Source organism: Lacticaseibacillus suilingensis, assembly GCF_016861845.1.
In the GTDB taxonomy this organism is placed as follows: domain Bacteria; phylum Bacillota; class Bacilli; order Lactobacillales; family Lactobacillaceae; genus Lacticaseibacillus; species Lacticaseibacillus suilingensis.
In genome coordinates this window covers 1-57,671 of the sequence record NZ_BOLV01000007.1, presented here as the reverse complement: position 1 = coordinate 57,671, position 57,671 = coordinate 1, and the positions used below count along the sequence as shown (strand labels likewise).

General features: G+C 53.1%; 53 protein-coding genes and 1 riboswitch (1 of these 54 running past the window's edge). Of the genes, 44 read left to right on the top strand and 9 right to left on the bottom strand.

The genetic code is table 11. The features are described from left to right. Together JUF11_RS05580 and JUF11_RS05575 are read left to right on the top strand one after the other, a co-directional pair. Nucleotides 1–524: the 3' portion of a pseudouridine synthase gene (locus tag JUF11_RS05580; protein ID WP_270235083.1), read on the top strand. Its footprint begins 217 nt before the window's first position; only the last 524 of its 741 coding nucleotides appear in the window; its start codon lies off the left edge, out of view; it ends in the stop codon at nt 522–524. A 51-nt stretch (nt 525–575) separates the two neighbouring features. Further along, a riboswitch (FMN riboswitch) is annotated at nt 576–697 on the top strand. A gap of 97 nt (nt 698–794) precedes the next feature. Further along, the gene (locus JUF11_RS05575) at nt 795–1,385 is read left to right on the top strand and encodes an ECF transporter S component (RefSeq protein ID WP_204118726.1); all 591 of its coding nucleotides are present in this window, start codon (nt 795–797) and stop codon (nt 1,383–1,385) included. 64 nt (nt 1,386–1,449) lie between these two features. Here JUF11_RS05575 and JUF11_RS05570 read toward each other — a convergent pair whose 3' ends face one another. Further along, the gene (locus JUF11_RS05570) at nt 1,450–1,686 is read right to left on the bottom strand and encodes a ferredoxin (protein WP_204118725.1); all 237 of its coding nucleotides are present in this window, start codon (nt 1,684–1,686) and stop codon (nt 1,450–1,452) included. 23 nt (nt 1,687–1,709) lie between these two features. Here JUF11_RS05570 and JUF11_RS05565 point away from each other — a divergent pair, with 23 nt between their 5' ends. The 8 genes from JUF11_RS05565 (at nt 1,710) to JUF11_RS05530 (ending at nt 10,183) form a co-directional block, all read left to right on the top strand. After that, nucleotides 1,710–2,678, top strand: a complete 969-nt coding sequence (locus tag JUF11_RS05565; protein ID WP_204118724.1) for a YpbB family protein — start codon at nt 1,710–1,712, stop codon at nt 2,676–2,678. Further along, a complete protein-coding gene (locus JUF11_RS05560; protein WP_204118723.1) occupies nt 2,671–4,083 on the top strand; it encodes a RecQ family ATP-dependent DNA helicase in 1,413 nt (470 codons plus the stop codon). The genes JUF11_RS05565 and JUF11_RS05560 overlap by 8 nt, the downstream gene beginning before the upstream one ends. Nucleotides 4,084–4,139: 56 nt before the next feature. Beyond that, complete coding sequence (locus JUF11_RS05555) at nt 4,140–4,712, top strand: LysM peptidoglycan-binding domain-containing protein (protein WP_204118722.1); 573 nt, start codon at nt 4,140–4,142, stop codon at nt 4,710–4,712. 73 nt (nt 4,713–4,785) lie between these two features. Continuing rightward, nucleotides 4,786–5,451, top strand: a complete 666-nt coding sequence (cmk, locus tag JUF11_RS05550; RefSeq protein ID WP_204118721.1) for a (d)CMP kinase — start codon at nt 4,786–4,788, stop codon at nt 5,449–5,451. A 132-nt stretch (nt 5,452–5,583) separates the two neighbouring features. Continuing rightward, nucleotides 5,584–6,870, top strand: coding sequence for a 30S ribosomal protein S1 (gene rpsA, locus JUF11_RS05545; protein ID WP_203633426.1), 1,287 nt, complete (start codon nt 5,584–5,586; stop codon nt 6,868–6,870). 138 nt (nt 6,871–7,008) lie between these two features. Continuing rightward, a complete protein-coding gene (gene der, locus JUF11_RS05540) occupies nt 7,009–8,319 on the top strand; it encodes a ribosome biogenesis GTPase Der (protein ID WP_204118720.1) in 1,311 nt (436 codons plus the stop codon). 230 nt (nt 8,320–8,549) lie between these two features. Next, a complete protein-coding gene (hbs, locus tag JUF11_RS05535; protein WP_125581762.1) occupies nt 8,550–8,825 on the top strand; it encodes a non-specific DNA-binding protein Hbs in 276 nt (91 codons plus the stop codon). Nucleotides 8,826–8,911: 86 nt separating this feature from the next. Beyond that, a complete protein-coding gene (locus tag JUF11_RS05530) occupies nt 8,912–10,183 on the top strand; it encodes a tetratricopeptide repeat protein (protein ID WP_204118719.1) in 1,272 nt (423 codons plus the stop codon). Nucleotides 10,184–10,241: 58 nt separating this feature from the next. On the opposite strand, the gene JUF11_RS05525 is transcribed toward JUF11_RS05530, so the two are convergent. Then, nucleotides 10,242–10,451 carry a hypothetical protein gene (locus tag JUF11_RS05525; protein WP_204118718.1) on the bottom strand — a complete coding sequence of 70 codons (210 nt, stop codon included), beginning with the start codon at nt 10,449–10,451 and terminating at the stop codon, nt 10,242–10,244. 19 nt (nt 10,452–10,470) lie between these two features. After that, the gene (locus JUF11_RS05520; RefSeq protein WP_204118717.1) at nt 10,471–11,349 is read right to left on the bottom strand and encodes a YitT family protein; all 879 of its coding nucleotides are present in this window, start codon (nt 11,347–11,349) and stop codon (nt 10,471–10,473) included. A 114-nt stretch (nt 11,350–11,463) separates the two neighbouring features. On the opposite strand from JUF11_RS05520, the gene JUF11_RS05515 reads away from it, so the two are divergent. The 5 genes from JUF11_RS05515 (at nt 11,464) to JUF11_RS05495 (ending at nt 16,615) form a co-directional block, all read left to right on the top strand. Then, nucleotides 11,464–12,642 carry a CCA tRNA nucleotidyltransferase gene (locus JUF11_RS05515; protein WP_204118775.1) on the top strand — a complete coding sequence of 393 codons (1,179 nt, stop codon included), beginning with the start codon at nt 11,464–11,466 and terminating at the stop codon, nt 12,640–12,642. Nucleotides 12,643–12,697: 55 nt separating this feature from the next. Next, a complete protein-coding gene (locus tag JUF11_RS05510; protein ID WP_204118716.1) occupies nt 12,698–13,156 on the top strand; it encodes a hypothetical protein in 459 nt (152 codons plus the stop codon). A 96-nt stretch (nt 13,157–13,252) separates the two neighbouring features. Further along, nucleotides 13,253–15,151 (top strand): ABC-F family ATP-binding cassette domain-containing protein, encoded by a 1,899-nt coding sequence (locus JUF11_RS05505; protein ID WP_204118715.1) that lies wholly within the window; start codon nt 13,253–13,255, stop codon nt 15,149–15,151. 11 nt (nt 15,152–15,162) lie between these two features. Continuing rightward, nucleotides 15,163–16,116, top strand: coding sequence for a thymidylate synthase (locus JUF11_RS05500; protein ID WP_204118714.1), 954 nt, complete (start codon nt 15,163–15,165; stop codon nt 16,114–16,116). 10 nt (nt 16,117–16,126) lie between these two features. Then, nucleotides 16,127–16,615 carry a dihydrofolate reductase gene (locus JUF11_RS05495; RefSeq protein ID WP_204118713.1) on the top strand — a complete coding sequence of 163 codons (489 nt, stop codon included), beginning with the start codon at nt 16,127–16,129 and terminating at the stop codon, nt 16,613–16,615. Nucleotides 16,616–16,677: 62 nt separating this feature from the next. Here JUF11_RS05495 and trhA read toward each other — a convergent pair whose 3' ends face one another. Beyond that, a complete protein-coding gene (gene trhA / locus JUF11_RS05490; protein WP_373305855.1) occupies nt 16,678–17,301 on the bottom strand; it encodes a PAQR family membrane homeostasis protein TrhA in 624 nt (207 codons plus the stop codon). A gap of 177 nt (nt 17,302–17,478) precedes the next feature. Between trhA and fakB the strand changes: the two genes are divergently transcribed. The 11 genes from fakB (at nt 17,479) to JUF11_RS05435 (ending at nt 27,546) form a co-directional block, all read left to right on the top strand. Further along, nucleotides 17,479–18,321: a DegV family protein gene (gene fakB, locus JUF11_RS05485; RefSeq protein ID WP_204118711.1), complete on the top strand. Its 843-nt coding sequence runs from the start codon at nt 17,479–17,481 to the stop codon at nt 18,319–18,321. A 76-nt stretch (nt 18,322–18,397) separates the two neighbouring features. After that, nucleotides 18,398–19,246 (top strand): GDSL-type esterase/lipase family protein, encoded by an 849-nt coding sequence (locus tag JUF11_RS05480; RefSeq protein WP_204118710.1) that lies wholly within the window; start codon nt 18,398–18,400, stop codon nt 19,244–19,246. A 21-nt stretch (nt 19,247–19,267) separates the two neighbouring features. Next, on the top strand, nt 19,268–19,858 hold the full coding sequence (locus tag JUF11_RS05475) for a YpmS family protein (protein WP_204118709.1): 591 nt from the start codon (nt 19,268–19,270) through the stop codon (nt 19,856–19,858). A gap of 89 nt (nt 19,859–19,947) precedes the next feature. After that, entirely contained in the window at nt 19,948–20,466 is a 519-nt protein-coding gene (msrA, locus tag JUF11_RS05470; protein ID WP_204118708.1) for a peptide-methionine (S)-S-oxide reductase MsrA, read from the top strand. Next, entirely contained in the window at nt 20,466–20,717 is a 252-nt protein-coding gene (locus tag JUF11_RS05465; RefSeq protein WP_204118707.1) for a YozE family protein, read from the top strand. Before msrA ends, JUF11_RS05465 begins: the two co-directional genes overlap by 1 nt. After that, on the top strand, nt 20,698–22,134 hold the full coding sequence (locus JUF11_RS05460; protein ID WP_204118706.1) for a S41 family peptidase: 1,437 nt from the start codon (nt 20,698–20,700) through the stop codon (nt 22,132–22,134). Before JUF11_RS05465 ends, JUF11_RS05460 begins: the two co-directional genes overlap by 20 nt. Nucleotides 22,135–22,235: 101 nt before the next feature. Further along, on the top strand, nt 22,236–23,561 hold the full coding sequence (locus JUF11_RS05455; protein WP_204118705.1) for an MATE family efflux transporter: 1,326 nt from the start codon (nt 22,236–22,238) through the stop codon (nt 23,559–23,561). A gap of 45 nt (nt 23,562–23,606) precedes the next feature. Next, nucleotides 23,607–24,599, top strand: a complete 993-nt coding sequence (locus JUF11_RS05450; protein ID WP_204118704.1) for a DUF6287 domain-containing protein — start codon at nt 23,607–23,609, stop codon at nt 24,597–24,599. A gap of 137 nt (nt 24,600–24,736) precedes the next feature. Beyond that, nucleotides 24,737–26,122, top strand: a complete 1,386-nt coding sequence (locus JUF11_RS05445; RefSeq protein WP_204118703.1) for a hypothetical protein — start codon at nt 24,737–24,739, stop codon at nt 26,120–26,122. A gap of 54 nt (nt 26,123–26,176) precedes the next feature. Then, a complete protein-coding gene (locus tag JUF11_RS05440; RefSeq protein WP_204118702.1) occupies nt 26,177–26,770 on the top strand; it encodes an NUDIX hydrolase N-terminal domain-containing protein in 594 nt (197 codons plus the stop codon). A gap of 167 nt (nt 26,771–26,937) precedes the next feature. Then, nucleotides 26,938–27,546, top strand: a complete 609-nt coding sequence (locus JUF11_RS05435; RefSeq protein WP_204118701.1) for a hypothetical protein — start codon at nt 26,938–26,940, stop codon at nt 27,544–27,546. Between the two features lie 131 nt (nt 27,547–27,677). Here JUF11_RS05435 and JUF11_RS05430 read toward each other — a convergent pair whose 3' ends face one another. Next, on the bottom strand, nt 27,678–29,453 hold the full coding sequence (locus tag JUF11_RS05430) for a hypothetical protein (RefSeq protein WP_204118700.1): 1,776 nt from the start codon (nt 29,451–29,453) through the stop codon (nt 27,678–27,680). A gap of 322 nt (nt 29,454–29,775) precedes the next feature. On the opposite strand from JUF11_RS05430, the gene JUF11_RS05425 reads away from it, so the two are divergent. Further along, a complete protein-coding gene (locus JUF11_RS05425; protein ID WP_204118699.1) occupies nt 29,776–31,308 on the top strand; it encodes a hypothetical protein in 1,533 nt (510 codons plus the stop codon). A gap of 388 nt (nt 31,309–31,696) precedes the next feature. Here the strand turns inward: JUF11_RS05425 and JUF11_RS05420 are convergent, their stop codons facing one another. The 3 genes from JUF11_RS05420 to JUF11_RS05410 all read right to left on the bottom strand — a co-directional run bounded on the left by JUF11_RS05420 (nt 31,697) and on the right by JUF11_RS05410 (nt 34,080). Beyond that, the gene (locus JUF11_RS05420) at nt 31,697–32,371 is read right to left on the bottom strand and encodes a nuclease-related domain-containing protein (protein WP_204118698.1); all 675 of its coding nucleotides are present in this window, start codon (nt 32,369–32,371) and stop codon (nt 31,697–31,699) included. A gap of 45 nt (nt 32,372–32,416) precedes the next feature. Next, entirely contained in the window at nt 32,417–33,415 is a 999-nt protein-coding gene (locus JUF11_RS05415; RefSeq protein ID WP_204118697.1) for a hypothetical protein, read from the bottom strand. A 110-nt stretch (nt 33,416–33,525) separates the two neighbouring features. After that, nucleotides 33,526–34,080 carry a hypothetical protein gene (locus JUF11_RS05410; protein WP_204118696.1) on the bottom strand — a complete coding sequence of 185 codons (555 nt, stop codon included), beginning with the start codon at nt 34,078–34,080 and terminating at the stop codon, nt 33,526–33,528. Between the two features lie 554 nt (nt 34,081–34,634). Between JUF11_RS05410 and ylqF the strand changes: the two genes are divergently transcribed. From ylqF to JUF11_RS05365, 9 genes are all read left to right on the top strand, one after another. Next, the gene (gene ylqF / locus JUF11_RS05405) at nt 34,635–35,495 is read left to right on the top strand and encodes a ribosome biogenesis GTPase YlqF (protein ID WP_204118695.1); all 861 of its coding nucleotides are present in this window, start codon (nt 34,635–34,637) and stop codon (nt 35,493–35,495) included. Further along, complete coding sequence (gene rnhB, locus JUF11_RS05400) at nt 35,479–36,234, top strand: ribonuclease HII (RefSeq protein WP_204118694.1); 756 nt, start codon at nt 35,479–35,481, stop codon at nt 36,232–36,234. Before ylqF ends, rnhB begins: the two co-directional genes overlap by 17 nt. Before the next feature lie 51 nt (nt 36,235–36,285). Beyond that, nucleotides 36,286–37,140 (top strand): DNA-processing protein DprA, encoded by an 855-nt coding sequence (gene dprA, locus JUF11_RS05395; RefSeq protein ID WP_204118693.1) that lies wholly within the window; start codon nt 36,286–36,288, stop codon nt 37,138–37,140. 168 nt (nt 37,141–37,308) lie between these two features. Next, the gene (topA, locus tag JUF11_RS05390) at nt 37,309–39,393 is read left to right on the top strand and encodes a type I DNA topoisomerase (RefSeq protein WP_204118692.1); all 2,085 of its coding nucleotides are present in this window, start codon (nt 37,309–37,311) and stop codon (nt 39,391–39,393) included. Between the two features lie 198 nt (nt 39,394–39,591). Further along, nucleotides 39,592–40,884, top strand: coding sequence for a methylenetetrahydrofolate--tRNA-(uracil(54)-C(5))-methyltransferase (FADH(2)-oxidizing) TrmFO (trmFO, locus tag JUF11_RS05385; RefSeq protein ID WP_204118691.1), 1,293 nt, complete (start codon nt 39,592–39,594; stop codon nt 40,882–40,884). 120 nt (nt 40,885–41,004) lie between these two features. Then, complete coding sequence (gene xerC / locus JUF11_RS05380) at nt 41,005–41,898, top strand: tyrosine recombinase XerC (RefSeq protein ID WP_204118690.1); 894 nt, start codon at nt 41,005–41,007, stop codon at nt 41,896–41,898. Between the two features lie 117 nt (nt 41,899–42,015). Next, entirely contained in the window at nt 42,016–42,537 is a 522-nt protein-coding gene (gene hslV, locus JUF11_RS05375; RefSeq protein ID WP_125578970.1) for an ATP-dependent protease subunit HslV, read from the top strand. 12 nt (nt 42,538–42,549) lie between these two features. Beyond that, nucleotides 42,550–43,953, top strand: coding sequence for an ATP-dependent protease ATPase subunit HslU (hslU, locus tag JUF11_RS05370; RefSeq protein WP_204118689.1), 1,404 nt, complete (start codon nt 42,550–42,552; stop codon nt 43,951–43,953). 152 nt (nt 43,954–44,105) lie between these two features. Next, the gene (locus tag JUF11_RS05365; RefSeq protein WP_204118688.1) at nt 44,106–44,984 is read left to right on the top strand and encodes an aldose 1-epimerase family protein; all 879 of its coding nucleotides are present in this window, start codon (nt 44,106–44,108) and stop codon (nt 44,982–44,984) included. 62 nt (nt 44,985–45,046) lie between these two features. On the opposite strand, the gene plsY is transcribed toward JUF11_RS05365, so the two are convergent. Next, entirely contained in the window at nt 45,047–45,664 is a 618-nt protein-coding gene (gene plsY, locus JUF11_RS05360; RefSeq protein WP_204118687.1) for a glycerol-3-phosphate 1-O-acyltransferase PlsY, read from the bottom strand. Nucleotides 45,665–45,679: 15 nt separating this feature from the next. Between plsY and JUF11_RS13295 the strand changes: the two genes are divergently transcribed. From JUF11_RS13295 to JUF11_RS05325, 8 genes are all read left to right on the top strand, one after another. Next, nucleotides 45,680–45,802, top strand: coding sequence for a hypothetical protein (locus JUF11_RS13295; RefSeq protein ID WP_268886762.1), 123 nt, complete (start codon nt 45,680–45,682; stop codon nt 45,800–45,802). 335 nt (nt 45,803–46,137) lie between these two features. After that, complete coding sequence (gene parE, locus JUF11_RS05355) at nt 46,138–48,150, top strand: DNA topoisomerase IV subunit B (RefSeq protein WP_204118686.1); 2,013 nt, start codon at nt 46,138–46,140, stop codon at nt 48,148–48,150. Further along, nucleotides 48,151–50,601: a DNA topoisomerase IV subunit A gene (gene parC / locus JUF11_RS05350; RefSeq protein ID WP_204118685.1), complete on the top strand. Its 2,451-nt coding sequence runs from the start codon at nt 48,151–48,153 to the stop codon at nt 50,599–50,601. Nucleotides 50,602–50,902: 301 nt separating this feature from the next. Further along, entirely contained in the window at nt 50,903–53,164 is a 2,262-nt protein-coding gene (pflB, locus tag JUF11_RS05345; RefSeq protein ID WP_204118684.1) for a formate C-acetyltransferase, read from the top strand. A 288-nt stretch (nt 53,165–53,452) separates the two neighbouring features. Further along, complete coding sequence (pflA, locus tag JUF11_RS05340; RefSeq protein ID WP_204118683.1) at nt 53,453–54,286, top strand: pyruvate formate-lyase-activating protein; 834 nt, start codon at nt 53,453–53,455, stop codon at nt 54,284–54,286. A 140-nt stretch (nt 54,287–54,426) separates the two neighbouring features. Continuing rightward, on the top strand, nt 54,427–55,395 hold the full coding sequence (locus JUF11_RS05335) for a LysR family transcriptional regulator (RefSeq protein WP_204118682.1): 969 nt from the start codon (nt 54,427–54,429) through the stop codon (nt 55,393–55,395). A gap of 48 nt (nt 55,396–55,443) precedes the next feature. After that, nucleotides 55,444–56,376 (top strand): manganese-dependent inorganic pyrophosphatase, encoded by a 933-nt coding sequence (locus tag JUF11_RS05330; RefSeq protein WP_204118681.1) that lies wholly within the window; start codon nt 55,444–55,446, stop codon nt 56,374–56,376. Nucleotides 56,377–56,430: 54 nt separating this feature from the next. Then, nucleotides 56,431–57,516, top strand: coding sequence for a M42 family metallopeptidase (locus JUF11_RS05325; protein ID WP_204118680.1), 1,086 nt, complete (start codon nt 56,431–56,433; stop codon nt 57,514–57,516). Nucleotides 57,517–57,671: the final 155 nt, after the last annotated feature.

The window sequence follows — 57,671 nt, the reverse complement described above, 5'->3', positions numbered from 1 at the left end:
AGCCGCGGGGCGTAATCAGCGCGGCTTCAGATGACAAAAAGCGGCGCGTCGTCACCGACTTTTTTGAAGACGAACCCCAGCGCTTGTATCCAGTGGGCCGGCTGGATTGGGATACCTCCGGGCTTTTGCTGATGACTAACGATGGCGATTTTGCGAACCGTCTGATGCACCCGAGTTTCAAGGTGGAAAAGAAGTACGTTGCCAAGTTGCAAGGCATCCCGACGCGCGAGAAGCTGATGCCGCTGCGCGACGGCCTGGTGGTGGACCACAAGAAGCTGGCGCCGGCCCGGTTCAAAATCATGTCGACGGACAAGGCGAAGCAAACTGCCATTGTCTCCTTGACCATTCATCAAGGCATCAATCATCAGGTCAAAAAAATGTTTGAAACCCTCGGCTACAAAGTGATCAAATTGTCCCGTGAGCAATACGGGCCGCTGACCCTAGCTGGCCTGCAACCAGGGGATTATCGGGCGCTCAAGCCGGCAGAGGTGGCCGCGCTCGAAGCGCTTTCAAATGAGGGTTGACAAGGGCAGATTGACCAGTTACAATTTGTTAGTAATAAAAATTAAATATTGGTTCGTCTTCAGGGGCAGGGTGAAATTCCCGACCGGCGGTGAAAGTCCGCGACCCGCGCATGGCGCGGCCGATCCGGTGTGATTCCGGAACCGATAGTACAGTCTAGATAAAGAAGATGGGGCTTATTTTGAATCCCGAATTCAAGTTAAGGCCTGTTTACCCTGGGGTAAACAGGCCTTTTTTGGCCTCTCTGAAGCAACCACATGGAGGGATTTTTCATGTCTGGTTCTAGGGTTCATCGTTTAGTTGGGGTCGCCCTTTTGGCGGCAGTCGGGTTTGTGCTGATGATGTATTTGGCCTTTCCTATTTTGCCGATGTTTCCGTTTTTGAAGTTGGATTTATCTGACTTGTTCGTACTGCTGGGGGGCTTAATTTACGGCCCTGGCGGCGGCATCATGGTCGCCTTTGTGCGCAGCCTGTTGCACTTTATTTTAACCGGCGGCGGGGTGGTCAACCTGATTGGTGATTTGGCCGCCTTCATCGCCAGTGTCGGTTTCATGTTGCCGGTGGTGATGACCATGAAGCCAAAGAGTGGGCTCGGCCGCGAAGTGAGCGGCTTGGCTTTGGGCACGCTCAGCCTGACGGTGATTATGAGTGTGCTGAACTGGTTGGTCATCATGCCGATGTACCTGGCGGTGATGAACTTCCCATTGGGGATGTCCGTGACCCGCTACGTGTTGATTGGGGTGGTGCCATTTAACCTGATCAAAGGCGCCGTGGTCTCGGTGGTGTTCTTCGCGATTGCCAAGGCTTTGATGCCTTGGCTGGAAAAACAGCGGGCGCATCAAACGACGGCCCACTTACAATAGTCTGAATGAAACAACGGTCCTCGGCAACTTGCCGAGGACCGTTTTGCGTTTAGCGAAATATGGATTAAGCTTGAGTGAAAGGCTGCTCGCTGCGCTGAATGGCCCCAGTCGGGCAACGGCGATAGGCCAACTTGAAGTCAATCAGCTGCTCGCCCGTCAGCGGGACCGTGCCGGTATTCTCATCAGGGCAGTAACTGGCGATGCCTTCCTGATCATACTCAAATAATTTTGGGGCCAGCATTTGGCATAAGCCACAAGCAATGCAGGCAGCGCGGTCAACATGCGCGTATACTGGTTTCATACGTCAAACCTCCAGGAGCCGAAATGTTAGAAGACTTTATCATCCAATTTTTTAGTGACCAGCCGCGGCGCGGGCCAGCGGTTTATCTCTTATTAACCGGCAAAAAGACCTTGTCGATTTTGTTTTCGGCATTGCAACATCATCAGCTGCAATGGCTTCAGCTTTACCCTACGCTGGCGCGGGCGGATTTTCAAGCGGCGTTAAACACACTGCTCGCGCAAAAACGCCTGCGTGAAACTGAGGCCGGCTTGGTGCTGGGCCCTAATGCGCCTGATTCGGCTAGCCCAGTGCCACTGCCTGAGGCTTATCAACCCTGGATGGGGCTGGCCGAGTTCGAACGGCGATTGCTACTAGCCGTTCAAGTGGTGTCGGAAGCCAGCTTCGACAATCGCCGCTATCGCCCAGCAGTAGCGGAATGGGCCACCCAGCAAGCCGTCCGTACTTGGCTCAAACACCCTGAATCCGCCAATTTTGTTAGCGAGCTGACGGCGGCGTTTGCAACGCTCCCAACGCCGGTGGCAGACCGACTGGCGCAACGGCTGGTAGGCCATGATTTTGTCGGTGCTGCGCAGGTGGGTTCGCTGACGGCGAGCCTAGATGCCACCAATGATCTGGCCCTGCTGGTGGCTGCGATTGCGCAGCAAAAGTGGCCGGCGCTGTGGGACTTGTGGGGCGGGCCGACGCCGCTGTTGCCACCGAATGCGAAAGTGGTGTGTGACCGGTTTGCCCGCGGCGAGAGCCGGCAGCAGATTGCCCAGCAAATGCGCCTGCGGCCAAGCACGGTGAATGAGCATTTGCTGGAAGCAACCATTCTAGGGTGGCAGCCACCGGTGGGGCAGGTTTATCCGGCGGCGGTCAAAGCCGCCTTGACCGCCTACCAAGGCCAGCAGTTGGATTATCAAGCGCTGCTGGATGCAGTGCCAGGCAGTGAATTTTTCCAGGTGCGCCTGTTTCAGATTCTCGATTTACAAGGAAGGTGGCCGCATGACTGACTTAAACCAAGCGCTCAAACAGTATTTTGGCTTTGAGACCTTTAAGCCCGGCCAAGAAGCCATTGTGCAGGCGGTGCTGGCCGGGCAGGATACCTTAGCAGTTTTGCCGACTGGGAGTGGCAAAACGCTTTGTTATCAGCTGCCAGGGCTTTTGATGCCAGGGCTGGTCGTGGTGGTTGAGCCGCTGCTCGCCTTGATGGAAGACCAGGTGGCCCGGCTGCAAGTGCTAGGGGAAAAGCAGGTGGCGGCCTTATCCAGCCGCTTGGCCCCAGCCGACTTTGCTGCGGTGCTACGAACCCTGGATCAGGAGAAGTTCTTGTTCATCTCCCCAGAAACGCTGGCTCGCCCCGATGTGCAGGGCCGCTTGCGGCAACTGCCAGTGGGGTTATTGGTGGTGGATGAGGCGCACTGCATCTCGCAATGGGGGCCGGATTTTCGCCCCGCCTATTTGAAACTGGGCCAGGCGCGAGCGGTGCTCCGACCGCGGGTCACTTTGGCCTTGACCGCCACTGCGCCGAAACGCGTGCAGGCGGACATTTTAACTGGCTTGCAGTTGCCTCATGCTACCTGTCTGATTGGTTCAGTCGACCGGCCGAATCTGTTTTTAGGGGTGGAGCAACTGCCCAGTGATCAGGTCCGCGCCGCCCGCGCCTTGGCTTTGGTGCAAGCGGTGGCGGGCCCGCAAATCATTTACTTCGATCGCAAGCGCGCCGCCGAGGAATTCAGTGCTGCGCTGAATGCGCATGACATCAAGGCGGCTTATTATCACGCCGGCTTGACTGCACCGCAGCGCGATCTGGTGCAGCGCCAGTTCATGGCGGATCAACTGCAAGTGATTTGCGCCACCAGCGCGTTTGGCATGGGGATTGATAAACCTGATGTCCGGCTGGTTTTGTATTTGCATCTACCAGAGTCGCTTGAAGCCTATTCACAAGGAATTGGCCGGGCCGGGCGTGATGGCCAAAAAGCGCTGACGATGTTGCTGCTGGGACCGAATGATGTGGCGCGCGCCGGGCAGTTCGCAGCGAGTTTACCGGACGAAAATCTCATTCAGACGATTTTTAAACATCCCAGTGCTTATCAAGATTTCGATGATCCGCAGGTTGCCTTGGTTGAAGCTTATATCCAAGCCGGCTTTAGTCAAGCGGCAGTACTTACGCAGTTAAGTGGCCGCCGTGAGGACAAGCAGGCGAGCTTCACCGCGATGGCTAACTTACTGCAGGCACCATGCAAGCGTGCGGCGCTGATGGCGTATTTTGACTCGCCAGCCCAGCCTCACAGTGAGTTTTGCTGCGGCGAAGAGACGCCGGCCGTGTTAGCCCAGTTACCCCAGACACCGCGGCCAGCCCAAATGTCAAGGGCAAGCTGGTCTGTGATTTTTAAACGCATCTTTAATTCTAAGTGAAAATCGCTGGGACCAACTATGATACAATAGGCTGTAGTTGAGCAAGGAGGATCGTCATGAATAAGAAAACCGATCAAAAATCCCCTCAGGCCGATGACGCTAATCAGCCATGGAATAAACAATTTGAGGATGATCGTGACGACGAGGGTAATCTGTCGCGGGTCGCAACTCGGCGTAAGTCACACGGCACCAAGGTGTTGCAATATGTGCTTTGGGTGTTGATTGCTTTGTTTGTCATTGTACCGGTTACATACAATGCCATTGCTAGCAATGCCAGCAACAATGGTGGCAGCGACAAGATTGCCGTCGAGAGCAAGAAATCATCAAGTAGCAAAAAGAGCAGCAAAAAGCAAAGCTCAAGCAAGTCGAGTAAATCCAGCAAGGCTTCGAGCAGTTCAAGTAGCGAGGCCAGCAGCAGTGAATCGAGCAGTAGCGTTGCCTCTAGCAGCTCCGTTGCTTCGAGTTCATCAAGCGTGGCGAGCTCGTCCAGCAGCGCGGCGGAATACTACACTGTGAAGTCCGGCGACAACGCTTATCGCATTGCGCTGAACCATGGCATTTCGCTGTCACAGTTTTACGCCTGGAATGGCCAAGCACTGCATCCTGGTCAGTCCGTGCGGGTGAAGTAAGCAAATTGAGTCGGGCGACCGACTCAATTTTTGTGTCAGCTATTTTAGAAATATTTTGATAGGAGTCGAAAACATGCAAATCGCAATTGATGGCCCAGCTGGGTCAGGGAAAAGTACCATCGCTAAACGCGTCGCTAATCAACTAGGCTTTATTTACTGTGATACCGGCGCCATGTACCGGACGGCGACCGTGATGGCCTTGCGTAAGGGGCTGAAACTGGATGACGAAGCGGCCATCATGGCGGCGCTTAAGCCTTTGACCATCACCTTCAAGCCGGCACCTGAAGGCCAGTTGGTGTTTATGGATGGAGAAGATGTCACCCTGGCCATTCGTCAGGAAGACGCCACCAACAACGTCAGCCAAGTCTCAGCCTTGCCCAAAGTGCGGGAAGAAATGGTGAAGCGCCAGCGCGCCATTGCCGCCGCCAACGATATTGTGATGGATGGCCGCGACATCGGCACCACGGTGTTGCCGCAGGCCGAAGTCAAAATCTTTATGATTGCCAGCGTCCAAAAGCGCGCCGAACGCCGCTACAAGGAAAACGTCGAAAAAGGGATCATGACCCCGGTGGCGGTGTTGGCGGAAGAAATCGAAGCCCGCGATCACAAAGACTCCACCCGCGCGGTATCGCCGCTGCGCAAGGCCGCAGATGCGGTGGAAATCGACTCCAGCAACATGACCATTGACCAGGAAGTGGCAGAAATCATTGCCTTGGCGAATCAAAAGCGGGCGCACTGATTCATCGAATCCGGTCAAAACCGGTCAGGGCTTGAACAAAACTTTGCCAGCTTTGAAACAAACTGTTGGTATTTTGGCGCTAATCGGTTACAATGTAACAAGTATGACAGTCGTATAGGAGGATTTTTTGGCATGAGTGAAAAGAATGAAGCAGAAAACACCGAAACAATGGCGGATGCGCTGAAGAGCGTTGAAACTGTTCATATCGGTGACACCGTTAAGGGTGAAGTATTAGCCGTCGAAGATAAGCAACTGGTTGTAGGTATCGAAGGCACCGGCGTTGAAGGTGTCGTTCCTCTGAAAGAATTATCTACTCAGCCAATCGATGACATTCGGTCGGTTGCTAAAGTCGGCGACAAGCTTGACTTGGTCGTGATCTCTACTATTGGCAAAGACAAAGAAAATGGTCAGTACCTGCTGTCCAAGCGTCGTCTGGAAGCCCAAAAGGTTTGGAAGGAAATCCAAGCGAAGTTTGATGCTGGCGAAACCATCACTGCACCAGTAACCTCTGTGGTTAAGGGTGGTTTGGTTGTTAACGCTGGCGTGCGTGGGTTCGTCCCAGCAAGCATGGTTGAAGATCACTTTGTTGAAGACTTGTCTCAGTACAAGGGCCAAGAACTTGAATTCAAGATCATCGAGATCGAACCAAGCGAAAACCGCTTGATCCTTTCCCACCGTGCCATTGTTGAAGCAGGCAAGGCTGAAGCCCGCAAGGAAATCTTTGCTAAGATTCAGCCTGGCGATGTCGTTGAAGGCAAGGTTGCTCGTTTGACCAACTTTGGGGCCTTTGTTGATCTTGGCGGCGTGGACGGTTTGGTTCACGTTTCCGAAATCGCCTTTGACCATGTTGACAAGCCAAGCGACGTGCTGAAGGTTGGCCAAGACGTCAAGGTTAAGGTCCTCGCCGTTGATCCAGAACGCGACCGCATTTCCTTGTCCATCAAGGCAACCTTGCCACAACCTTGGGATGACATTGACGAAAAAGCCCCTGCCGGCAGCACTTTGACCGGGACGGTTAAGCGTTTGACCAGCTTCGGTGCCTTCGTTGAAGTCTTCCCTGGGGTTGAAGGTTTGGTTCACATTTCTCAGATTTCCCACGAACACATCGCAACGCCTCAAGATGTGCTTAAGGAAGGTCAAGAAGTACAGGTTAAAGTCCTGTCCGTTGATCCAGACCAGCACCGTCTGGCTCTGTCCATCAAGGCGCTCCAAGAACGTCCTGAAGGCATGGAAGAAGAACGCCCAAGCCGCAACAACAACAGTCGCGGCGAAGGTCGTCCTCGTCGTAACAACAGCCGCAATGAACACACCAAGATTCCTGCTGAATACCAGCAAGATGACTCCGGCTTCTCATTGGGTGACATCCTCGGCGACGCGCTGAAGGATGCTGCTAAAGGCGCTGAAGACAACGACAAGTAATACCTGAACCAAGCACGAAACCGGGGCAGTGATGTCCCGGTTTTTTGCGGTTTAAATCTGACCGGCCAAAGGTGGCGGTCAGCCTCTGAGGATCACATTTCCTGAAGTGGTCCGGTTTCAAAGAAGGAAGGGATCAATTTGGTACTCCCCACATTAGCGATTGTTGGCCGGCCAAACGTCGGCAAGTCAACCATTTTTAATCGCATGATTGGCGAACGCATTTCCATTGTTGAAGATACGCCAGGCGTTACCCGCGACCGCATTTATGGTAAGGCGGAATGGCTTGGCCGGGAATTCGCGTTGATTGACACCGGCGGGATCGACATCGGCGACGAACCGTTTCTCGATCAAATTGCCGATCAAGCAGAAATTGCCATTGATGAAGCCGACGTCATTCTGTTTTTGACCAGCGTCGAGGCCGGCGTGACCGATGCCGATGAAAAAGTCGCCCAGATTCTTTACCGCGCCGACAAGCCAGTCGTGCTCGCCGTTAATAAAGTCGACAATCCCGAACGGCGGCAGGATATCTATGATTTTTACAGCCTGGGGTTCGGCGAACCGTATCCGATTTCTGGGACCCACGGCATTGGCCTGGGCGATGTGCTGGACGCTGTCTTTGCTGGGTTCCCAGCTGAGGGCAGCGGCGATGACGATGACAGCATCAAGTTCTCCTTCATTGGGCGGCCGAATGTTGGTAAGTCCAGTTTGGTGAACGCGATTTTGGGTGAAGAACGGGTGATTGTGAGTCCAATCGAAGGGACCACGCGTGATGCGATTGATACCAAGTTTACCCATGGCGACCAAGAATTCACGATGATCGATACCGCCGGGATTCGCAAGCGCGGCAAGGTCTACGAAAATACCGAAAAATACGCGGTGATGCGCGCGCTACGAGCCATCGATCGCAGTGATGTGGTGCTGGTGGTCCTGAATGCGGAAGAAGGCATTCGTGAACAGGACAAGAAAGTGGCGGGTTACGCGCATGAAGCCGGTCGGGGCATCATCATTGTCGTCAACAAATGGGACACGCTGAAAGAAAAAGACAATCACACGATGCAGGAATTTGAGGCGCATATTCGTTCCGAATTCCAGTATCTCGAGTACGCGCCAATCGTTTTTGTTTCGGCTAAGACCAAACAACGGCTGCAGAATCTGCCAGGCATGATTCAAACGGTTTCTGAAAATCAAAACCGCCGAATTCAAAGTGCCGTGCTGAATGATGTGCTGCTAGATGCCTTGGCAGTGACCCCGACCCCAACCATCAATGGTAAGCGCCTGCGCATTTACTACATGACTCAAGTGGCCGTTAAACCGCCGACATTCGTGGTTTTTGTCAATGATCCGGACTTGCTGCACTTCTCTTATGAACGTTTTCTCATTAATCAGTTGCGGCAGACCTTCGACTTCGAAGGGACCCCGATTCATTTGATTGCCCGTAACCGGAAATAGTGGGGTGAAAGCGGCGTTAGACCGGCGCTCGACCGTTTTCAATGGCATTTTTTCAAGAATACGCGCAAATTTCGGCGAAAGGGCTAAATAACCTTGCTACGACGGGCTTTGTGTGCTATCTTAATGATTGAAATGGTGATACCGGTTTATCATTGTTTCCTCATTTTGGAAACCAAGATGGGTATGTTTAGATGGTCCACCATCTAAATCAATACGGAGGTGAAAAGATCATGGCAAATAAAGCAGAATTGATCGAAAGCGTTGCAACAACAACCGGTTTGACGAAGAAAGATGCAACGGCAGCTGTAGATGCAGTCTTTAGTTCTATCCAGGCTTCCCTGGCTAAAGGCGAAAAGGTTCAACTTATCGGCTTTGGTAACTTCGAAGTTCGCGAACGCGCTGCTCGTAAGGGCCGCAACCCGCAAACTGGTGCAGAAATCAAGATTCCTGCATCCAAGGTACCTGCATTCAAGCCTGGTAAGGCCCTCAAGGACGCTGTTAAGTAGTCTCCTTGAAGCAATGATAGGATCCATACTTAAAAACGGGATCAGGCCTGGCGCCTGGACCCGTTTTTCCGTTATAAGGGGGAAATATGAGCTATTCAGAGCAAATGCTGGCGGCGCTAGAAGCTGGTCATATGGCCGAGGCGCGTGAGCTTTTTCAATCCGTATTGAAAAACGATGACGATGAAACGAAATATAATCTCGCCGGTGAGCTGTATGCGTTAGGCTTCACTGGCCAGGCCCAACGCTTGTACGAGGAGCTGATGGGCAAGTACCCAGACCAAGATGATTTGAAAACCGCGCTAGCGGATATCGCCGTGGGTGACGATTTGCCCGACAAGGCGCTTGGCTTGCTTAGTCAAATCACCCCGGATAGTGACTTTTACCCGCAAGCCTTGCTGGCCGCGGCAGATGTCTACCAAACGCAGGGTCTATATGAGGTCAGTGAACAAAAACTGCTGGAAGCCCAGCAGTTGGTGCCAGACGAGCCGGTGGTGACCTTTGCCTTAGGGGAACTCTATAATGCCTGGGGCCGCGATGATCGGGCCAGCTTAGCTTATTCTCAGCTGCTGGCGGCAGGCATCGATGAATTCGCCCAAGTGAACATTAAAGCGCGCTACGGCGGGTCTTTGGCCAATCTAGGCCAATACGAGGATGCCGTGGCGGTGTATGAAGATGCGGGAGTGGCCACTTTGGATGCGGAAAGTCAGTTGCGCCTGGGCACGCTGTACGCCGAGTTGGATCAACCTAAAGACGCCATTGCCACGCTGCAAGGGCTGATTGAGGCGGACCCGACCTACGCCAATGCCTACTTACCGCTGGCCAAGGCTCAGGTCAAAGGCGGCGCCAGCGCGGACGCCTTGGCCACGGTGCAGGCAGGGCTAATGCAAGATGACACGAATCCTGATTTGTTTGCTTACGGCGCAACTTTGGCGCTGCAGGAAGACAACCTTGACTTGGCTGAAACTTACCTGACCAAAGCCCGCCACCTGGATCCGGAAAATCAGGCGGTGGCCATGGCTTGGAGCAATTTGCTCCTGGCTAAGCACGATGACGAGGCCAACGTTGCTTACCTGGAAGCGATGGATAAGTCCGATGAAGTGGATCCGCAGATTTACTGGAACTTGGCCAAAAGCTATGATCGTCTGGATGAGGTGGCCAAGGCGCGGGAGAACTACTTGCTGGCCTTCAACGCCTTGCAGGATTCGGTGCTGTTCTTACATGACCTCATCGACTTCTTCCAGTCGACTGGAGCCAAGGCTGAATTAAAGGCGGCTTTGACGCGCTACTTGGCGCTGGCACCGACGGACACGGATATGCAGGAACGCTTGGATGAACTTGAAGCCGAAGAAGACCAGTAAGTCACGAAAATGGCGCCGCCCTGAGGGACGACGCCATTTCTTTGCGCGAATGAGTTCGCTATGATTGAATTAGGGCAACCACAAAACAACCTAAGGCCGCCACGGTCATGATGGTGCCGATCACTAGGCTGGTCCAAAGCGCCCAGGGCATGAAGCCATTACTGGTTTGGAATTGGCCAGCTTTCAGTTGCTTGAAGGTGTGGCTGGTGATATGAATTTCCCATAGTCCGACCGCCAACAAAATGAAGCCAATCACTAACAGGGGCATGCGCTAGCCTTCCTTTCTGCTAACTGAGAAACAAGCGGCGCGGTTTGCGTTTGTAAGTGAAGCCTTCGCCAAGTGCCTCATGCACATCCAAAATTGTGACAAATGCCTGCGGATCATAATCTTCAATGATGCGCTTGGTGGCGGCGATTTCCGTCGGCGCGACCACCGCGTACACCATACGTTTTTGATCGCGAGCAAAACCGCCTTCAGCCTTCAGGTAGGTCACGCCGCGTTCGAGTTTGTCCATGATGGCATTGGCAATGGGCTCTGCTTGATTGGAAATAATCAGCACCCCTTTGGCAGCATAGGCACCTTCTAAGGTGAAGTCGACAATCCGCGAAAAGACGTAGCTGGCCAGCAAGGTGTACATCATCAGCTCGAGATTCAGATAGCTAAGACTGGCTAGGAGCACAATGACGTCAAATCCCAGCAGCGATTTGCCCATGGGAATGCCGGTGTTTTTTTCCAGCACCCGGGCAATCACATCCGAACCTCCAGTCGTGCCGCCGCGGCGGTAAATCAGGCCGGAGCCGATGCCCCCGAACAGTCCCGCCATCACGCCGGCGATAAACAAGTCATGACTAATGGGTAAGCTGACTGGCAGCCGCTGCCAAATCCATAGCCAGGCTGACAACATCGCGGTGCCGTAAATCGTGTAAGCTAAGGCCCGCTTACCGAGAAACTTGTAGCCAATGATAATGAGGGGAATATTTAAGACAATGGTGGAGTAGGCCGGATCGATGTGCCACCAATAGCGAATCAGCAAGGTGATCCCAGTGATGCCGCCTTCTGCCAGATGATTGGCGATATTCACTGTGACCAGCCCGAACGCGTACAGCGCGCAGCCTAGGGTAATCAAAGCTAAGTCCAAGGCGACTCTTTGACGACGTTTTGCCATACAACCCCTCCTTAACAAGCTTATTAATTTCATTGTAGCAGACTTTCCTGCTGGTTTAGTCAAGCGGCCCTGAATTTGCTATCATAGACCTAGCATAAAAGAAGGGGCGAGATGATGCAGCTCGATTTAAGCCATCCAGAATTTAAGGCCGCCATTCCGATCATGAAGGCCATTGAGGCGGCAGGCTATGAAGCCTATTTTGTCGGCGGCAGTGTGCGCGATGCGTTGCTGGGTTTGCCGATTCACGATGTTGATATTGCCAGCTCGGCGTATCCAGCAGAGATCAAACAGATTTTTCAACGCACGGTCGATACTGGGATTCAGCATGGCACCGTGATGGTCTTGGACCATGGCACGGGGTATGAAGTCACCACCTTCCGCACCGAATCCGGCTACCAGGATTTCCGGCGCCCGGATCAGGTGACCTTTGTGCGCTCGCTCGCCGAAGACCTCAAGCGCCGCGATTTTACGGTGAATGCGCTGGCAGTGCGCCATGACGGCACGGTGATTGACCTATTTGGTGGGCTGGATGATTTGACCGCCAAACAGCTCAAGGCGGTGGGCAACCCCCATGAACGCTTCCATGAGGATGCTTTGCGGATGATGCGCGGCGTGCGGTTTGAAAGCCAGCTGGGTTTTCAGCTGGAATCGGCTACCAAAGCGGCGATTGCCGAAAATGCACCGCTGCTGGCCCATGTGTCAGTGGAGCGGATTGCGGCGGAATTCACCCGGCTTTTGACCGGCATTGCCCGCCAAGCGGGGCTGACCGATTTTCTGGCGACTGGGCTGTATCGCTATGCCCCACTTTTGGATGATCAGGAAGCGGCCATCACCAAGCTGGCGGCTGCGAGCGGGCCGCAGTGGGCGGAGCCGGCGGTGGGTTGGACCTTGCTAGCACACCTGACGCAAGTGCCGGTGGTGGCCCTCATGCGCGCCTGGAAGCAGGCGAATGCCATGACCGAGTTGGTCAAGCGGGCGACGGTGCTGCTGGGTCAGCTGCCAACGCCGAGCGCTTGGGCCTTGTATCAGGCGGGCGCAGCAGCGCTGCCGGTGGCGCTTGCTGCCGCGCAAGCGCTGCAGCCTGATTTTGATGCGGCCCCGGTGGCCCAGGCGTACCAGATGCTCCCGATTCAGGCCAAATCAGCGCTGGCCATTGATGGTAAAACGTTGATTGCGCATGGCTTTGCCCCTGGGCCCAAGCTGGGGCAAGTGCTAAACCAGCTTGAACAGGCGGTGGTGGCCGGTGAGCTGGCGAATGATCAGGCCGCACTGCTGAAGGCGGCAGGGGTTTAATTGCGCCGACTATGGTAAGATAGCCATGTAAGCGAATTCAGAAAGGATGAGGAGTATGAAGGAACACGTTTTTGAACAGCTCGTCTTTCACTTCCGCAATGGCGACGAATGGACGATTTCCCACAAGGAGCTGGCCGATATTTGGATCAGCCGGGTGACCACCAGCTATGGCCGCATTAATGGCGGGAATATTCAGGAAATCCATCCCTGCAAGAGTTTCAAGGTGGAAATCCTGCCAGAAGCTGACCATGTGAAGTCTTCCGATATCAATACCGGTTCCCTAGAACTGGGGATGTTCGGTCGGGCGATGAAGTACCAAGACATCGAGAAAATGGATTTGCAATTCGATGAAGCGGGTAGCAATGGGATTCAGATCTATTTCCCCTTTGCCCAAAAAGATCCAAGCGGCTTGGACAATCAGTATCAAACCAGCAAGGTCTCAACCAAAAACGGTCATCTCTACATTGTGATTGATGCTGAGCACACCGTTGAAGACGAATATCCTAATTACTAAAGCGGTTAAGCGCGCCATGTGCGCGCTTTTTGATTCGCTTAGCGCCTCGGACCAGATGCCTATGGTATGATGAGAACGAGAAAAGCGAGGGGTAGTATGCAGACTTTAACCGCAAATGGCTTACGCAAAGCGTATGGCGACAAGCAACTGTTTAAAGATATGGATTTCTTGATCAACGAAGGCGACCGCATTGGCCTGATTGGGGTGAACGGCACAGGCAAAACCACCCTGCTCAATGGGTTGGCCGGGCTGGATCCGTTTGACGGCGGGGAAGTGGTGACGCCTAAGCAGTATACGCTGAGCTATCTCGCCCAGCAGCCCAACCTGGCCGCGGATAAAAGCATCATGGACGCGATTTATGGCGGCAGTTCGCCGATTTTTGCGGCCATTCGCGATTACGAACAGGCGCTGGCGGCTTACACCGCCAATCCCATGGCTGAAGCGGCCCAAGCGGCGTATAGCAAGGCGGATGCCCGCATGACTCAAGTCGATGCGTGGGATGCGGAAACGGAAATCAAAACCATTTTGACCCAGCTGCATATCGACGACCTCAGCCAGAAAATCGGCAGCCTGTCCGGGGGGCAGCAAAAGCGCGTCGGCTTGGCGCAGGTGCTGATTGAAAAACCCGATTTGCTGATGCTGGATGAGCCAACGAACCACTTGGACTTTGATTCCATTGATTGGCTGGAGGCCCACTTGAGCAAGTACAAAGGGGCGCTTTTGGTGGTGACCCATGATCGCTACTTCTTGGATCATGTTGCCAACACCATTTGGGAGCTGGATCACGGTCAACTCTATCGCTATCCTGGCAACTATGAGGCTTACGTCAGTCAAAAAGCGGCGCAGGTCGAGCGCGATACCGCCAGCGCGCATAAACAGGCCCAACTTTATCAGCAGGAGCTGGCTTGGATGCACGCCGGCGCCCAGGCCCGTTCGACCAAGCAGCAAGCGCGGATCAATCGGTTCAATGATTTGAAATCAGAAATTTCTGATCGGCCCGCGGCGACAGGCACGGTGGAGATGAAAGTGGCCAGCACCCGGCTGGGCAAGAAGGTCATTGAATTTAAGGATGCGGGCCTGAAGCTCGGCACCCATCAAATTCTGAATAATTTTGCTTGGCTGGTGCAACCGGGGCAACGCATTGGCATCACTGGGCTCAACGGGGCAGGCAAATCGACCTTGCTGAATGTGATCGCTGGCAAGCAGCCACTTGATACCGGGACCGTGGAAATTGGCGAAACTGTCAAGCTGGGCTATTACACGCAAATGAGCAAAACGCTTGACCCTACCAAGCGCGTGATTGAATATTTACAAGAGGCCGGAGAAGTCTTGGTCACTGACAGCGGTGAACGGATTTCCACCACCCAACTGCTGGAGCAGTTCCTGTTTCCCCGCAGTATGCATGGCACTTTGATTGGCCGCTTATCCGGCGGGGAGAAGCGGCGCTTGTATCTGTTGCGAATTCTGATGAGCCAGCCGAACGTGCTGCTGCTGGATGAGCCGACCAACGATTTGGATGTGGCGACCCTGACCGTGCTGGAAGATTATTTGCAGCAGTTCCCAGGTACCGTGATTACGGTGTCACATGACCGCTATTTCTTGGACAAAGTCGCCGATCACTTGCTTTACTTTGAAGGCAACGGTGTGATCGACCGTCATGTTGGGCGCTTTACCGATTATCTGGCCCAGTTAAAAGCGGCCGCTGCCGCACCAGCCCCCGCCCCGAAGCAACCAGCCTCAACGGTTGTCACCACGGCCGCCCCGAAGGAGAAAACCAAGCTGACCTATGCTGAACAAATTGAGCATGATCAGTTGCAAACCGACATGGATGCGCTGGATGCCAAGATCAGCGCTTTGAAGGCGCAAATGGCGGCGACGAGCGGCGAGGACTATGTGACCTTAGGCGACTTGCAGCAACAAATCGATACCGGCAATGCCAAACTGGACAAGATGTTTGACCGCTTTGCCGAACTGGACGAGTATGTCAACGATTAGGGAGGATCATGATGGGATACCAAGACCGGCCATATTTGAATTTACTTGACCGTATTTTAGCCACCGGCAATTACAAAACAGATCGTACCGGTACCGGCACATACAGTATCTTCGGCGCCCAGTTGCGCTTTGATCTCAGTCAGGGCTTTCCGCTTTTGACCTCCAAGAAAGTGCCGTTTGGCCTGATCAAAAGCGAGTTGTTGTGGTTCCTGCATGGTGACACCAATATTCGCTTCTTGCTGCAGCACAACAACCATATCTGGGACGAATGGGCCTTTGCGCGCTGGGTGCAAGCTCCGGCTTATCAGGGACCGGACATGACTAATTTTGGCCATCGGCGCTTGCAAGACCCTGAATTTGCCGCGGTGTATGCCAAGGAAATGGCCGCCTTTGATCAGCGCATTTTAGATGATGAAGCCTTCGCGCAGACCTACGGCAATCTAGGCTTTGTGTATGGCAGTCAGTGGCGCGCTTGGCGCACCAGTCAGGGGGAAACCATTGATCAGCTGGGGGACGTGATCGAAGCCATCAAAAAAACGCCGGATTCTCGGCGTTTGATTGTGTCCGCCTGGAATCCGGAAGACGTGCCGACCATGGCGTTGCCCCCTTGCCACACGCTATTCCAGTTCTATGTCAATGAAGGCAAGCTCTCGCTGCAGCTGTATCAGCGCAGTGCCGATATGTTCTTGGGCGTACCGTTCAACATTGCCAGTTATGCGCTGCTCACGCATCTGATCGCGCAGGAAACCGGCTTGCAAGTAGGGGATTTCGTGCATACCTTTGGCGATGCGCATATTTACGCCAACCATTTGACCCAGGTACGCGAGCAATTGAGTCGGACCCCGAATCCGTCGCCGACCTTAAGTCTGGCCCCAGGCAAAACGATCGATGATTTGCAAATGAGCGATATCAAAGTGCTAGATTACCAGCCGCTGGCCGCCATCAAAGCGCCAGTGGCGGTATAGGAGGAACGCGATGATTGCATTTGTATGGGCCCAAGACCGTAGTGGCACCATTGGTTATCAGGGCCGCTTGCCGTGGCATTTGCCTGATGATCTCAAGGAATTTAAGGCCTTGACGGTGGGGCAGTTAACAGTGATGGGGCGCCGGACTTACGAAGGCTTGCCGAAGCGGCCGCTGCCAGACCGGACCAACGTCATTTTGACTCGGGATCAAAGCTACCAGGCGCCAGGCGCCGTGGTGGTGCATGACCGCGCCGCGCTGCTCGCCTACGCTGATGCCCATCCCGATCAGAATCTGATGATTACCGGCGGCGCGGAAATTTTCGCCTTATTCGCCGATGTGGTCGAGCGGCTTTACGTGACGAAACTAGCAGGCGTTTTTCCTGGGGATGTTAAAATGCCGGCCCTGGATTGGTCAGCCTTCAGACAAATGAGCAGTCGGGAAGTGTTCAATGCCGATCCCGCTAAATCTCATGTCTTTGAAGTCTGGGACCGTAAATAACTGCGAGGACAGCAAACGACCCGCCGTTAACCAATGATGGTTAGCGGCGGGTCGCTTTTTGGCTAGACGAACAAGTAGATAGACGCGTACATGCAGGCCGACCCCAGCATCACGAACAAATGCCAAATGACGTGAATGTAGGGGATGGTTTTTTGTGAATAAAGCAAGGCGCCAAAGGTGTAGGCCACGCCGCCGGCCACCAGCAGCCAAAAGCCCCAAGGTCCCAGGTTGTCCCACAGCGGCTTCATACCGACTAGGCACATCCAGCCCAACACCACATAAATGCCAGTTTCCAGCCCCCGGAAGCGGCCGAGGAAGAAGAGCTTGTAGGCAATGCCAGCAGCGCACAGTAGCCAAATGGCGATGAGCAAGCCGATGCCAAGCTTCCCGCCGATTGCGACTAGACAATAGGGCAGATAGGAGCCGGCAATCAGGATGAAGACGCCGGAATGGTCGATGACCTGGAGTACATGGCGGGCCTTGGTGAAGTAGAAGCCATGAAACAACGTCGACCCAGTGTAAAGGATGATCAAGGCAATGCCAAAACCGAGAAAACTGACCAGCCGTAGTGGGGTGGTCGCCTTGAAGGCCAGCGCCACCGTGCCCACCACCGCTAGCCCTAAGGCGAACGCGTGGGTCACGGCGCTCATCATTTCATTATTAAAGGTGTAATAGTGTGATTTCATTAGCGGCCGCCCTTGCATGTTCAGCACATCCTTCGTTGATTTAAGTATAGAATACCACGACGAACGGCGAAAAACAATTTCACCTAGTTATAAAAACTAGATATGATAATACTGACAAAGACGCGGGATTTTGCTATACTGATTCCATAACCGAACTTCAGAGAAAGCGTGGCCTAGATGGTAAAAATCAAACTTGTAACGGATTCTTCGATTCAATTGACCCCGGAAGAAATTAAGCAGTACGACATTCATGTCGTTCCGCTGACAATCATGATCGATAGCACCGTTTATGTGGATGGGGAAACCATCACGCGCGCTGAATTTATGGACAAAATGGCGGCGGCTGCCGCGTTGCCGAAAACCTCGCAGCCAGCCATCGGGACGTTCTTAGACCTGTACAACGAACTGACCGCCGATGGCAGCGCCGTGCTGTCCGTGCACATGCTGGAAGCTATTTCTGGCACGGTGAACTCCGCGCGCCAAGCGGCTGAATTGTGCAAGGGTGACGTTACGGTGGTGGATTCACAGTTCACGGACCGCGCCTTGTCTTTCCAAGTCTTGGAAGCAGCCAAAATGATTCAAGCAGACGCTGCTATGCCCGACATCTTGGCGCGCATGGCGGTCATTCGCGACCACACCAAGTTGGTGATGGGGGTTTCCAACCTCGATAACTTGGTCAAAGGTGGCCGCATCAGCCGGGTGTCCGGCGTGCTATCGTCACTGCTGAACATCAAAGTGACACTTGAAGTCACTGGCGGCGAACTCAAGGCTTTATCCAAAGGCCGCGGAATGAAAACCTTGCGCAAGTTTGCAGATGAAGTGGTGGCCAGCCTTGACACACTGCCGAATATTCATGAAATCGGCGTTTCCTACGCCGGCGGCCGAGAGTTTGCCGAAAGCATCGGCGAGAAAATCAAAGCCGTGTTACCTGAAGCCAACTTGCTGGTGCAGCCAACTGATCCGGTGATTGCCACCCACACCGGCGATGGGGCTTTTGCCATCACGTACTACACGGATTAATCAGTCGAGTCAACCAGGGCCGCGTCAACTACTGATGACCGGCTCTTTTGTTATTCTACGGGAAGGAGGTGCCGCCATGCGCAGAATGCGGTGGTTAATTGATCTTTTGGTGGTGGCAGTGGCCGCTGGACTGGCTTTCGGGGCCTGGAGTCTATGGGGCCCCGCGGCCACGCCACTCGCCATCAAAGGCCAAGTGAAGGCCGTGCAACCCCTGCAACTCACAGCGGTGGGCGATTCGCTGACCCATGGCGTGGGGGATGATAGCAATAACGGAGGCTACGTTGGCCTGATTAAAAACGACCTAGAGAGTACCGGCAATTACAACGTCACCACCAGTAATTTCGGGGTGACTGGCGATACCAGTAGCCAAATTCAAAAGCGGGTCGACAAACAGCCTAAACTGCAAGCCGCCGTTAAAAAGGCCAACATCATCACTGTCACGGTCGGGGGCAATGACTTGATGCATGTGCTGCAAAAGCACCTGCTATCGCTCTCAGACAAGGATGTGGCCACTGGCAGCGCCCAGTTCCAAAAGCGGCTGAGCAAACTGCTTAAGACTTTCCGCCAACTGAATCCCACGGCACCGATCTATGTTTTTGGCATTTACAATCCGTTTTACGTCTATTTTCCGAAGCTGACAGCGATGACCACCAGTGTCAAGACCTGGAACGCCGGCACTCAGCAAACCGTGAACCAGTTCAAGCAGGCCTATTACGTTGACATTGACAGTGTCTTAACCAAGGGTACCAACACCCAGGTCACAGACAAGAAAACGAAGGCCAGTTTAGCCTCAGCCATGAGCGACGACAGCAGCAACCCGCTAATTTTCACGGAAGATCATTTCCATCCGAACAATGCCGGCTACGCGCTGATGACCTCTCAGCTCTGGCAGAAGATGCAGCAAACGAAGCAGACCTGGGAATAACCCAGCACGAAAGGAACAAGCATGCGCAGTCAACACAAAAGTATTAACGTTTGGAAAATCATCAGTCTTGTTTTGATTGGGCTGATTATCGGTAGCGGCTTGTGGTTTGCCCATGCCGTGTTAACGCCAGTGGATCAACCCGCTAGCACAACGACCAGCACGACCAGTGATCCGGTGATGACGGTGTCGTTAACCAAGCGCCAAGTTAATCAAATCGTGACCTACTACCTGAATGATTTTCAAAAAGGCAGCAAAGTGAAGTACTCGCTGACCATGGCGGACCAGGCGGTGCTTGGCGGCAACTTCACCTTCTTTGGGCAGAAAATCGACTTTGGGCTTTTAATGGATCCTATCGTGCTTAAAAATGGCAACGTGGAACTGAAGGCGCGCCAGCTTAATGTCGGCAGTTTACCCGTGCCCATCAGCTACGTTTTGAACTACGCGGGCAAATCCTTCAAGCTGCCCAAGTGGGTCACCCTCAATAGTAAGCGCGAAACGATTGTGTTAAACTTGAACAAATTCAAAATGGAAAACGGCATGCAGGTCAAAGCCACCAAGATTGACTTGCCGAATGACGAAATTGACTTCTCCGTCTATCTGCCGAAAAAATAAGGCTGCGGAGCCTAACTTGATGTCGACTCCTAAGATCAGCGGCTGAGTCACTTTAACCATTAAATTAGAACGAAAAAGGGGATTTTCATATGTCTGAAACCGCAATTTTTGCTGGTGGGTGTTTCTGGTGCATGGTTGAACCATTCGAAAGCCAGCCCGGGATCATCAATGTTCTTTCTGGTTACACCGGCGGGCATGTGGCCAATCCCACCTATGCGCAGGTCAAGGCCCACGAAACCGGGCATACTGAAGCCGTTCAAATCACCTTTGATCCGCAGGTCATTTCCTACGAGGACCTCCTGAACATTTATTGGCAGCAAACCGATCCCACCGATGCAATGGGTCAGTTCCAGGACCGCGGGGACAATTACCGGCCTGTGATTTACGTCAAAGACGCTGCGCAGCGCCAGGCGGCTGAAGCATCGAAAGCCGCCCTGGTTGCCAGTGGCCGTTTTCAGGACCCAATTGTGACGACCATCGAAGCCGCTCAGCCTTTTTATGCAGCGGAGCCTGAGCATCAGCAGTTTTACATGCACAACCCGCGGCGCTATGCGGCGGAACATCAGCAGCGCCAAGAATTCATCGACGCCCACTGGGAGGAAAATTAATGCGGCAATCCTTTTACCAATTTTTGATGACCTTGCGCAACCCCAATGACCACGGGGAAGTGGCGAATTTTGCCCAAAAAGCCTTTTTTGATCAAAGTTTTCCGAAACAGGAATCTGACTTTGAAGCGTTAAGCAATTACTTAGAACTCAACGGCGGTTATCTGCCGAGCATGAGCGTGTTCGATGACGCCTATGCGCAGTATCAGGCCCATGAACATATTGGAGGTCACCATGGCAGATCAGGAAAATAAGCCGCGCCGTCCGTTTAAACTCCCTAGTTGGCTGAAAGGCGTGCTGGTCGCGGTGGCAATCGTTGCGGCGGGCGGGCTTGGCTATGCGCTGCGCCCGGTGCTGGATCCTTCCGTGCAGCAAGTGCCGAGCAGTTTTACCAAAGTCCTCGCCACCTACAACTCGATTCAGGAAAAATATTACAAGAAGACGTCGAGCAAAACCCTAGCCAATGGTGCGATTTCTGGCATGATGGCCAGCCTCGGCGATCAGTTCTCGACTTACCTTGAAAACGATGAAAAGTCCTCGCTTGATAGCACGATTTCTGCCAGCTTTGGCGGTATCGGCGCCACCGTGCAACAAACCTCGTCGCACCTGGAAGTGGCGAGCTTACAAGCTGGTTCCCCGTCGCAAAAGGCCGGGATGAAAGTCGGCGATCAGCTGGTGAAGGTGAATGGCAAATCCGTCGAAAAATCAGGCGTGAATGCCGCCGTCAGCAAGATTCGCGGTAAGATCGGCACCACCGTCACCGTGACAGTGCGGCGGGATGGCAAGCTGCTGAAGTTAACGATGAAGCGGGCCAAAATTACTACCGATACCGTTACCACCAGTTTGGCGCCAGCGGATAAATCCGTTGGGATTTTGACTATTACGAGCTTCTCTGAACCCACCGCCAAGCAGTTTAAAGCCGGCGTCAAAGCGCTGCGCAAGCAAGGGGCAAAGAAGTTCATTGTTGATTTGCGCGGCAATCCCGGCGGTCTGCTTGAAGATGCCTTGCAGATTGGCTCAATGGGGCTGAAAAACGGCCAAACCATTGTCAAGGTGCAGGACCGCAGCGGTGCCACCCAGGTTTACACCGCCGGTAAGCAGTATGACCACGGGTTTAAGGTCAAGGAACCGCTTGCCGTTTTGATTGATGGGGATTCGGCTTCTGCCAGTGAAATTTTAGCTGGCGCCTGGAACGAAAGTCGCGGCGTGCCGCTGATTGGGGAAACCAGTTACGGCAAAGGCACCGTGCAAAACGTGGCCCAAATCAGCAAGAATGCGGAAGTGAAGTTGACCGTGGCCAAGTGGCTAACGCCAAACGGCAACTGGATCAATAAGAAAGGCCTGGCGCCAACCATTAAAACCTCGTATCCGGCGTGGGCGCAGATTCAAGGCTTCTCCACCTCGAAGATGAAACTCGGCGACGAAAGCGCGGATGTCCATTCCTTGCAGATTTCCTTGCAGGCAGCAGGTCAAACCATTCCGGAAGCCAACGGGTATTTCGGACCAACGACCCAAACGGCGGTCAAGAATTTCCAGACCCAGCAAGGCTTACCGGCGACAGGTGAAACCGATGTCGCCACCATTCAGGCCTTGATCAAGTTACTGTCTGGGAAACTCGCCCAAAACGACAACGCGATTTCCAGCGCTGTCACTTATTTACAAAAACATTAGCGGCCAGAAATTCAAAAAGGTAAAATCGGATGGTACGATAATCCGTTGTTCTGGCAAGTCATTCGACGAGCGACCGTGCAACACAAAGGGGAACGCTTCGAATGAATGACCTATTTGAAAAAGCACCGGTACCTAAAGCGTATATGCAACTGGCTTTACCTGTCGTTCTCGGCATGGTGGCCAGCATGGTATATAACCTCGTTGACACCTTTTTCATCGCTCAAACTGGCGATGCGAACTTGGTGGCAGGGGTCACGCTGGGGGCACCGGTGTTTTCGTTTATGCTGGCAGTCGGCGACATCTTCGGCCTCGGCGGCAGTGCGCTGATTTCGCGGCTGCTGGGGGACCGAGACTATGCCCAGGTCAAACGCCTCAGCAGTTTTTGCCTCTACGCCGGCATTGCCATTAGCTTGGTCATCAGTGCCCTGATGCTGACGTTTGAGCAGCCAATTTTAACCCTGCTTGGCGCAACCGCTGCGACGCGCGCCGATGCCGGCGGCTTTTACCGCATGCTCACCATCGGGGCCGGGTTTATCATTGTGTCGTTGGTGCCAGGGAACATCATTCGCACGGAAGGCTTGGCGAAGGATTCGATGATAGCGACCATCAGCGGTACAGTGTTGACCATTATTCTTGATCCGCTGTTTCTGTTTGGGTTCGGCTGGGGCGCAAGTGGCGTCGGATTGGCGAACGTGCTTGGCTACGCTTTGAACACGATGTTATTGCTTTGGTTCACGCAGCGCGAAACGCAGTACCTCAGCATTCTCCCGCAGCAGGCCAAAGCCTCCGCAGCGGCCATCAAGGCCATCATCGCCATTGGTATTCCGGCTTCACTCACCAACTTCATGCAAAGCTTCGGCACCATGCTGCTGAATCAACACCTGGCCCCATATGGCGCAGACATGGTGGCGGCGATGGGCATCGCGCAGAAAATCTACATGATTGTGATGCTCATCATGGTGGGGTTTGCGTTTGGCGCCCAGCCCCTCATTGGATATAATTACGGGGCGAAGAACTACCGGCGGTTTCACGAAATTCTGCGTTTTGACTTCAAAATTGAACTGGGTTACGCACTGGTGGCAGCAGTGCTCCTGATGATCGGCGCTACGCCGCTGGTCCGGTTGTTCATGGCGATGCCGGTCATTGTGGCCAATGGCACCTTGATGCTGCGAGCACTGCTCATCACGACGCCGGCGGTGGGGGCAATTTTGGTGTTTACCACCGTGTTCCAATCGCTGGGTAAAGGCACCAGCGCTTTGGTGATGGCCATTTCCCGCCAAGGGGTGTTGTTTGCCATCAGTATGGTGATCTTGGCGCAGGTGTTCGGCTTTCACGGCATTGTCTGGGCGCAAGCCACGGCTGATTTGTTAACCTGCGCCCTCGGCTACTGGCTGTATCGCCGGGTGGCCCATCACTTGCAGGCTTAGGCCGGCGAACAAAGGAGGATTCCGCGACCGCGCGGAAGGGGTAAAATGATAAAATTTTTGATTGGGATCTTGGTGGCACTCGCCTGTGGGATAGGTGCATGTAGCAACGCTTCAAATGCTAGGTCCACCCGTCAATCAGCAGCGAAGGTGACGCGTCAAAGTAAATCAGCCGCTAAGCCGCAGGCCAAGCAACCCGCAAAGCTTGATTTGGCGCAAATCCAAAAAGGAAATTATCAATCGCTAAAGGGCCAGTGGACGCAGATTGCGAATGCAACTAATTTCCACAATGGTACTCAAACTGGCTACCAGGCTGGTGGCCACGCGAAGATGGCGGTGACTAAGGCCACGTTGACTGCGGCCGAGGTAAAATTGGCTGGGGGCAAGTTGGTTGACGCCAATGGCGAGCATCCACTCAGCTTCAAGTCAACCGGCCAGGCACTAACTGCACTGCTGCAAGATTCCGCGAACGTGGCCATTAACTGGGCCGTGACTTTCTACCCAAAAGGGAGCACCAGTGAATTCAAGTCAATCACCGGCGATGCCACCAACCAGCAGAATATCGTGGTGGTTTGGACTAGCAACAATGACACCAGCTGGGTGTTTGCTGAGGGCGTTTCGGCGGCGCAATTGAAGGCCATGCAAGGTTTGAATATTGATGCCCTTGCCCAAAATGACCTCAGCAGTTTGGCCGGCACCTGGAAAAATCCAACTGATGGCCGGACCATGACAGTCACCACCAAAACCACGACCGCGCCAGCCAGCATGAACCTCAGTGTTGCCACTGGGGTTGAGCTCACCACCAAAGACAGCGATGGCTATGCCGAGGTGATCACTTCAGGGCCAGTGACCACCGGTTATATCATGGGCTCGATTGGCTCTTTTAACCCTAATGTGATGTCCAGCATGGCACCGCTGGCAATTGTGCCTAAAGGGGTGCAAATGGCGGTCGCTGATGACTCTGATGCCACCCGAGACCGCCTGACTCCTGGTGGTGGGCAAAGTGGGTATCAAACTGACGCTTATTACAAAGTTGACTAAAACCCGTGCAGTCCTCATGGTTTGAGGGCTGTTTTTGGTTGGCGACTGATGACCACCGGTGGCGTCGTTGTTCGATTATGGTTACAATGAAGCTAGAAAACGTTTTCTAAAAATCTCAAACTTTGGAGGGCCAGCAGATGGTGACTAGAGCGGATCGATATGAGTTTGCACGGCTCAATCAGCAACTATTCAACGCGGGCGATGACGAAGCAATTGACCACCTCGAAGCAACCTGGGCTGAGCAACTCACTGCGCTTGGCTTTAGGATGGATATGCTCGAATCGGTGCTTGATAAGAAACATCAGCTGCCTAATCCAAGTGATCACGAAGCAACCAAGGCCTTTTTGACTGGCATTGATGACGACCAAGCCTTAGGCAACGCAATCTTTTCGATGTATCGGCAGATTACGTACTGGGGCTTTGACGAGCACTTAAGCGACCCCGACAACCGGTTTTGGTTTGCCACGGCCTTGACCCAATTAGCGGCGTTAACGCGGCCTTTGGGAGCAATCCAAAAAGTGGTGATCAAATCTTCAGAAGGTCGGTTTTGGGCGCCTACGCCAGATAGTCTGATGAGTCAGACGTTAACGTTGAAAGCCGAGGGCAGAGTCAACTTAGCGAGTTATTTTTTTAGTGGTTACCGGCGCCGCCAGACGGCTACGGTGTCAGCAAGCAAATTAAACGGGATGCTTGATCAACTTGCGGATTTTGCCAGTACGGTGCGGCCACCAGAAATAGTGTGTGACGCTGGGTTCTGGAAAATGACGGTCACTGGTGAAGACGGCGTCCAGCATGCGCAAGGGTCAATGATTGAGGCCGAGCTGCTGTCGGAACAGTTGCGTGACGTGTTGCCATTTCCTTATTTGATGCTGTTTGATAATGCCCCGAATCAATTGCAACGCTTGGTGATTGCCTATGCACCGGATGATGACACGGCGGAAAAAATGGTCATTGATCGCCACAGCCAATCGTTATCGCTCACAACGCGGCATGGCGCCACTCGCACTCGGCTCGGTCTCACCAGTCCGGCAGTGGGCCACTTGCTCACTGGTATAGACTCGCCACTGGACCAGCCTAAGCCAGATGAGGCGAGCCAGACTGCGCCGAATTTGACCGTTACGGCGCGTTATCGGCAAGGCGACCCAATCATCGTTAAAGGGACCTTGAGCCTCGATACCCCGATTCCGGGCTGGGCGAACCTGGCGGCAAAGCTTCAGACTTTTTTGGGGGAGTTTGCGCCCCAAATGTTAGATGCGCGGCTGATGAGTCGCAAGACGCCAGTCAAAGGTGATTTGTTGTATGCGCAAGTCGTTTTCCATCATGGCGGCAGTCCGTACAGTTATTTCGCTGATCCCCAGTATGCCGTGGGCGATCGGGTGGTGGTGCCGCGCAACCATAGCGAGACTTATGGCACGATTGTCGCGATGGCTTGGTTTGCGCCCAATCAGGCGCCATACCCACCGGCCCAGACCAAGCGGATTTTGCGCCTTGCTGACCCACTTGAAGAAGCAGAGGACCGCTAAACCCTGGGTGGAAGTGGTAAGCGATGCGCGCACAGGCAAAAAGAGGGGTTAGCCTTGGAACAAGTGACTTTTCTCAGACGTTTACTTGCCATCAGTGAAGCTGGACTAGCATATGCCCAAGATCGCTTTGATCAGGAACGGTATCAAGACCTTCAGCGTCTCGCACAGCAGCAACTCGCCACGCTTGGCGACTGGCCGGTAGCGCAAGTCGCTGATTTGTTCGCCCAAGAAACTGGCTATCCCACGCCGAAAATTGATGTGCGGGCGTTTATCACCCGCCAGCGGCAAGTCTTGTTGGTGAAGGATGCCACCGGCCACTGGGCTTTGCCCGGCGGTTTTGCTGAAGTTGGCTGGTCGCTGAAAGCCAACGTGGCCAAAGAGGTGCGCGAAGAAACTGGGCTGGCCATGACAGTCGGTGAGCTGCGAGCGATTTACGATACCGCGCAGCGCCCTGACATTCCCCAGGCGTTTCAGTATTACAAAATGATCTTCGCCGGTACCATTGGAGAAGGGGAGTTTGCTGCCAATAGTGAAACAATTGCGACCAGTTGGTTCAGTGAGGACGCTTTGCCGCCGCTTTCGCTGAAGCGCACAACGCCGGAACAATTGCACCAGCTGTTCGCAGGTGGTGAAGCCTATATACAATAAGGGTTTGAAGTGAGGTCATCAGCCGCTTTTGTCGGCTTGGACCTCTTTTTGATTGGGCAAAGCGCAATGGTGCTTGGCGCCGGCCCAAAGTCTGATTGACGGGGTTGATGAAAGGGGTATCATTAACTTAAATTGGGCGGTTGTGGGCAATTTTGGGGGAGGACAAGATGGGGATATTAGTACAAAACGAATCTCAAATGCAGGACTTGGTGCGTGCTTTAGGGGTCGAACCAGAGGCCAACTTTTTGTATGCGCGTCATCATAATGACGCAGGGAAGGCGCTCGCGTTAGATTTACTAGGGCCGAGTGCGACCGCAGCCAGTGAGCCTGCTTTTCTTCTGGTCTTTACGCCGGCTGAAATCATTGCCCAGCGCCTGAGCAATCAACAAGTCCACCGGTATGCCCGGGCCGACCTGACCAACTTCAAAGTGCGTGACGGCGCGCAGAATTCAGTGGTGATTGATTTTGATCATGCTGGGGAACATGTGAGCTTCTATGCCGATATGGGTTCAAGCATGCGGCTACAGTATGTCGCAGACAATTTAGCCGCGCTGATGGCCAATCACTTTTTGGGTTACGCAACGGATATGAGCCAAGTGGGGCAGACTGGGTTGGCCAGTTTTAAGTATCCGCTGCTAGAGTCACTGCTGCCACTGGCGTTAGTGATTGCCATGCTGGTCCTCAAGGCTGATCATTTTGGGCGCTATCTTGCGATTAGTGGCTTGATTCTAGTGTTGATCTGGCTGCCGAAGATTCCACGGCCACATCGACGTTAGTTTCCATTTAAATCAGTGTTAATGGTGAAAACTAGCAGTTGTATGCATGCTTTGGCCATAAAAAATCCGTTTCAAGTTTCCAACTGAAAGCCTGAAGCGGATTTTCATTATATCTGCATGCTTTGAACCTGTCATCCCCGCTGCTTGGCTTTTCCCCTGAACGTCGTTAACCACCAGCGGTCATTCACATCATTGTGGTCGTAGGGCGATAGCTCGCTGATGGCGGCAAGATAGTCTTCGGCCTGCGCCCAGACTGCCGGCGAGTCATCAAAGTAGACCGTGCGTAAAGTATGAATCATGGTCAGGCGTTGGTAGTCTTGCCAAGCATAGACGCGCGCGGTTTGCTTGGCGAAATAGTCCTCAACAATTGGCATCGCGGCTTGAACGTCATAATAGACGGCGCCGTACATATAGTTAGTGCCACTTTCCCACATGTTGGTGGCTGCCTCGCTGTTTGGCGCGGTTTTTGCCATCACTGCACTAATGAGGGCGGTATAGTACTTTTTCCTGATACTGTTGATGGCGAAGCCGAACGCCTCTGCATCCAGGGCGCTAACCTCGGTGATTGTTTCAAAGTAGCTGAGAATTTCGCCTTGGTCTTCCATGGTGAGGCTAGCAAATACGGGGTCGTCCTCTGGAAAAAGCGGGCTGTTTTGCCACTGTAGACTGGTTCTCAGCCCTTTAGCCAGCATCAGCCGCAACCCCCGCGGGAGACCGGTGATAGCCGCTTCAAATTGGCTCAGAACGGCTAGAATAGCTTCGCGGTTCTGCTGCGCGAGTGGTGCTCGCCCCATTAGCTCAAGTTCCGCGCGGTAGCGGTGAAAAAGGCTGAACTGATCGGTGGACATGCTGGCGGCGTAAAAAGGCAGGGCCAATTTTTCCAGTAAGGTCAATGTTTTGAGAAAGCCTAACTGCGTGCGGCCTTGTTCAAAGCGCGATTGCGTTGAGAGGTTCCAATCGCCCAACACTGCTTTCATGGTGAGACCCAGCTGCTTGCGGCGTTTCGCTAACATCGGCCCGGTTAACAGATCCTCATCCAACGAAAGCAGCCAATCCGCCGGGATCGTGGACTTCAGGTGAGGATGGTGATGGCTGGGGAGGCCTAGGTGGCTCTGATGCTGGAGCGCAAGCAAAAAGTCTGCCAGTGGTCTGGCGCCAATTTGCTTAAGCGCCGAAACCACTGGGGCAATGTCCTCTCCTCGCGCCAGTGCGACGAGTGCGCGCAACTGCGGGGCGACGTTGTTGAGAAAGGTGACCAGGGTCGGATCTTGAAGGATTCTGGAAAGATCGGTCGCAATCAGCGCATGGAGCTCAGGGTCGGCATTGGCCAGCGCTAAACTCCCGAGCAGCCAGAGGTTATAGTTTTGTTTACCTAGCTGTCGCCCTGTCAGCGCCGTGGCGCGCTGCCAGAGCAGCTTTTTTAGCTCGCTACTGGCAAAAGGCAAGGTCGCAACCATCAAAAATTCTTCGAGATTGTACCAGTTTGTCGGATCACCCAGTCGATCAGCCAATTCCTGCTCGAAGTGAGCCCCCAGCTGACGGGGACTATTAAGCGGTTCATCGAGCCAGGTACAGGCGGTTTGCACGAGTGCCGCTAGCACTTCTGGTAAAGTACCTTGCGCCAAGTATGCGGTCACGTTCTGCTTGACTTGGGCCCGGTCACCTAACACGAAATCGTTGAGGACACGTGGGAAAGTCCGCTGATGCTGGCGCAAAGCATCAGTGAGGTCGTTGCCATCCATGCCGATGTTGAACATGAGCTTAGCGGCAGCGTTCACGGAAATATCCGCTAAGCCCCGTTCAAAGCGGGAGACTGAGGCACTGCTTAAACCGCGCCCGGCCTGCCGGACGCCGATGCCACGGCTGGTGCGAAATTGCTGAAAATATTGACCCACCCATGTTTCCATCGCTAAGCTCCTTTTATGCGAGGCATTAATGATAGGTTAAGTATGCGCCGCCATGTCATGACGTTCAAGCCCGAGCCAATCGGTTTTTCCACTGCGAAACTTGTATTCAGGGGAGTGGCGCGATGATTTTAGCTTGCGTTTCTAGTCGACCATCGTTATCATTAACGGTGGTATACCAACTCATTTTATATTCAAAAAATGATTAGCTAATCAATTGAACAGATTTGAACGCGTTGGAGTTGCATATTCGCAACACCTCGATCGCGGTGAAAATCTGGCAAGAGATTGGCTATTTTTTATGCCAAAAATTTGGGGGATCAACATGAATCAATCAAGCTCAAAACAAGCGCAACGCGGCCAGTTGACGGCTTTGAAGCCAGGGGCTAATGGTAGCGAAACAACGGCGGTTAGTGTGGCCGCGGCACCAGAAGTGATGGCCCTACTGAATGAGCCGCAGCTGATAACAGTGTTAAAACTGATCATCAGTGAAGTCGCACCCTTGGATCAGGCCAGGAATGTGATTGAAGGCTTACCATTATTAAAGGCATTTCTAGATGGACCGCAGCTGGGCGGAACAATTTCGACTCGCACCACGCTTGCTTTTGCCACCGACAATCTTCATCGGCTCGTGGCAGCCCAGAAACAACGATTAACCAAAGGCATCGCGCGTGAGCTGGCTGCTAAGGCGACAGCCCAGCAAGAGCACGAAACGGCGCTTCAGGTTGAGCTAGAGGAACTCATGTTTAATCGGTTGGGTCATAAAACGCTGCGCCTCGACGCCATCCGCGTGGATGCCTCTCAGCAGTATCTAATCTATGATGCAGATTCGCCTGAGTTCACGGCGTTTCACTTTCAAGGGGCGCCACTTGATTTTGGTGCTCTGCTTGATGAGCAAGTGATGACGCCTTATCGTGAACATTTAAGCGCGTATAAGCGCTATCAAGACTATAAAAATGATTTCGAGCAGGCCCGCAGCTTCGCGCAGTACCAAATGGCGCAGCACGCACCGGCGGCAACCAGTAAACCAAATCTGAACGAGTACCTGCAAGATTTTTACCGGGAATGGAACGCTGGCCCTGATGGTCGGTTCGGTGCTTGGTTTGCGCAAATCAGCGACGTTCGGTTGCGGGCGAATTGGTACGAACTGGCGCAAAAAGAACCTGCTGACGCGACCCTGACCAGTTTTTATGAAGAATTAGACGAAACTAAAATCTATCATGACGGGGGCTCGCTTGGCACGCTGTTGGTGGATCGTCGACGCCAGCTAGCAACAGAGTTGGCAACGATTGAAACCAACTCGGCCGTCCACCCACTGATGGCAGCCTACCCGGAGCTCAGCGCCTCTGCCTTGGTCGAACATTATTTTGAGCCTTTGCAGGAGGAGAAATTGCTGCTCTGGTATCAAATGCGCACTTTGCATGAACGGTTGCGCGAAGCGGGTCGGTTAGGGCTGAACCTCATGCCAGCAGCACTGCAACAGGGCGAAAACCGGGTGAGTTTCTATACAGGGCTGATTGAGGCGCTTGAGGCCGGCCGGGCGGTTTCGTGGCAAGGCTTGCTGACGTGGATTCAAACCGATCAAGGCCGACGAGAATTGCCGAGCCTTAGCCAAGACGAGCCGCGGCACTTCGATGACCGGGAACGTGTCCAGCAATGTCGCCAATCCTGGTTAACCGGATGGCATTGTCCGGAGTTGGTGAGCGAGTTTTCGCCAGCAGGGGTTGAGGGCTTTAAGGAGCAGATTGAGGCCATGACGCAGGCGGCTACTGCGATCGCCAGCCCGGAGGCCACATTTGACCTAGTGGCAGAGGCTCAGGCCAAAATTCTGTCACTGCTTGCCTCGTTAGATGATTAGCCATGATCCCGATCATGAATCCACTGATTATGACCGAATCAGCCAAAGCTTAAGCCAGATTTGCGGTGCCCGATAAGGTGCCGCCTTTTTGTTGCTGCGGTTAATTTTCGTGGCGCCAGACTGCCGGCTCGACTGTGACTAGCAGCTTGGATGACCGACCATTAGGCTGGACTAGGGTGTGAATGGGACTAGTCGAATTTGCTTGTGAGCTCACAGAAAAAGACCTCATCATCGGCATGATGAGGTCCGAAAGTGGTGCCATTCCACTGATTTTGCTTCCCCGTGAGGCCGCTGCCATTCTGGGGTGACATTTTTTCAGTCGAAAGGGTCCGGGTCTATCAACCAGAGCCATAAAACTGCACTGTAGGATTTTTCCGCGAGTGAAAGACTAGGAGATAATATGCTCTCTGATACACTGATTGATGGCAGTCAGACGTTGGGTCGGCATGACTCGGTCGGGCAGTCGATTATAATACTTCACAAAAGCGTCGATGCTGGTGAAGCCCTCTGGTTCCGTAGCGAATTGGCCAAGCTCATCCAGGTGGTGATTCAAATCAACAATGGCGTTGGATTCACCATGCGGGTAAACATAAATCACAAAGCCATGCAGGTAAGGCGGAATCTTAAGATGTTGACTCAATAAGTCGTGCAACTGCTTTTTGGCTGTCCGTACCTGTTCAGTCGGATTGCTGTATCCGTGGCGCACCGTTAACGGCCGGTTTCCGTGGGCAATCAACGTATAAGGGACGGTTTGCTTCAACCTGCGAATCTCTGGTGGCAGAGCGGCTTCGACGAGCGGCCAGAATCTCTCACACTCAATTTTGAGCTGTTCATTGCAAACCTGGTGGTAAACCGTACCCGCCCAGTACTTCGTTTCGAGCATGAAAACTCCGCGGCGACTCGTGATGAGATGATCAATCTGCCGCACTGGCCCATTTGTGATGGGATGAAAGAACACATTGGCGAAAATCGTGATTCTGTCTTCCGAATTGACGACAGAGAGCCCTTTTAGGCGCTGATAGGTGAGATATTCACCACGGTTCGTGTAAGGCCGCTCCGCCATCAGCTTGCACCTCCTTTCTCGGTCGCCAACCTGATCTCGCTTCAACTATTCTGCTTGCAGAACGGTCGGTCCTTGGCCATCGCCGTACCAAGTGACACTAGCAGTGCTAGGGGTCAGTTCAGCTAATTTACCGGCGAGGGAATCAAAATCGATGGTCACGCTATCACCCGGGCGATATTTCAACGTGTTGTTTCTGATGTCCCAAAGTGCGTTCACTGCATCAGGCTCAAGCGTCGTGCCCATCAGTTTCGAAATTTGGCTAAGCGTCGATTGGTCGAGGTAGACGCCTTTGATCGTATCTTCAGTTCCTTCCCAACCTGTCATATGGATATAAAGATGATTGGTGAGTAGCTCACGGACATTAATGGCTTTAGGTTTGGGCATCTGCGCAAAGTCCTTGTTGATTTCGACACCGAATCCTGAGCTATCGTAGACGGATAGGTTTGCATGGTAGCCAGGTTTATCAAAACCCAAATCTTCATTACTGCCCGCAGAAGGATTGACCGTGAGATCATCTAAGTCGCTGGCCACGTTATCTAGCGCAGCTTTTTGTTCTCCGGTCAGGGCAATACCAGAATCGTAGTAAGTTTCAAACATATCCGGAAAACCAAGGCGCCCGAAAGAGGAGTAGCCATCAACCGTCTGCTTCTCGTTGGGAATTTTCTCCGCAGTTTCTTTGACCTTAATAATCGCCAGTACTGTCGCGGGATCAGCACCTTCTTGTTTTGCCAGGTAGGTGGCAATATTAGTCAGAAGCGTCGGTTTGTCCCAGTCCACGACTGGATGGTCTTCCGTCCCCACCAGTGACAGGGTAATGCCTTTGAAAATGGCCTTAGTTTTTTTCTGTTGGGCTTTTTCTTCAGCAGTCAGCTTTTTTGCTTTTTGACTCGCTGCTTTTGCATGTTTGGTTTGTGTTTTGTTTTTGACGCTGCTTTTAGATGCTGAAGAAGTGCCACTTTTTTTGCCTGCACAGCCGCTTAACATGAAGATGGCGCTCATCAACGCCAAGGCACTGATGAGAAGATGCCAAGTACTTTTTTTCATCGTGTGACTCGCTTTCTCTGGTATTGAATTGGCAGATGCTGGGTCTTTGTTCAAGTCAGAACCGATGGCTTGACTTGCCTCATCCCAGTTGATCCGCCATGAGCTTGATGTTACTGCACGTCACTCATGTCTTCTTCATTCAGGCGCTTCATATATAGGCTGTTGTCAGTCTTATCTGCGTTGGCTTCGAGCGCCTGTTCAATAACCTGCTGAACCGCGATAATATCCGCCTTGTTGAAGAACGGGACGCTTAGCGCGTAGGCAGTACCACTTTTTTCGATGAATAATTTGGTCAGGATGCCATTGGCAAACATCACCACCCCGATCACGGCTAGAATGATGCCTAACAGTGGCGAACTTGGCAGGGTGAAGATACCAAGAATGGCTAAGATGGCGCCCCAGAAGAACCGGCTGGCCTTGTAGGCCGTGGAGATTGATGCGCCCGAGATGTTATTGAGTGGAATCGTTTGCTTGTTCTGGCCGGCAGGAATGATGCCGAGCATGGTATTTTGCTCGGTAATGTGCACACCGCGGTAGTCGACTGAGATGCGCCCTTTGATGAAGAACAGAAAGACGCTGGCCGAGAACTCTTTATCGATCCATGAGCCATTGCGACTCTTTTTGACATTAACGACGGTGTTACCGTTCTGATTAATTTCTGGCATAATTACTTCCTCCAAGTGGTTTGATGAGTGAAATTAGGCAACAAAAAACCGGCCGATGAATAAGATTTCTAGAGGTTCAACAGGGTCTGTTACGAATATGCAACTCCTGTTTCCTTCTATTTATCTTAGTAGCCGGCCGGCTATCTTTTTTGATGAATAAGCATATTGATATATCGCCATTATCTTACTACAAAACTTTGCGAAGCAAAAGCATTTTATGGAAATATTTTTTCGCTAATTTGAGGGCAGTCATCTGCGACTGGTGATGAGCTAGCAAGGCCTCACAACATTTGTCTGAGGCTTAGCGTTGGCTACCAGTTAATCGGTCAGGGGTATTCCGATTAACGCATCACAGACCTGTGCTGGCGCTAACTTTTGATCAGAAGGGCTGGATTCGCATCGAGCTAGCCCCTAAGTTATAATGAAGCTTGCATAGCGCCGTGATTCGGCGCTGTTTTCATGAGCAGCCTGAGTGGTGACCGCTAGCTGCCCTCTCAATTCAAGTTTGCTCACCGAGAGCATGGAAACCCTTGGGATGAAAAGGAGTAATTTGCATGGCGAATATTCAATGGTTCCCCGGCCACATGGCTAAGGCGCGCAACCAAGTCCAAGAAAAACTGAAGCAAGTCGACCTAGTACTAGAAATTGTCGATGCGCGGGTGCCAGAAGCGAGCCGCAACCCGATGATGAATCAGATTGTCGGCCAAAAACCGCGGATCATGGTTTTAAATAAGAAGGATTTGGCTGATCCGAATAAAACCGCGCAATGGCTGGCATACTACCGGGCGCAAGGGGATGAAGCCATCGCGATTGACGCCCAGCATGCCAAGCGTCTCAATCAGATTCCACAACTGGCGCGGCAAATGATGGCCGCCAAAATAGAAAAGCAGAAGTCACGAGGCATTCGCAATCCGTCGCTGCGGGCGATGTGTATCGGTATCCCCAACGTGGGCAAATCGACGGTTCTTAATCGCCTGGTCAAGAAAAACATTGCGGTGGTCGGCAACCGTCCCGGTGTCACTAAAAATCAGCAATGGCTGAAAGCCGACGACACGCTGATGCTGCTGGACACCCCAGGGATTTTGTGGCCGAAATTCGAAGATGAGCTGGTTGGCGAGAAGCTGGCCTTGACTGGCGCGATTGCCGACACGGTGTTCCAAGAAGACGGGGTGGGGCTATTCGGCTTGACCTTCTTCCAGCGCGCTTATCCGGCGGCGTTGAAGCGGGCTTACCACCTGAATGACGAAGAAATGGCGCTGACGCCGGCCGATTTAATGGTGGTGTTGAGTCAAAAAATGGGCTTCGGTGAAACCTTCAACCGAGCGGCAGAACGGCTGATTTTCGATGCCCGGCAAGGCAAATTAGGCGCGTTCACGCTGGAAGTACCAGGTGATTTTGATGGCCACGCTGAGTGAATTAAAACAGCAGCTAGCGCAAGCCCCGACTGAGGCCTTGCTGGCAGCGCTGGCCGCCGATTCGCGGGTGGGCGCCCAAAATCTGCTCGCCCAATATGAACGCCGCCAGGCCGAGGCTGAAGCTGAAGCCGCCGATTTGGACTATCGCCGCCGTTATGAACGAGAGTTGTGGCCGCAGTATCCTCATATCGCTGGCATCGATGAAGTCGGGCGCGGGCCATTAGCCGGCCCAGTGGTCACTTGCGCGGTGATTTTACCCCATGATTGCGCGCTGCCGGTGAATGACTCGAAACAGCTCACCGCCCATGAACGTGAGCGGCTGTATCCGTTGATTATGTCTCAGGCTTTGGCAGTTAGCCTTGGCGTGGCGGACAATCATATGATTGATCGCGAAAACATTTATCATGCCACCGAACTGGCCATGGGGGAGGCAGCGACGCATTTGCGGGTGGCGCCAGACTTTTTACTGGTGGACGCCATGCACGTCCCAGTCCCGGTACCGCAGCGCAAACTGATTCACGGGGACGCCAATAGCATCAGCATCGCCGCTGCCAGCATTGTGGCCAAAGTGGTGCGTGATCGCCTGATGACGATGTATGACCAAATCTATCCAGGCTATGATTTGAAAGACAACAAAGGCTATGGCACGCAAAAACACTTGGCGGGTCTGGCCGAATATGGTGTGACTAAAATTCACCGCATGAGTTTTAGCCCGGTGCGAGAAGCTGCCAAACATTAAGTCGCGCATTGCGCGGCTTTTTTCGTAATCTAATGTTGCAGGGGGTGCGACATGGATTTACGTGAATTGGTTTACGTGTGGCATTTGGCGATGCATACCAAGGCTTGGCGACATGAGAATGAATTGTGGGCAGAAATCGAACGTCGCCAACTAAAGCTCAGTGATTCGGTCAAAACCGTGGCCGATTGGGGTCCGCTGGTGGCCATTCAGCCTTTTGTCCATGATGTCGCGTGGTTTCAACAAGCGCGGGAGAGCTATCGGGCGGTGCCAGTGTTGACGCGCTTTGATGCGAGCTATCCGCCGCGGCTGGCCGAAAGTAATCAGCCGCCGCTGGTCTTGTTTTATCGCGGGCGGCCAAGCCTGCTGCCGCGGCTAACGCTGGCGGTGGTTGGCGCGCGGACCGCTACGCGCTACACGCGCCAGGCGCTGGAACGGCTGGCCAATGAACTGCCGCCACTGGCAATTGTCAGTGGCTTGGCGGCTGGGGCTGACACGTTTGCTTTGGAGATGGCCTTGAGTCACGGTTGGCCGACGATAGCGGTCATTGCTAATGGCATGGACCGGGTTTATCCGGCGAGCAATCTTGAACTGCAGGCGCGGATTGCCGAGGAAGGCTTGCTACTTTCAGAGTATCCAGCCGAAGTTTGGCCGGCGCCGTATCGTTTCGTGGCCCGCAATCGCATCATTGCCGGGCTGGCGCATGGGGTGTTGGTCACCGAGGCCGCGCGGAAAAGTGGCAGTTTGATTACGGCCAATTATGCCCTGCAGAATAATCGGGAAGTCTTTGCGCTGCCGAATCGGATGGGCGAGGCGCTCGGGACCGGCACGAATGAGCTACTTCAAGTCGGTGCCAAATTGGTGCAATCCGGCGCTGATATTATGGAAGAGTTGCAGTTTTTCCCCTAGACAGGCATAGTTAAAGCAAGGCTAGCGGATGAGGTCATCCGCCGTTTTTTTGCCAAGGCCGGGTTTAGGCACTTGTCGATCCCCGCCGGCTTTATTTGACAAACATAAAATGTATAGAATATGATAGCTGTTGTTTTTGGGCAGCTGCCCAATGAAAGGGGGGCGCACATGACCGCCAAGAATTTGGTCATCGTGGAATCGCCAGCTAAAGCTAAAACTATTGAGAAATATCTAGGGCGCAATTATAAGGTGGTTGCGAGTCTGGGGCACATTCGGGATCTACCGAAGAGTCAGATGGGCATCGACTTTGAGCACAACTATGAACCCAAGTATATTTCGATTCGCGGCAAAGGCGATGTGATCAAGGAGCTCAAGAAGAACGCCAAGAAAGCGGATCACATCTACCTGGCGGCTGACCCGGACCGTGAAGGGGAAGCCATCGCGTGGCATGTGAGCCATATTTTGAATCTTGATCCTAAAGATAAAAACCGCGTCGTCTTCAATGAAATCACGAAAGATGCCGTCAAAAATGCGTTCAAGACGCCGCGTAGCATTGACATGAATTTGGTGGATGCGCAGCAGGCACGCCGAATTTTGGACCGTTTGGTGGGTTATTCCATCAGTCCACTGCTTTGGGCGAAGGTCAAAAAAGGCCTGAGTGCCGGCCGCGTGCAGTCGGTGGCACTGAAGCTGATCATCGACCGCGAAAATGAAATTCGTAATTTTAAACCAGAAGAATACTGGAGCTTGGATGCCGAATTCAAAAAAGGCGCCAGCAAAAAGTTCGCGGCCAGTTTCTATGGCCTGAACGGCAAGAAAATGGCTCTGCCGAACAATGATAAGGTGCAAGAAGTCCTGCGCGGCATCAACAAGAAGCAGCCATTTACCATTACCAATGTGGTGAAGAAGGAACGCAAACGGTTCCCAGCCCCGCCATTTACCACCAGTTCCCTGCAGCAGGAAGCCAACCGGAAGCTCGGGTTCCCGACCCGTAAAACCATGATGCTGGCCCAGCAGTTGTATGAAGGCATCAACTTAGGCGGTAAGCTCGGGACGGTCGGGCTCATCACCTATATGCGGACGGACTCAACGCGTGTGTCCAATGTCGCCAAAACCGAAACCTCGCACTTCATCCATGAAGCCTATGGTGAAGCTTACGCGGCTGTGAAAATCCGCCAGGGCAAGCTTCAAGAAGGCGCCCAAGACGCCCATGAAGCGATTCGTCCTACCAGCACGATGCGGACGCCAGAGCAAATGGAAAAGGTGCTGAACAAGGACCAGATGAAACTTTACCGTTTGATCTGGAGCCGGTTTGTCGCCAGCGAAATGACACCGGCGGTGATCAACACGGTGCAGGTTACCCTCGAACAAAACGGTGCGACCTTCCGTGCCAACGGGAGTCAGACCAAATTCGCTGGCTTCACCAAGCTCTATGTCTCCAGCCGCGATGAAGAAGCCAAGGATAACCTGTTGCCAGAGCTAGCCATCGGGGATGAAGCCACCCTGGTCAAAACCGACCCGGCGCAGCACTTTACCCAGCCACCGGCCCGCTATTCAGAAGCGAACTTGGTCAAGGCCTTGGAAGAAAATGGCGTCGGGCGGCCAAGTACCTATGCGCCAACCATCGAAACCATTAAGAAGCGGTACTACGTTAAAATGACCGCCCGCCGTTTCGAACCGACGGAATTAGGCGAGATTGTCAATGACCTGATCAATGAATTTTTCCCTGACATCGTGAACATCAAATTCACTGCCACGGTTGAATCCGAGCTTGATAGCATTGAAACCGGCAAAACGGATTGGGTCAAGGTTATCGATCAGTTCTACCAGCCTTTTGCCAAAGAAGTGGAATCCGCTGAAAAAGGCATTGAGAAGGTGCAAATCAAAGACGAACCTGCTGGCTTTGACTGTGACATCTGCGGCGCCCCAATGGTGATCAAGCTGGGCCGCTTCGGCAAGTTCTACGCCTGCTCGCGGTTCCCAGAATGTCGCAACACCAAGGCCATCGTCAAAGAAATCGGCGTCATTTGTCCGAAGTGTGGCAAAGGCCAAGTGGTCGAACGTAAATCCAAGCGCAATCGCACCTTCTACGGCTGCTCGCGCTACCCAGATTGTGATTTTGTTTCCTGGGATAAACCCGTCGGCCGCGATTGCCCGAAGTGCGGGCATTTCTTGGTCGAAAAGCGCAGCCGCGGTAAGGTCCAAATCGTCTGCCCAAATGGTGACTACAAAGAAGAAACTGTGAAGGCCTAGTCGCGCGGCGACCAAGCTGGTGCAACGAACGCCGCGCAATGCGGCGTTTTTTTGAAAAGGCAGTGAACGAAGGCGCACTTAGCTAATCACTCAAGCGTTGCCTTCGTGAGCGCAACTGGAGCAGGCTGCGGCGCTAGGCGCTTTGAGCCTGAAACAAACGACTATTTTTTCTCATGACCTACTCAAGGAGGAATTCTCATGCCAACAGTCAACGTTGTCGGGGCCGGGCTAGCCGGCAGTGAAGCGGCATGGCAGATTGCCAAGCGCGGGGTGGACGTCAAGCTCTACGAAATGCGGCCGCAAACTTCAACGCCGGCGCATCATACGGCGCAATTTGCTGAGCTGGTATGTACGAACTCGCTGCGGGCGAATGCCGTCACCAATGCCGTGGGCCTGCTGAAAGAGGAAATGCGCCGGCTAGATTCAATTATTATGAGCAGCGCAGATGCTAACGCCGTGCCGGCTGGCGGGGCCTTGGCCGTCGATCGCGACCCGTTCAGTGCTGAAATCACGGCCAAACTGCGCCAGCATCCCCGCATCCAGGTGATGCCAGAGGAATGTGAGACTTTCCCTGAAGGCATCACCGTGGTGGCAACCGGGCCGCTGACCGCGCCGACTTTGGCGGGCCAAATTGCGGCACTGAATGGCGAGGAAGGCTTGCACTTTTTCGATGCCGCGGCCCCCATTATTGACGCGGCTTCAATCAATACCGAGATTGCCTTTAAGCAGTCGCGTTATGATAATGGCGAGGCGGCTTACTACAATTGCCCGATGAATCGCGATGAATTTTACGCGTTCCAGGATGCCTTGCTGCATGCGGAAGTCGCTGAGGGGCATGAATTCGAAAATCTGAAGGTCTTTGAAGGTTGCATGCCGGTCGAAGTGATGGCTCAGCGTGGCAGCCGCACCTTGCTGTTTGGCCCGCTCAAACCGGTAGGCATCATCGATCCGCGCACCGGCAAGCAGCCGTTTGCCGTGGTGCAGCTGCGCCAAGACAATGCAGCGGCGTCACTTTATAACATGGTGGGCTTCCAAACGCATCTCAAATGGGGCGAGCAAAAGCGCGTGTTCCGCATGATTCCTGGCTTGGAAAACGCCGAAATCGTGCGCTATGGCGTCATGCATCGCAATACGTACATGAATTCGCCACTGGTCCTGAGCGCCACTTATGAGAGTCGCAAGCAGGATGGCCTGTTTTTCGCCGGGCAAATGACCGGCGTGGAGGGTTACGTGGAATCAGCCGGTAGCGGGTTAATTGCTGGCATCAATGCCGCCCGGAAAGCCTTAGGGCAGCCGCTGGTGGCCTTCCCCGCGGAAACCGCGATTGGGGCAATGGCCCATTACATCACGCATACCAGCCCTCGGCATTTTCAACCGATGAATGCGAACTTTGGCATTATGCCTACGCTGGACGTTCCTATCAAAAACAAACTCGCCCGTAATCAGGCCTACGCCGATCGCGCTTTGGCGGCTTTACCGCTAGACGCATAACCGCGCAGTTCTAGGCAGACCATCCCTCAAGCTGAGGTCATGGTCTGCCTTTTTTGGTCCTTGCGGCTCGGCTTTTAACAGCTGCGCCATTGTGATACCGTAAGGCTAGGAGGTGAGCGGATGGCTGAGGAAACCGAATTTTTGCAGTACTTGGCTGTGGAACGGCACTATTCGCCGGAAACCCAAAAGGCCTACCAAGAAGACATCAACGATTTTCGCCAGTTTCTGACGACCAGTGGCAGCTTCAAAGGCTTTGCCAAAGTCGATCGCCTTGATGTCCAAACTTACCTGTCGGCGCTGGCGGACCGCAACTTGGCGCGCAGCTCGGTGGCGCGAAAAATGAGCAGTTTGCGTAGTTTCTACCGGTATCTGATTCGCGTTGGTCAAGCGCAAGTGGATCCGTTTGAACTCGTGGAAACTCGCAAGTCGCATCACCATCTGCCCAGCTTTTTCTACGAAGCCGAGATTCAGGAGTTGTTCACTACGGTAGCAGGCAACCAGCCGCTTGATTTGCGCAACAGCGCTTTGCTGGAAGTGTTGTATGGCACGGGTATCCGGGTATCTGAGTGTGCCAACTTGACGCTGGCGCAAATCGATTTTGACCTTGAAGTGATGCTGATTCACGGCAAGGGCAACAAGGATCGTTATGTCCCTTTTGGATCGTATGCCAAAACCGCGTTGCAGCGGTATCTCAAAACGGCGCGGCCAACGCTGATAGCGAAAGTTGCGACCCATCAGCGGGTGTTTGTGAACCAACATGGCCGGCCACTTACGGCGCGGGGGATTGAGTACATTCTCGATCAGTTGATCAAGCAAACCAGCCTCACCGCCGATATTCATCCCCACATGCTGCGGCACAGCTTCGCGACGCACATGCTTAACCACGGCGCGGATTTGCGCACAGTGCAGGAGCTGCTGGGGCATGCGAGCCTGTCGACGACCCAGATTTACACCCACATGACCACCGACCATTTGAAAAGTGATTACATGAAGTATTTTCCCAAGCACAATTAGCACTTAACCGATTTCAGTGCTAATAATCAGTCAAAAGACCGATGCCGGCTAGCATTCAGACCGGTACACTACAAGGTATTCTCAAGCAGTCGCACGTTAGTAAAGGAGCACATACTTATGACAACAATTGCAGCAGTGCGTAAAAATGGCCACACCGCCATCGCCGGTGACGGCCAAGTGACGTTAGGCGAAAAAGTGATCATGAAAGGCAACGCGCAGAAAATTCGGCGCATCTATAACGGCCAAGTCGTGATTGGTTTTGCCGGCGGCGTGGCGGATGCCATCACCTTGGAAGACTGGTTGGAAAAGAAGCTGGAAACTCATGCTGGTAATCTTCGCCGCTCTGCGGTGGCGCTCGCCCAAGACTGGCGCAAAGACCCAACCTTGCAGAAGCTGCAGGCCGAGTTGATTGCCATGGACAAGGACGATTTGTTACTGATTTCGGGGCAAGGCGAAGTGATTGAACCGGACCAAGATGTCGTGGCAATCGGCTCAGGCGGCAATTACGCCCAGGCCGCCGCAATTGCGATGCTACGGCATACGCAAATGAGCGCGGAGAATATCGCTAAGGAGGCGATCGAAATCGCCTCAAACATCGATATTTTTACCAACCAAAATATTCGCGTCGAAAGTTTCTAAGGAGGGCCCGCTATGTCAGTGAAAACACCAAAAGAAATTGTGGCTCAGCTCGATCAATATGTCATTGGGCAAGATGAAGCCAAGCGCGCCGTGGCGGTGGCCTTATACAACCGGCACCGCCGAATGGAACTGCCAGAGCAGATGCAGCAAGATATCACGCCAAAGAACCTGCTGATGATTGGGCCAACCGGGGTGGGGAAAACTGAAATTGCCCGCCGGCTGGCCAAAGTCGTCAACGCCCCGTTTGTCAAAGTCGAAGCGACTAAGTTCACCGAAGTCGGTTATGTCGGTCGGGATGTAGAGTCCATGGTGCGCGACCTTGCTGACGTTGCGGTAGCGATGGAAGAAGCGCAGGCCTTTGCCGCCGTCCGCGGCCGCGCCCAGCGCCAAGCCGATAAGCGCCTGGTCCGTTTGCTGGTGCCGGCAATCAAGAAAGAAAAGAAAAACACCAATCCGATGGCCGATATGATGAGCATGCTGCAAAACATGCAAAACGGTCAGATGCCGCAGCCGCAGCAGGAAGATGGTGAGCTCACCGATGAAATTCGCAACCAGCGCCTGACTGTAGCTGAGCAGCTTGAGCAAGGCTTGCTGGAAGACCGGGAAATCACCGTTGCCGTCGAGGATGAGAAAAAAGGTAACGGCATGGGCGATATGTACGGCCAAATGGGCATCGACCTTTCCGACATGATGGGGTCCATGATGCCCAAGAAGAAAGTACAGCGCACGATGACCGTGAAAGAAGCGCGAGAAGTCTTCATTCGCGAGGAAAGTAGTAAGCTGGTCAACCACGCGGATATCTACCACAACGCGATTCGCCAAGCCGAGGACAACGGGATTATTTTCATCGATGAAATTGACAAAATCGCTGCCGGCAACAAGCAATCCGCCGGGGAGGTTTCCCGTGAAGGGGTGCAGCGCGACATTTTGCCGATTGTTGAAGGCTCACAAGTGTCCACCAAGTATGGTCCGCTGAACACCGAGCATGTCCTGTTCATCGGCTCCGGGGCGTTTGCCACAGCCAAGCCTTCCGATTTGATCGCCGAGCTGCAAGGGCGTTTCCCGATTCGGGTGGAGCTGAAGGATCTGACCAAGGATGACTTTGTGCGGATCTTGACCGAGCCCGACAATGCGCTGGTGAAGCAGTACATGGCGCTGATTGGGACTGATGGCGTGAAAATCACCTTCACCCAAGAGGCGATTGACCGCATTGCCGAAATCGCCATTGACGTCAACCGCGACACCGACAACATCGGGGCCCGGCGCCTAGCCACGATTTTGGAGAAGTTGCTGGAAGACATTTTGTACGAAGGGCCTGACATGCAAATGGGTGATATCACCATCACCGAAAAGTATGTCAATGACAAGGTTGGCGATATTGCCGCCGACAAGAACATGACGCGGTACATTTTGTAACCATGGGTCGACCTCAGCGCCCCTGCCTCGGCAGGGGCTTTGGTCTAGCCCAAAATTTAGGCGTGGAGTTTGAACCTGAAGCGCTATCATGGTATAAATGGACACGTTGACCGCGGAAGCGGTAATTCTGGAAATAAAAGGAATGAGCAAATATGGCAACGCTGACCAATGATTTTTTGACGGTTACCATCAGCGAGCACGGCGCTGAAGTGACCAGTATCATCAACAACCACACCGATCAGGAATATATCTGGCAAGCGGATCCCAAAGTTTGGAAACGCCACGCCCCAGTATTGTTCCCGATTGTCGGGGCCTTGAAGAATAACGAGTACCGCTATGATGGTCAGACTTACCACATGAACCAGCATGGCTTCGCCCGGGATCGCGATTTCACCGTGGAGGCGCAATCCGATAAGCAAGTGACCATGGTGCTGAAAGATGACGCCGAAAGCCGCAAAGTGTATCCTTTCGCCTTTGTCCTGAAGCTGATTTTCACCTTGGAAAACAACGGCTTGACCGTGACGTACCATGTCGAAAATCCTGCGGCTGAGGCACCGCTGTACTTCTCCATTGGCGGTCACCCGGGCTTCAACATCCCGGTGACGCCAGACACCAAGTTCGAGGATTACTTCTTGGCTTTTCAGCCGCTGAAGTCGCGTGTGCAGGTACCACTGATTGCCGGTGAAGGTATCGATTACAAGCACCGCACCTTGGCCGCCACCGATGCCAATTTGCAGCTCAACCATGAGTTCTTTGAGCAAGACGCGGTGATTTACGAACTCAACGGTCGCTCTGCCTTCTCCCTGCGCTCAGATAAAACCCGCCATGGCGTGATGCTGACGACAACCGATGCGCCGTTTATCGGCGTCTGGAGTCCATATCCCACCGAAGGAAATTTCGTCTGCTTGGAACCATGGTGGGGCATTGCCGACACCACTGATGCCACTGGCGATTTAACCGAGAAGCTGGGCATCAACAAACTGGAACCAAATGAGATTTTCGATCATAGCTATTTGATCGAAATCTTCTAAACCTAAAAAAGGCGCTGCCTTCAGCCCGTGTGGGTCTGAAGGCAACGCTTTTTGCGTGCAAGTTATTGGCGTTTGCGGCGCAGGTATTGGCCCAGGCCAAAGGGCACCATGTTTTCGGTGCCAGCCTTGATGCGGGCGAAGTTGGCGCGGTGGCGCACCATAATCACCAGCCACACCACCGTAGCAACGGCAGTTAAGATCCAGTCATGGAAAAACAACGAGCCCAGTACCACCAAGGTCATCCCCAAAGTGGAGGCGACGCTGACCATGCTGGTAAGCAGCACCAGACTGAGGAAGACCGCACAGCAGAAGAGGAAAAACACGGGATTGTAGGCCAGCGCAATCCCAGCAGAGGTGGCGACGGCTTTACCGCCTTTAAAGCCGATGAACACCGAGCAGGTATGGCCAAACACCGCCGCCAACCCGACAATCAAGACCCACCAGTGCGGCGTGATGCCAAAGAAGGCTGGCAGCGATGCGCCGAGGGTCCCTTTGAGAATATCCATTACTAGGACAATCGATCCGCCCACCGGCCCGAGGACGCGGTAGGCGTTGGTGGTGCCAATGTTGTGGGAGCCGGCGGTGCGGATATCTTGATGGAAGAACAACTGGCCGACCCAGACACCGCTGGGTATCGAGCCAATGAGATAAGCGAGGATGAAACAAAAAACAAGGGTCATGGGTAAGTCCTTTCTGTGCGCAAGGTCGAAACGACTGCGCAAGATGATGGCAAAACTGCCGCCCAGGTGCCGGCCGAAGCCAGCGTAATCAGTGCTTCCAGTTTACCATTTTTTGACCAAAGCGGGAATCTTGCGTAAAATAGATTGTCCGAACATTTATTCGGGTGTGGCCCCAAAGGAAAGTGCTAGGCAGATCATCAAGCTAAAAGCGTCTTCGTTCGCAGCCTGATAGTTGTGCTCACGAAGACAACGCTCGAGCAGCTTGATCGGCCTGTAGTGCGGAGCACGTACAGGCTGACATGCGGCAGCAGCTACGCATCAGGTCTCGCCGTCAAAGGACGACGGCAATGCCTGATGCTAGGCTACCTGTCGAGCTAAAAGCGGCCAACCTTCGCAGCCTGGATAAAATTCCCTTTCACCTAGGCCTTGGTCTGGTGTATTGTAATTGGAGTTGCACGAAAAAGGAGTAAACAATGGCGAAAGCAAGTGAAACATACACCGATTCATCAATTCAGGTGCTGCATGGCTTGGAGGCTGTGCGCAAGCGGCCGGGGATGTATATTGGGTCGACCGATGCCCGCGGCTTGCACCATCTCGTTTATGAAATCGTCGATAACTCAGTCGATGAAGCACTGGCTGGGTATGGCGACAAAATCGCGGTGACCATTCATCAAGATAATTCGATTACCGTTCAAGATCATGGCCGCGGTATGCCGACAGGGATGCACGCGTCGGGCAAACCGACCATCGAAGTCATCTTAACCGTGCTACATGCCGGCGGGAAATTTGATCAAAATTCTTATAAAACCTCTGGCGGCTTGCACGGGGTTGGCTCTTCCGTCGTGAACGCCCTGAGCGAATCGCTGACGGTGCGGGTCGTGCGCGATAAGCACGGCTTCGAGGAGCATTTCATTAATGGCGGCCATCCCGATGGCGGGCTCCAGAAGCTCGGGAAAATCAACGAGCCCAACGGCACGATGATTACCTTCAAGCCAGATCCGACGATTTTCCAAACCACGACGTATAACTTCGATACGCTGGCGGAACGGTTGCGCGAATCGGCCTTTTTGCTGAAGAACATTATCTTCACCTTAACCGATGAACGCACCGGCCGCGCGGAAACCTACCACTATCCAGATGGCCTGGTCAGTTTCGTGAAGTACCTCAATGAGGATCGCGATACCGTCAGTCCAGTCTTCAACTTCGAAGGCACTAAAGATGGCATTGTGGTCGACTTCGCGGGTCAATACAATGATGGCTATTCGGAAAATACCATTAGCTTCGTGAATAACGTCCGCACCGGTGACGGCGGTACCCATGAAGTGGGGATGCGCAGCGCGATCACCCGCGCCTTTAATGATTTTGCCCGTAAAGTGAACCTACTGAAGGACAAAGATAAGAACCTCGAAGGCTCCGACGTCCGCGAAGGGTTGGCGGCGGTGCTGTCGGTGCGGATTCCGGAAGAAATCCTGCAGTTTGAAGGTCAAACCAAAGGCAAACTCGGCACCCCGCAAGCGCGGACGGTAGTCGACAATGTCCTTTACGAAAAAATGAGCTTCTGGCTGATGGAAGGCGGCGACGAGGCCCAAGAGCTCGTGCGTAAAGCTGTCCGCGCCCGCGAAGCGCGCGAAGCGGCCCGCAAAGCCCGCGATGATTCGCGGACCGGTAAGCGCAAGAAGAAGGATCAAGGCCTGCTATCAGGCAAGCTCACCCCGGCGCAAAGCAAAAATGCGGCTAAAAACGAGCTGTACTTGGTCGAAGGGGATTCCGCTGGCGGCTCCGCCAAGCAAGGCCGCGACCGCAAATTCCAAGCCATTTTGCCGCTGCGAGGGAAAGTGCTGAACACCCAAAAGGCCAAGTTGCAGGACATCGTCAAAAACGAAGAAATCAACACGATGATTTACACCATCGGCGCTGGCGTCGGTGCTGAATTTGACGTTAAGCAAAGTAATTACGACAAAATCATTATCATGACCGATGCGGATACCGATGGGGCCCACATCCAGATTTTGCTGCTGACGTTCTTCTATCGTTACATGCGGCCGCTGATGGATGCCGGCAAGGTTTACATCGCTTTGCCGCCGCTGTACCGGCTGCAAAAAGGGAAAGGCGCCAATGTCAAAATTGCCTATGCCTGGACCGACGAAGAGTTGGAAAAAGAAACCCAGAAAATGGGTAAAGGCTACACGTTGACCCGGTTCAAAGGGTTGGGTGAAATGAACGCCGATCAGCTCTGGGAAACCACCATGAATCCGGAGACCCGCACCCTGATTCGCGTCCACGTGGAAGACGGCGCCCTAGCCGAACGGCGGGTGACTACCTTGATGGGTGACCGCGTCGAACCGCGGCGGGAATGGATTGAATCCAATGTCGATTTTGACATGGATGAAGAAGGTTCCATCATGGAAACCAAGACTTCTGATCACAGCGACATGCAGTTCGGGGTCAACCAAATCAAGAAACAGCTGACGAAGAAGGGTAAATAAATGGCAAACCATATTCAAGAAATGGCGTTAGAAGACGTCATGGGTGAGCGCTTCGGCCGCTATTCCAAATACATCATTCAAGAGCGGGCCTTGCCCGACGTGCGCGACGGTTTGAAGCCGGTGCAACGCCGCATTTTGTTCGCCATGAATCAAGATGGCAACACGTTTGACAAAGGCTTTCGCAAGTCCGCTAAATCGGTCGGGAATGTCATGGGTAATTTTCACCCCCATGGCGACTCCTCGATTTATGAAGCGATGGTGCGCCTGAGCCAAGATTGGAAGCTGGAAGAGCCGCTGATTGAAATGCACGGGAACAACGGCTCGATGGACGGTGATCCGCCCGCAGCCATGCGGTATACCGAAGCGCGCCTGGCCAAGATTTCCGGCGAGCTGCTCAAGGATATCGACAAAGATACCGTCGACATGGTGCTGAATTTCGATGACACCACCGAAGAGCCGACCGTGCTGCCGGCCGCCTTTCCCAATCTGCTGGTCAATGGTGCTACCGGGATTTCTGCCGGTTACGCCACTGACATTCCGCCGCATAACTTGCGGGAAGTGATCAACGCACTGCTGAAGCTGATGAAACAGCCTGATGCCAGCTTGAGCGATTTGATGCAGTTCGTGCAAGGGCCAGACTTCCCAACCGGCGGCATCATCCAAGGGCTCGCCGGCATTCGCCAGGCTTATGAAACCGGCCGCGGCAAAATTGTCGTGCGGGCGCGGACCCATACCGAAGATATGCGCGGTGGTAAGCAGCAAATCGTCATCACCGAGCTGCCATACGAAGTCAACAAGGCCCAGCTAGTCAAGAAAATCGATGAACTGCGGCTAGCTAAGAAGGTTGATGGCATTGCGGAAATTCGCGATGAAAGTGACCGCTTTGGCCTGTCTGTGGTGATTGAGCTCAAGAAAGAGGCCAATGCAGACGGCATTTTAACGTATCTGTTCAAAAACACGGACCTGCAAATCAACTACAACTTCAACATGGTCGCCATTGCGGACATGAAGCCTAAGCAGTTGGGCCTCAAGCCGATGCTGGAAGCCTACTTGAAGCACCGCCGGAATGTGATTACTCGGCGCACGGAATACGACCTGAAAAAGGCTGAAGCCCGGCAGCACATTGTTGAAGGCTTGATCAAGATGATTTCGATTTTGGATCAGGTCATCAAGGTCATTCGCGGAAGTGAAAACAAGGCCGATGCCAAGCAGAACCTGGTCAAGCAGTTTGACTTTAGCATTGAACAAGCGGAAGCCATTGTTTCCTTACAACTGTACCGGTTAACCAACACGGATATCACCGCGCTGGAGGCGGAAGCCGCGGAACTGGCGAAAAATATCGCCCACTACCATGATATTTTGACCCATGAGGCCACCCGCGATGCCGTTATCGAAAGTGAACTGGTCACCATTGCCAAGACTTACGGCAAAGACCGGCGCTCAACCATTCAAGCGGAAATCGAACAGCTGGAAGTTGACACCACGGTCACCGTCGCAGATGAACAAGTGATGGTGATGGTGTCGCGCGATGGCTACATGAAGCGTAGTTCGCTGCGCAGCTATCAAGCCGTCGATCCAGCCGACAACGGGCTGAAGACCAACGACTTCCCTGTGTTCCAGCAGGAAATGAGCACCTTGGCGCATTTGTACATGTTCACCAGTGCCGGCAATGTGATTTACCGGCCGGTGCATGAGCTGGAGGATACCCGCTGGAAAGATGCTGGTGAGCATCTATCCCAAGCGGTGGGGATCAACTCCGAAGAAACCGTGATTGCGGCCTTTGGGTTTGATGCGCTGACTGAACCAGGCAACTTTGTTCTGGGTTCTTCAGACGGCTACATCAAGCAAACCGCCTTGGCAGACCTCCAACCGCAGCGCGGCTACAAGAACCGAGCGATGGTGGGGATGAAGCTCAAGGACGACTCAGCCGTGGTCACGAATGCTTACTTTGTTGCCCCAGACAGTCAGCAAACTGTCACCGCCGTCACCTACCAGGCCTATGGTCAGCAGTTCCCGCTGAGCGAAGTCAGTGTGATTGGGGCCCGGGCCACCGGGGTCAAGAGCATGGCGCTGAAAGCCGGGGACCATGTGGTGAGTTACGTTTTGGCCGATGATCCGGAGAAGACGGAAATTGGCATTTTGACCCAACGCGGTGCCTTCAAAAAGATGAAACTCCAGGAACTCGGCATTGGGGCGCGCGCTCGGCGCGGTCTGATGGTGCTCCGCGAGCTGAAGCGTGATCCGCATCGCATTGTCGCGATGACGCTGGTTGACGACAACACGCAACTGACGATTGTCACGGCCAAGGATAAACAAGTCACCTTGAACCCAAGTGACTATCCAGACGGTGATCGCTATTCCAATGGCTCATTTGTGCTCGATACAGATACGGTCGGCGAGCCGAAATTTGTCCATCGCGACCAGATTTTAGAACTACCGGCAGAAAATTAATTTAAAATAATTCTTAAGAGGCCCGAATAATCGGGCCTTTTTTGCATTCTGTTGTAATACAGATTCGTGATTACTGTTCCATAAAAAATAGCGACAGTGAGGGGCCAAAACCTTGATAAATCAACATTTTGCCCAAAAAAGATAGTGAAATTATTAGCAAAGTTAGTGACAAATCCTTGAAGAAGATATGCCTTTCATTGCCTTAAGCGCGGGAAAGAAAGTGCTTGCATAGCACTTGTGACGTGTTATACTAAGACTGTAAAATCTGTGATAAGGAATTCAACTATAGGAGGCTATCCAGATGAAGCAGTTAGACAAGACAGACATCAAAACCTACTGGGATGGTTTTAATGCTGGGGACTGGCAATATGAAATTAACGTACGTGATTTCATCCAAAAGAACCTGACCCAATATGATGGCGACGAATCATTCCTCGCCGGCCCAACCGAAGCCACCACGATCTTGAACAATCAGGTGTTGAACCTGAAGAAGCAAGAACGTGAAGCTGGCGGTGTGCTTGATGCCGACACCAAAGTGGTTGCTACGGTCACTTCACACGGCCCTGGCTATCTGAACAAGGATCTTGAAAAGATCGTTGGCCTGCAAACCGACAAGCCATTCAAACGTGCGTTCATGCCATTTGGTGGGATTCGCATGGCGGAAGACGCTTTGAAGTCCTACGGCTACCAACCAGATCCAGAAATGCACAAGATCTTCACCGAATATCACAAGACCCATAACCAAGGTGTCTTCGATGTTTACACCCCTGATATGCGTAAGGCTCGTCACTACAAGATTGTCACTGGCTTGCCAGATGCTTATGCTCGTGGCCGGATTGTGGCTGACTTCCCACGGATCGCCATCTATGGGATTGACAAGTTGATGGCTGACAAGGCTGCCGACTTTGCTAACATCGGTGACGGCGAAATGACCGACGATGTCATCCGCCTGCGTGAACAGGTTTCTGATCAGTACCGTGCTTTGAACGACATGAAGAAGATGGCTGCTAGCTATGGCTACGACATCTCCAAGCCTGCGACCAACGCTCAAGAAGCTGTTCAATGGATTTACTTCGGCTACTTGGCAGCGGTTAAGACCCAAAACGGGGCCGCAATGTCCGTTGGCCGGATTGACACCACCATCGATGCCTTCATCGAACGTGACTTCAAGCGCGGTCTGCTCGACGAAAGCCAAGCGCAAGAATTGATCGATCACTTAGTTATGAAGCTGCGCATGGTGCGCTTCATCCGGACCGAAGAATACAACTCCCTGTTCTCAGGCGACCCAATCTGGGCAACGCTGTCCTTGGGTGGGGTCGGCTTCGATGGCCGTCACCACATTACCAAGACGGCCTTCCGGTTCCTGAAGACCCTCGACAACATGGGTGCTGCGCCAGAACCAAACATCACCTTGCTGTGGGACGAGAAGCTGCCTGAAGGCTTCAAGCGCTACGCAACGGAAGTCTCCATTACCAGTTCCACCATCCAGTACGAAAACGACTCCTTGATGCGGACCGAATGGGGCACGGACTACTACGGCATCGCGTGCTGTGTTTCCGCTCAACCAATCCAAGACGGCGTTCAGTTCTTTGGCGCTCGTGCTAACTTGGCTAAGGCCATCCTTTATGCCATCAATGGTGGGATGGACGAAATCGGCGAAACTCAGGTTGGTCCTGAAACCGAACCAATTTCATCAGACGTCATTGACTACGACGAATTCATGAAGAAGTTCGATGTCCAAGCATCCTGGCTGGCTGATGTTTATGTCAACGCTTTGAACGCCATTCAGTACATGCACGACAAGTACTACTACGAATCCGCTCAATTGGCATTGAAGAACACACATCTGGACTACACCTTCGCCACTGGGATTTCCGGCTTCTCCCATGCGGTTGACTCCATTTCTGCTATCAAGTACGGCAAGGTTCACCCAGTTCGCGACGAAAAGGGTGTTGCCATCGACTTCAAGGCTGAAAACGAAGACTACCCACGTTACGGGAACAACGACAATCGGGCCGACTCCATTGCTAAGTGGCTCATCAAGTACTTCTACAACAAGATGAACACGCATCACCTGTATCACAACGCTAAGCTTTCGACCTCTGTTTTGACCATTACCTCCAACGTGGTTTATGGGAAGAACACCGGTACCACACCTAACGGCCGTCAAAAAGGCGAACCATTCTCACCTGGTGCTAACCCAGCTTACGGCGCTGAAAAGAACGGGGCTTTGGCATCCTTAATGTCCACTGCGAAGATTCCATATCACTACGCAACAGACGGGATTTCCAATACCTTCGGCGTAACGCCTAACACCCTGGGCCATGATGATGAAACCCGCAAGGATACGCTGGTTCACATGATCGACGGCTACATGGAAAACAACGGGATGCACTTGAACATCAACGTCTTCAACAAGGAGACTCTGATTGATGCCCAGAAGCACCCAGCAGAATACCCAACGCTGACGGTCCGCGTTTCTGGCTACTGCGTCTACTTCGCAGATCTGACCAAGGAACAACAGGACGACGTTATCGCCCGGACCTTCTTCGAAGAGATGTAAAGCACGACCAAAACGGGAGTCCTTTTGGGCTCCCGTTTTGCCCAGAGGCGGCAAGGAAACTTGCCGCTTGTGGGCAGACCGGGTTATGCTAAAGAAGGCTGCGGAAGGTGGCTGAAACTTAGCCGGATGGGTAGCCTAGCTATGAGCATTGTCGGTGGGCTTTACCGACGAGGCTCATGGCGTAGCTAGCCACTCCGGCGTTAGCCACCTGGAGCGCAACTAAAGAAGGCTGCGGAAGGTGACATTAATTTTCCGCAGCAACCGGCACCAGACAAGGAGGACTTAACGATGAAATTAATTGATAACACCAAATCTCCTTTAAATGTATTGGATCAAGTGGGGGTTAAACCCGAAGGCCCAGTGATTGGCTATGTGCACTCGATTGAAAGCTTTGGCTCCGTCGATGGCCCTGGCATTCGCTTTGTGGCGTTCCTGCAAGGATGCCGGATGCGCTGTCAGTACTGCCACAATCCTGATACGTGGAACATCGGGGTCGGCGATGAAATGACGGCTGATGAGGTTTTGGACAATGCGGAACGCTACCGCGCCTTCTGGGGCGAAACTGGGGGCATTACCTGCTCCGGTGGGGAGTCTTTGGTGCAGATTGATTTTTTGCTTGATTTGTTCACGAAAGCGAAAGCGCGCCATATTTCCACTTGCCTGGATACGTCAGGCGGTCCGTTCACCCGCAGTGAGCCTTGGTTCTCCAAGTTCAAGCAGCTGATGAAGGTCACCGATATTTCGCTGGTTGATATTAAGCATATCAACTCCGCTGAGCACAAAAAACTCACCGGGATTGGTAATGAGAACATCCTAGATATGATTCAGTGGATGTCCCACAACGATTGCGATATGTGGATTCGTCACGTGCTGGTGCCACAGCGGACGGATTACGATAACTATCTGACCGAGTTAGGCGATTACATTAAGACCCTTGACCATGTGCAAAAGGTCGAAGTGCTGCCTTACCACACGTTGGGCGTGAAGAAGTACCATGAACTTGGCATCACGTATCCGCTGGAAGGCATCGAACCGCCAACCGCTGATCGCGTCAAGAACGCCGAACAGCTTTTGCATACTGCCGATTACACGGGCTGGAAGACATGGCGGCCACAGTGGTAGACTAAGAATGATTATTACAATAAGAAGAAGGGGCTTTTAGTTGCTCTTTCTTTTTTTATCACCTATGATAAGAGCAGTTATCTTGCGCTTGGCATATTAGACGTGAACAGCGATTCCATTTTGTGGTAAGGAGTACAGAGATGAAGACCAAACAGGACAGTATTTTTTCTTCCAAAACGCTATCGTATTTTCTCCAACTGGCTGAAACCATGAATTACACGCAGGCGGCCCAGCTGCTGGGGATCACCCAGCCGGCCTTGACCCAGCAGATCAAGAAGCTTGAGCGCGCAGTGGGGGCGCCGTTGTTCTACTCTGTAGGCAAAAAGCTGCATCTGTCAGACGCCGGACGGACGATGCTGGCGGCGACGCATGACATTTACGACACGCTGAATCAGGCGACTGACGAAATTCAGCAGGCTTCCAATGCCAATTCTGGGACCATTAAGATCGGGCTTTTGGCCTCGATCGAGGACTCGGCTTTTACCGGCTTCATTTCGGATTACTACTTAAAGAACCAAGACGTGGAAGTCGTGTTCCTGAACATGACTCGGCACGAAATCTGGGAACATTTGGAAAACAACCAGATCGATTTGGCTGTGATGTATTTGCCGGATGATACGATTAAGAACTGGAAGCCTTACGAAAGTCGCAAAATCGTTGATGAGCAGCTGCTGTTCCTGCATCACAGCGATAAACTCGCCAACCGCAAGCGCGTTCACTTCCGCGATACCGTGGCCCAACCATGGGTCACGTATCCAGAGAACTATTTCCTGTCGCACTTCCTGAAAGAGGCCTATAAGAATCAAATGGTCGATTACCCGGAAGTGGTGGCGCAATTCACCACGCCTTATCAGATCACCCAATTCCTGAACCGCACCGGCGTGAATACGGCGCTGCCGAATAGCTTCTACCAGGCTCACCAGGAGCAGATTCATGCGCATGCCGTAGCGTTTGAGCCCGCGGTCAGTTTTGAGCTGGCGTTTGTCTTCCGCAAGGGCAAAGACCAAATTCCGCGGATCAGCCAGTTCCTGAGCGCCTTTGACACGTATCTGAGCGAAGAAGATTATTTATCGCGGGTCGCTGATAACCGTGTTAAACTAAATGAGTAAGTGCCAAGCCTAAACTTGGGGCAATAAGTGAAAAAAGGGAGTCACACCATGACAACATTGATTTTTGGCCACCAGAATCCTGATACCGACGCCGTCACCAGTGCGATGAGCTTCGCTGAATATCAGCGTCAGCTCGGTAACACTGACGTCGAAGCCGTTGCGCTGGGCGAAATGAATCCAGAAACGCAATATGCTTTGGACTACTTCAAACACGCGACCCCGCGCGTCGTGAAGACAGTCGCAAACGAAACGGACACCGTCATGTTGGTGGACCACAATGAATTCCAGCAGAGTGTTGCGGATATCAAGGATGTCACCATCGCGGCAGTCGTTGATCACCACCGCATTGCGAACTTCGAAACCGCTGCACCGCTGTTCTACCGCGCTGAGCCTATCGGCAGTAGCAACTCCGTGATTTATGAAATGTTCCAAGAAAAAGGCTTTACCATCAGCCCGCAACTGGCTGGCTTGATGGCCAGCGGGATCATTTCCGACACGCTGCTGCTGAAGAGCCCAACCACCACTGATGTTGAGCGCAAGATTTTGCCAGAATTGGCTAAGATTGCCGGCATCGACTTGCAGGAATATGGGTTGGCCATGCTGAAGGCTGGCACCAACTTGGCGGCTAAGTCCGATTTGGAAATCGTTGAAGGCGACGCCAAGAGCTTTGATATGGGCGGTCAGGCCGTCCGCATCGGCCAGGTCAATGTCGTTGACCTGAACGAGGTTTACGCGCGGCAGGCGGCGATTGAGGACACAATGAAGAGCGAAGCTGAGAAGAATGGTTATGATACTTTCTTACTGATTGCTACAGACATTCTGAACTCCGATTCCACCGGCTTCTTGTTTGGCAAGAACCAGGATAAGCTGGAGCAGGCCTTTGGCGCTAAGTTTGATGCTGATCACCGGTTGGCTTTGCCTGGCGTGGTTTCCCGGAAAAAGCAGGTCGTGCCTCCGCTGCAAGCCGCTTTTGAAGCTTAACCCGCATTGCTCAGGCTTGATGCCTGAGCTTTTTTGTTATTAGGGAGGAAAATCATGGATAAACAGCAACAAATCGAATTGGTCAAGCAATTCTCCGACGCTTATGGCGTGCCAGGCTTCGAGCAGGACGTCATCAAGCTTTATCGCGATCAGATGGCCCCTTATGGCACCACGACCATTGACGGCATGTTCAATGCGCTCACGGCGCGCCATGGTAACACTGGCGACCGGCCGGTGGTTCAAATGGATGCCCATGCCGATGAAGTGGGCCTGATGGTGCAAGCCATTCGCCCCAGCGGCCTGATTAAGTTCGTCACCTTGGGCGGCTGGGTACCAACCAACGTGCCTGCGATGCGCGTGGTGGTGCGTAACAAGCGCGGTGAATACATTCCTGGTGTGGTCGCCACCAAGCCACCACACTTCATGACAGCGGCTGAACGCAACCAGGTGCCGACGATTGCTGGCATGTCAATTGACGTTGGTAGCGTATCGAGCGAAGAAACCATCAACGATTTTGCCATTGATACCGGCTGCCCGATTTTCCCAGATGTGCAGTGCAGCTACGATGATCAACATGGCATGTTCTTCGGCAAGGCCTTTGATGACCGGGTTGGGGCGGCGGCCTTGATCGATACCTTTGATAACCTGAAGGATGATCAGCTGAAGGTTGATGTCGTTGCAGGCCTTTCAACTCAGGAAGAAGTCGGCCTGCGCGGCGCGTATGTCACGGCGCGCAAGGTTGATCCTGATTTGGCAATCGTTTATGAAGGTGTACCGGCCGATGACACCTTCGAACCAGACTGGCTCAGCCAAACCCGGATGAAAGGCGGCCCAATGCTGCGTGATTTGGATACCACCTACATCGCCAACCCGAATTTCCAACAGTTTGCGGCTGATTTAGCCGATGAACTGCATCTCCCATACACCCGTGCGGTGCGCACCGGTGGGGGACAGAATGGGGCAGCGATTGGGTACTGGAAAGGCGTGCCAACGATTGTCGTGGGTATTCCTGTCCGTTATGAGCATACCGCGTACAATTTTACTGCCTTGAGCGATTTCCAAGTTTCCAGTCAGCTCGGGACTGAGATTTTGCGGCGGCTGGATAAGGAAACCATTGAATCCTTTAATCGGGTCGACTAAAGCATCGATTTTTGCCCGATAAGCTCAATCAAATCTAGCACATTCAGCAAAACGTTTTTGCGAGTGTGCTTTTTTAGTACTTGAATTGTCAAGCTAAGTGGAACATCTCTGACCAGAAGACTTCCAGCGAGGATTTCCAACCAAACATCTTGCGT

Coding starts and splice junctions, on each gene's coding strand:
- JUF11_RS05575 (WP_204118726.1), top strand. CDS start 795: ATGTCTGGTTCTAGGGTTCATCGTTTAGTTGGGGTCGCCCTTTTGGCG.
- JUF11_RS05570 (WP_204118725.1), bottom strand. CDS start 1,686: ATGAAACCAGTATACGCGCATGTTGACCGCGCTGCCTGCATTGCTTGT.
- JUF11_RS05565 (WP_204118724.1), top strand. CDS start 1,710: ATGTTAGAAGACTTTATCATCCAATTTTTTAGTGACCAGCCGCGGCGC.
- JUF11_RS05560 (WP_204118723.1), top strand. CDS start 2,671: ATGACTGACTTAAACCAAGCGCTCAAACAGTATTTTGGCTTTGAGACC.
- JUF11_RS05555 (WP_204118722.1), top strand. CDS start 4,140: ATGAATAAGAAAACCGATCAAAAATCCCCTCAGGCCGATGACGCTAAT.
- cmk (WP_204118721.1), top strand. CDS start 4,786: ATGCAAATCGCAATTGATGGCCCAGCTGGGTCAGGGAAAAGTACCATC.
- rpsA (WP_203633426.1), top strand. CDS start 5,584: ATGAGTGAAAAGAATGAAGCAGAAAACACCGAAACAATGGCGGATGCG.
- hbs (WP_125581762.1), top strand. CDS start 8,550: ATGGCAAATAAAGCAGAATTGATCGAAAGCGTTGCAACAACAACCGGT.
- JUF11_RS05530 (WP_204118719.1), top strand. CDS start 8,912: ATGAGCTATTCAGAGCAAATGCTGGCGGCGCTAGAAGCTGGTCATATG.
- JUF11_RS05525 (WP_204118718.1), bottom strand. CDS start 10,451: ATGCCCCTGTTAGTGATTGGCTTCATTTTGTTGGCGGTCGGACTATGG.
- JUF11_RS05520 (WP_204118717.1), bottom strand. CDS start 11,349: ATGGCAAAACGTCGTCAAAGAGTCGCCTTGGACTTAGCTTTGATTACC.
- JUF11_RS05515 (WP_204118775.1), top strand. CDS start 11,464: ATGCAGCTCGATTTAAGCCATCCAGAATTTAAGGCCGCCATTCCGATC.
- JUF11_RS05510 (WP_204118716.1), top strand. CDS start 12,698: ATGAAGGAACACGTTTTTGAACAGCTCGTCTTTCACTTCCGCAATGGC.
- JUF11_RS05505 (WP_204118715.1), top strand. CDS start 13,253: ATGCAGACTTTAACCGCAAATGGCTTACGCAAAGCGTATGGCGACAAG.
- JUF11_RS05500 (WP_204118714.1), top strand. CDS start 15,163: ATGGGATACCAAGACCGGCCATATTTGAATTTACTTGACCGTATTTTA.
- JUF11_RS05495 (WP_204118713.1), top strand. CDS start 16,127: ATGATTGCATTTGTATGGGCCCAAGACCGTAGTGGCACCATTGGTTAT.
- trhA (WP_373305855.1), bottom strand. CDS start 17,301: ATGAAATCACACTATTACACCTTTAATAATGAAATGATGAGCGCCGTG.
- fakB (WP_204118711.1), top strand. CDS start 17,479: ATGGTAAAAATCAAACTTGTAACGGATTCTTCGATTCAATTGACCCCG.
- JUF11_RS05480 (WP_204118710.1), top strand. CDS start 18,398: ATGCGCAGAATGCGGTGGTTAATTGATCTTTTGGTGGTGGCAGTGGCC.
- JUF11_RS05475 (WP_204118709.1), top strand. CDS start 19,268: ATGCGCAGTCAACACAAAAGTATTAACGTTTGGAAAATCATCAGTCTT.
- msrA (WP_204118708.1), top strand. CDS start 19,948: ATGTCTGAAACCGCAATTTTTGCTGGTGGGTGTTTCTGGTGCATGGTT.
- JUF11_RS05465 (WP_204118707.1), top strand. CDS start 20,466: ATGCGGCAATCCTTTTACCAATTTTTGATGACCTTGCGCAACCCCAAT.
- JUF11_RS05460 (WP_204118706.1), top strand. CDS start 20,698: ATGGCAGATCAGGAAAATAAGCCGCGCCGTCCGTTTAAACTCCCTAGT.
- JUF11_RS05455 (WP_204118705.1), top strand. CDS start 22,236: ATGAATGACCTATTTGAAAAAGCACCGGTACCTAAAGCGTATATGCAA.
- JUF11_RS05450 (WP_204118704.1), top strand. CDS start 23,607: ATGATAAAATTTTTGATTGGGATCTTGGTGGCACTCGCCTGTGGGATA.
- JUF11_RS05445 (WP_204118703.1), top strand. CDS start 24,737: ATGGTGACTAGAGCGGATCGATATGAGTTTGCACGGCTCAATCAGCAA.
- JUF11_RS05435 (WP_204118701.1), top strand. CDS start 26,938: ATGGGGATATTAGTACAAAACGAATCTCAAATGCAGGACTTGGTGCGT.
- JUF11_RS05430 (WP_204118700.1), bottom strand. CDS start 29,453: ATGGAAACATGGGTGGGTCAATATTTTCAGCAATTTCGCACCAGCCGT.
- JUF11_RS05425 (WP_204118699.1), top strand. CDS start 29,776: ATGAATCAATCAAGCTCAAAACAAGCGCAACGCGGCCAGTTGACGGCT.
- JUF11_RS05420 (WP_204118698.1), bottom strand. CDS start 32,371: ATGGCGGAGCGGCCTTACACGAACCGTGGTGAATATCTCACCTATCAG.
- JUF11_RS05415 (WP_204118697.1), bottom strand. CDS start 33,415: ATGAAAAAAAGTACTTGGCATCTTCTCATCAGTGCCTTGGCGTTGATG.
- JUF11_RS05410 (WP_204118696.1), bottom strand. CDS start 34,080: ATGCCAGAAATTAATCAGAACGGTAACACCGTCGTTAATGTCAAAAAG.
- ylqF (WP_204118695.1), top strand. CDS start 34,635: ATGGCGAATATTCAATGGTTCCCCGGCCACATGGCTAAGGCGCGCAAC.
- rnhB (WP_204118694.1), top strand. CDS start 35,479: ATGGCCACGCTGAGTGAATTAAAACAGCAGCTAGCGCAAGCCCCGACT.
- dprA (WP_204118693.1), top strand. CDS start 36,286: ATGGATTTACGTGAATTGGTTTACGTGTGGCATTTGGCGATGCATACC.
- topA (WP_204118692.1), top strand. CDS start 37,309: ATGACCGCCAAGAATTTGGTCATCGTGGAATCGCCAGCTAAAGCTAAA.
- trmFO (WP_204118691.1), top strand. CDS start 39,592: ATGCCAACAGTCAACGTTGTCGGGGCCGGGCTAGCCGGCAGTGAAGCG.
- xerC (WP_204118690.1), top strand. CDS start 41,005: ATGGCTGAGGAAACCGAATTTTTGCAGTACTTGGCTGTGGAACGGCAC.
- hslV (WP_125578970.1), top strand. CDS start 42,016: ATGACAACAATTGCAGCAGTGCGTAAAAATGGCCACACCGCCATCGCC.
- hslU (WP_204118689.1), top strand. CDS start 42,550: ATGTCAGTGAAAACACCAAAAGAAATTGTGGCTCAGCTCGATCAATAT.
- JUF11_RS05365 (WP_204118688.1), top strand. CDS start 44,106: ATGGCAACGCTGACCAATGATTTTTTGACGGTTACCATCAGCGAGCAC.
- plsY (WP_204118687.1), bottom strand. CDS start 45,664: ATGACCCTTGTTTTTTGTTTCATCCTCGCTTATCTCATTGGCTCGATA.
- parE (WP_204118686.1), top strand. CDS start 46,138: ATGGCGAAAGCAAGTGAAACATACACCGATTCATCAATTCAGGTGCTG.
- parC (WP_204118685.1), top strand. CDS start 48,151: ATGGCAAACCATATTCAAGAAATGGCGTTAGAAGACGTCATGGGTGAG.
- pflB (WP_204118684.1), top strand. CDS start 50,903: ATGAAGCAGTTAGACAAGACAGACATCAAAACCTACTGGGATGGTTTT.
- pflA (WP_204118683.1), top strand. CDS start 53,453: ATGAAATTAATTGATAACACCAAATCTCCTTTAAATGTATTGGATCAA.
- JUF11_RS05335 (WP_204118682.1), top strand. CDS start 54,427: ATGAAGACCAAACAGGACAGTATTTTTTCTTCCAAAACGCTATCGTAT.
- JUF11_RS05330 (WP_204118681.1), top strand. CDS start 55,444: ATGACAACATTGATTTTTGGCCACCAGAATCCTGATACCGACGCCGTC.
- JUF11_RS05325 (WP_204118680.1), top strand. CDS start 56,431: ATGGATAAACAGCAACAAATCGAATTGGTCAAGCAATTCTCCGACGCT.